Annotated in this window: 45 protein-coding genes (2 of these 45 only partly in view); 22 read left to right on the forward strand and 23 right to left on the reverse strand. The window is 36.2% G+C overall.

The window, feature by feature from the left end:
• The 6 genes from NBC122_RS11805 to NBC122_RS11830 form a co-directional block, all read left to right on the forward strand.
• A protein-coding gene (locus tag NBC122_RS11805) for a glycosyltransferase family 117 protein (protein ID WP_133440567.1) crosses the window boundary here: on the forward strand, positions 1 to 1,252 show its end. The gene continues 2,234 nt to the left of window position 1, outside the view; only the last 1,252 of its 3,486 coding nucleotides appear in the window; its start codon lies off the left edge, out of view; the stop codon is at positions 1,250 to 1,252.
• 30 nt (positions 1,253 to 1,282) lie between these two features.
• Positions 1,283 to 2,272: an adenosine deaminase gene (locus tag NBC122_RS11810; protein ID WP_133440568.1), complete on the forward strand. Its 990-nt coding sequence runs from the start codon at positions 1,283 to 1,285 to the stop codon at positions 2,270 to 2,272.
• A 10-nt stretch (positions 2,273 to 2,282) separates the two neighbouring features.
• Positions 2,283 to 2,816 (forward strand): DUF1697 domain-containing protein, encoded by a 534-nt coding sequence (locus tag NBC122_RS11815; protein ID WP_133440569.1) that lies wholly within the window; start codon positions 2,283 to 2,285, stop codon positions 2,814 to 2,816.
• A gap of 128 nt (positions 2,817 to 2,944) precedes the next feature.
• Positions 2,945 to 3,754 carry a 3-deoxy-8-phosphooctulonate synthase gene (gene kdsA / locus NBC122_RS11820; protein ID WP_133440570.1) on the forward strand — a complete coding sequence of 270 codons (810 nt, stop codon included), beginning with the start codon at positions 2,945 to 2,947 and terminating at the stop codon, positions 3,752 to 3,754.
• Positions 3,755 to 3,788: 34 nt separating this feature from the next.
• Positions 3,789 to 6,218 carry a TonB-dependent receptor plug domain-containing protein gene (locus NBC122_RS11825; RefSeq protein WP_246012357.1) on the forward strand — a complete coding sequence of 810 codons (2,430 nt, stop codon included), beginning with the start codon at positions 3,789 to 3,791 and terminating at the stop codon, positions 6,216 to 6,218.
• A gap of 295 nt (positions 6,219 to 6,513) precedes the next feature.
• On the forward strand, positions 6,514 to 9,240 hold the full coding sequence (locus tag NBC122_RS11830; protein WP_133440571.1) for a PD-(D/E)XK nuclease family protein: 2,727 nt from the start codon (positions 6,514 to 6,516) through the stop codon (positions 9,238 to 9,240).
• A gap of 41 nt (positions 9,241 to 9,281) precedes the next feature.
• On the opposite strand, the gene NBC122_RS11835 is transcribed toward NBC122_RS11830, so the two are convergent.
• The 5 genes from NBC122_RS11835 to era form a co-directional block, all read right to left on the reverse strand.
• Positions 9,282 to 10,463, reverse strand: coding sequence for an acyl-CoA dehydrogenase family protein (locus tag NBC122_RS11835; RefSeq protein ID WP_133440572.1), 1,182 nt, complete (start codon positions 10,461 to 10,463; stop codon positions 9,282 to 9,284).
• 225 nt (positions 10,464 to 10,688) lie between these two features.
• Positions 10,689 to 11,201 carry a hypothetical protein gene (locus NBC122_RS11845; RefSeq protein WP_133440573.1) on the reverse strand — a complete coding sequence of 171 codons (513 nt, stop codon included), beginning with the start codon at positions 11,199 to 11,201 and terminating at the stop codon, positions 10,689 to 10,691.
• An 800-nt stretch (positions 11,202 to 12,001) separates the two neighbouring features.
• A complete protein-coding gene (locus tag NBC122_RS11850; RefSeq protein ID WP_133440574.1) occupies positions 12,002 to 14,407 on the reverse strand; it encodes an alpha/beta hydrolase family protein in 2,406 nt (801 codons plus the stop codon).
• Positions 14,408 to 14,529: 122 nt separating this feature from the next.
• Positions 14,530 to 14,961, reverse strand: a complete 432-nt coding sequence (locus NBC122_RS11855) for a DoxX family protein (RefSeq protein WP_133440575.1) — start codon at positions 14,959 to 14,961, stop codon at positions 14,530 to 14,532.
• 63 nt (positions 14,962 to 15,024) lie between these two features.
• Positions 15,025 to 15,906, reverse strand: coding sequence for a GTPase Era (era, locus tag NBC122_RS11860; protein ID WP_133440576.1), 882 nt, complete (start codon positions 15,904 to 15,906; stop codon positions 15,025 to 15,027).
• 153 nt (positions 15,907 to 16,059) lie between these two features.
• Between era and ku the strand changes: the two genes are divergently transcribed.
• The 3 genes from ku to ligD all read left to right on the forward strand — a co-directional run bounded on the left by ku (position 16,060) and on the right by ligD (position 19,399).
• Positions 16,060 to 16,848, forward strand: a complete 789-nt coding sequence (gene ku / locus NBC122_RS11865; RefSeq protein WP_133440577.1) for a non-homologous end joining protein Ku — start codon at positions 16,060 to 16,062, stop codon at positions 16,846 to 16,848.
• A complete protein-coding gene (locus NBC122_RS11870) occupies positions 16,848 to 17,441 on the forward strand; it encodes a DNA polymerase ligase N-terminal domain-containing protein (protein WP_246012359.1) in 594 nt (197 codons plus the stop codon). Before ku ends, NBC122_RS11870 begins: the two co-directional genes overlap by 1 nt.
• Positions 17,442 to 17,506: 65 nt before the next feature.
• Complete coding sequence (ligD, locus tag NBC122_RS11875; RefSeq protein ID WP_246012362.1) at positions 17,507 to 19,399, forward strand: DNA ligase D; 1,893 nt, start codon at positions 17,507 to 17,509, stop codon at positions 19,397 to 19,399.
• Here the strand turns inward: ligD and NBC122_RS11880 are convergent.
• From NBC122_RS11880 to NBC122_RS11930, 11 genes are all read right to left on the reverse strand, one after another.
• Positions 19,396 to 20,169, reverse strand: coding sequence for an SGNH/GDSL hydrolase family protein (locus tag NBC122_RS11880; protein ID WP_133440578.1), 774 nt, complete (start codon positions 20,167 to 20,169; stop codon positions 19,396 to 19,398). The genes ligD and NBC122_RS11880 overlap by 4 nt on opposite strands.
• A gap of 16 nt (positions 20,170 to 20,185) precedes the next feature.
• Positions 20,186 to 20,953: a class I SAM-dependent methyltransferase gene (locus tag NBC122_RS11885; RefSeq protein WP_133440579.1), complete on the reverse strand. Its 768-nt coding sequence runs from the start codon at positions 20,951 to 20,953 to the stop codon at positions 20,186 to 20,188.
• The gene (gene map, locus NBC122_RS11890; RefSeq protein WP_133440580.1) at positions 20,953 to 21,762 is read right to left on the reverse strand and encodes a type I methionyl aminopeptidase; all 810 of its coding nucleotides are present in this window, start codon (positions 21,760 to 21,762) and stop codon (positions 20,953 to 20,955) included. Before map ends, NBC122_RS11885 begins: the two co-directional genes overlap by 1 nt.
• 55 nt (positions 21,763 to 21,817) lie before the next feature.
• Positions 21,818 to 22,249 (reverse strand): BT0820 family HAD-type phosphatase, encoded by a 432-nt coding sequence (locus NBC122_RS11895; RefSeq protein ID WP_133440581.1) that lies wholly within the window; start codon positions 22,247 to 22,249, stop codon positions 21,818 to 21,820.
• Between the two features lie 144 nt (positions 22,250 to 22,393).
• Positions 22,394 to 23,371, reverse strand: a complete 978-nt coding sequence (locus NBC122_RS11900) for an acyl-ACP desaturase (RefSeq protein WP_133440582.1) — start codon at positions 23,369 to 23,371, stop codon at positions 22,394 to 22,396.
• A 112-nt stretch (positions 23,372 to 23,483) separates the two neighbouring features.
• A complete protein-coding gene (gpmI, locus tag NBC122_RS11905; protein ID WP_133440583.1) occupies positions 23,484 to 25,013 on the reverse strand; it encodes a 2,3-bisphosphoglycerate-independent phosphoglycerate mutase in 1,530 nt (509 codons plus the stop codon).
• Positions 25,014 to 25,093: 80 nt separating this feature from the next.
• On the reverse strand, positions 25,094 to 25,624 hold the full coding sequence (locus NBC122_RS11910) for a GNAT family N-acetyltransferase (protein ID WP_133440584.1): 531 nt from the start codon (positions 25,622 to 25,624) through the stop codon (positions 25,094 to 25,096).
• Between the two features lie 381 nt (positions 25,625 to 26,005).
• Entirely contained in the window at positions 26,006 to 26,650 is a 645-nt protein-coding gene (locus NBC122_RS11915; RefSeq protein WP_133440585.1) for a response regulator transcription factor, read from the reverse strand.
• Positions 26,638 to 27,426 (reverse strand): sensor histidine kinase, encoded by a 789-nt coding sequence (locus NBC122_RS11920; RefSeq protein ID WP_133440586.1) that lies wholly within the window; start codon positions 27,424 to 27,426, stop codon positions 26,638 to 26,640. Before NBC122_RS11920 ends, NBC122_RS11915 begins: the two co-directional genes overlap by 13 nt.
• Positions 27,423 to 28,088: a hypothetical protein gene (locus NBC122_RS11925; protein WP_133440587.1), complete on the reverse strand. Its 666-nt coding sequence runs from the start codon at positions 28,086 to 28,088 to the stop codon at positions 27,423 to 27,425. The genes NBC122_RS11920 and NBC122_RS11925 overlap by 4 nt, the downstream gene beginning before the upstream one ends.
• 1 nt (position 28,089) lies before the next feature.
• On the reverse strand, positions 28,090 to 28,488 hold the full coding sequence (locus NBC122_RS11930; RefSeq protein ID WP_133440588.1) for a hypothetical protein: 399 nt from the start codon (positions 28,486 to 28,488) through the stop codon (positions 28,090 to 28,092).
• 187 nt (positions 28,489 to 28,675) lie between these two features.
• On the opposite strand from NBC122_RS11930, the gene NBC122_RS11935 reads away from it, so the two are divergent.
• From NBC122_RS11935 to NBC122_RS11955, 5 genes are all read left to right on the forward strand, one after another.
• Positions 28,676 to 29,344: a YggS family pyridoxal phosphate-dependent enzyme gene (locus NBC122_RS11935; RefSeq protein WP_133440589.1), complete on the forward strand. Its 669-nt coding sequence runs from the start codon at positions 28,676 to 28,678 to the stop codon at positions 29,342 to 29,344.
• A 79-nt stretch (positions 29,345 to 29,423) separates the two neighbouring features.
• Positions 29,424 to 30,608 (forward strand): sigma-54-dependent transcriptional regulator, encoded by a 1,185-nt coding sequence (locus tag NBC122_RS11940; protein WP_133440590.1) that lies wholly within the window; start codon positions 29,424 to 29,426, stop codon positions 30,606 to 30,608.
• 161 nt (positions 30,609 to 30,769) lie between these two features.
• Positions 30,770 to 31,369 carry a hypothetical protein gene (locus NBC122_RS11945; protein ID WP_133440591.1) on the forward strand — a complete coding sequence of 200 codons (600 nt, stop codon included), beginning with the start codon at positions 30,770 to 30,772 and terminating at the stop codon, positions 31,367 to 31,369.
• Positions 31,362 to 32,087, forward strand: a complete 726-nt coding sequence (locus tag NBC122_RS11950) for a DUF72 domain-containing protein (RefSeq protein ID WP_133440592.1) — start codon at positions 31,362 to 31,364, stop codon at positions 32,085 to 32,087. The genes NBC122_RS11945 and NBC122_RS11950 overlap by 8 nt, the downstream gene beginning before the upstream one ends.
• Positions 32,088 to 32,184: 97 nt before the next feature.
• Positions 32,185 to 33,549 (forward strand): MATE family efflux transporter, encoded by a 1,365-nt coding sequence (locus NBC122_RS11955; RefSeq protein WP_133440593.1) that lies wholly within the window; start codon positions 32,185 to 32,187, stop codon positions 33,547 to 33,549.
• Between the two features lie 439 nt (positions 33,550 to 33,988).
• On the opposite strand, the gene NBC122_RS11960 is transcribed toward NBC122_RS11955, so the two are convergent.
• The 4 genes from NBC122_RS11960 to NBC122_RS11975 are packed head-to-tail and all read right to left on the reverse strand — an operon-like array spanning position 33,989 to position 40,784.
• On the reverse strand, positions 33,989 to 37,537 hold the full coding sequence (locus tag NBC122_RS11960) for an efflux RND transporter permease subunit (protein ID WP_133440594.1): 3,549 nt from the start codon (positions 37,535 to 37,537) through the stop codon (positions 33,989 to 33,991).
• Positions 37,538 to 37,572: 35 nt separating this feature from the next.
• Positions 37,573 to 38,826, reverse strand: coding sequence for an efflux RND transporter periplasmic adaptor subunit (locus NBC122_RS11965; protein ID WP_133440595.1), 1,254 nt, complete (start codon positions 38,824 to 38,826; stop codon positions 37,573 to 37,575).
• Between the two features lie 28 nt (positions 38,827 to 38,854).
• Entirely contained in the window at positions 38,855 to 40,183 is a 1,329-nt protein-coding gene (locus NBC122_RS11970; protein WP_133440596.1) for a TolC family protein, read from the reverse strand.
• 1 nt (position 40,184) lies between these two features.
• Positions 40,185 to 40,784, reverse strand: a complete 600-nt coding sequence (locus NBC122_RS11975) for a TetR/AcrR family transcriptional regulator (protein WP_133440597.1) — start codon at positions 40,782 to 40,784, stop codon at positions 40,185 to 40,187.
• Positions 40,785 to 41,098: 314 nt separating this feature from the next.
• On the opposite strand from NBC122_RS11975, the gene NBC122_RS11980 reads away from it, so the two are divergent.
• From NBC122_RS11980 to NBC122_RS12005, 6 genes are all read left to right on the forward strand, one after another.
• Complete coding sequence (locus tag NBC122_RS11980) at positions 41,099 to 41,929, forward strand: curlin (protein WP_133440598.1); 831 nt, start codon at positions 41,099 to 41,101, stop codon at positions 41,927 to 41,929.
• Positions 41,930 to 42,010: 81 nt separating this feature from the next.
• Positions 42,011 to 42,412, forward strand: a complete 402-nt coding sequence (locus NBC122_RS11985; protein ID WP_133440599.1) for a hypothetical protein — start codon at positions 42,011 to 42,013, stop codon at positions 42,410 to 42,412.
• A 16-nt stretch (positions 42,413 to 42,428) separates the two neighbouring features.
• Positions 42,429 to 43,166 (forward strand): CsgE family curli-type amyloid fiber assembly protein, encoded by a 738-nt coding sequence (locus tag NBC122_RS11990; RefSeq protein ID WP_133440600.1) that lies wholly within the window; start codon positions 42,429 to 42,431, stop codon positions 43,164 to 43,166.
• Between the two features lie 17 nt (positions 43,167 to 43,183).
• Positions 43,184 to 43,579, forward strand: coding sequence for a curli production assembly/transport component CsgF (locus NBC122_RS11995; RefSeq protein ID WP_133440601.1), 396 nt, complete (start codon positions 43,184 to 43,186; stop codon positions 43,577 to 43,579).
• Positions 43,580 to 43,590: 11 nt separating this feature from the next.
• Positions 43,591 to 44,982 carry a CsgG/HfaB family protein gene (locus NBC122_RS12000; protein WP_133440602.1) on the forward strand — a complete coding sequence of 464 codons (1,392 nt, stop codon included), beginning with the start codon at positions 43,591 to 43,593 and terminating at the stop codon, positions 44,980 to 44,982.
• Positions 44,983 to 44,986: 4 nt separating this feature from the next.
• Positions 44,987 to 46,498 (forward strand): carboxypeptidase-like regulatory domain-containing protein, encoded by a 1,512-nt coding sequence (locus NBC122_RS12005; protein ID WP_133440603.1) that lies wholly within the window; start codon positions 44,987 to 44,989, stop codon positions 46,496 to 46,498.
• Between the two features lie 91 nt (positions 46,499 to 46,589).
• On the opposite strand, the gene NBC122_RS12010 is transcribed toward NBC122_RS12005, so the two are convergent.
• Positions 46,590 to 47,249, reverse strand: a complete 660-nt coding sequence (locus tag NBC122_RS12010) for a response regulator transcription factor (protein ID WP_133440604.1) — start codon at positions 47,247 to 47,249, stop codon at positions 46,590 to 46,592.
• A gap of 239 nt (positions 47,250 to 47,488) precedes the next feature.
• The gene (gene dnaE / locus NBC122_RS12015; RefSeq protein WP_133440605.1) at positions 47,489 to 52,141 is read right to left on the reverse strand and encodes a DNA polymerase III subunit alpha; all 4,653 of its coding nucleotides are present in this window, start codon (positions 52,139 to 52,141) and stop codon (positions 47,489 to 47,491) included.
• A 272-nt stretch (positions 52,142 to 52,413) separates the two neighbouring features.
• Between dnaE and NBC122_RS12020 the strand changes: the two genes are divergently transcribed.
• Positions 52,414 to 54,486: an alpha-ketoacid dehydrogenase subunit alpha/beta gene (locus NBC122_RS12020; RefSeq protein WP_133440606.1), complete on the forward strand. Its 2,073-nt coding sequence runs from the start codon at positions 52,414 to 52,416 to the stop codon at positions 54,484 to 54,486.
• A gap of 236 nt (positions 54,487 to 54,722) precedes the next feature.
• Here NBC122_RS12020 and cax read toward each other — a convergent pair whose 3' ends face one another.
• On the reverse strand, positions 54,723 to 55,781 hold the full coding sequence (cax, locus tag NBC122_RS12025) for a calcium/proton exchanger (RefSeq protein WP_221343577.1): 1,059 nt from the start codon (positions 55,779 to 55,781) through the stop codon (positions 54,723 to 54,725).
• Positions 55,782 to 56,094: 313 nt separating this feature from the next.
• Here cax and ligA point away from each other — a divergent pair, with 313 nt between their 5' ends.
• A protein-coding gene (ligA, locus tag NBC122_RS12030) for an NAD-dependent DNA ligase LigA (RefSeq protein ID WP_133440607.1) crosses the window boundary here: on the forward strand, positions 56,095 to 57,671 show its 5' portion. It continues 424 nt past the right edge of the window; 1,577 of the gene's 2,001 nt are visible here — the first part of the coding sequence; its start codon is at positions 56,095 to 56,097; its stop codon lies off the right edge, out of view.

The following is a 57,671-nucleotide window of genomic DNA, read 5'->3' on the forward strand; positions in this document are numbered from 1 at the left end:
AGATTACCGGGACGGCACGAATGATCAGATCTTTTTGATGAACAAAAAAGACTGGGAAAATATCTTTGCCAATATGAAAGAGCAAGGTGCACCGGATGACGTTTTCCCTGAGTTCAGAAAATATCTGACCCAAGATTCGATGTCTTTAAAAGAAGCCGTCAACTTTATTAAAATGAAATCTGACGATAAAGATCAAATTTTAAAAATGATTTTCGGTGAAGCTAAATTTGAGAAATTTAATTTCTTGCCGGTTTCAAAATTCATTTTACCCGTAAACAAAGCAAATGCTTTAAAAGCCGGAACGATAGAGCAGAAAGATTTAGGGCAAGCGGTTGATCAGATTACCATCGATTACAAGAAAACCAGCATGTTCAAAAACAATTTGCTGTTGATGGATATCTTAGCAAACTTCGACTGGAAACGTCCGATTAATTTCTCTTCAGGCGGAATTTACGATCCGGAAAATCTTTTCTTTTTAGGGGATTACTTACAGTACGACGGATTCAGTTACCGGTTGGTGCCAATTAAAACAATGGAACGGGAAGACGGCGAAATGGGCAGAGTAGATGCCAACTCTCTTTACAACATTGTTAAAAATTACAAATGGGGTAATTTCAAGAATTTGAAAGTTCATTTTGATGAAACCTGTACCCAGAATATTGTGAGTTATAGAAGTTCCGCCAGCCGTGCAGCAGAAGCGTTGGCACTTTCCGGACAAAAAGCAAAAGCAGTAGAGATATTGGATTTGGCGTCCAGAGAAATTCCGGTGGCGAAATACAATGATCCGCGTTCATTAAGTTCGATGGTTTACGGATATATCGTTGCCGGACAGGAACAAAAAGGATTGGCTTTAGCTGAAGAGCTGAAAAAAGGAATCTTTACAGAATATGATTATTACACCAATTTGTCAGATAAAGAACAGCGTTTTGTCAGCCGGCAGATGAGAACCAAGCCGATGGAATATTCCCTGGTCGTCGGAGCAGTTTCAGACGCTTATACTAAAATCGGTCAAAAAGAAAAAGGGTATGATTATTTGGTAAAATCAATTGAACCTATTGATAAAAAATTCAATAATTTTGTTAAAGATCTGCAGATTATGGGTAAAGAAAAAGCCTATAATGAATCGGAAAAAGTACAGAAAATCACTCCATTTTATACGTATTTGTTTGATCTGATGAAACCGTACGATTCCACTTATGCCAAAGAAAAAGAAGCGCAAATTACCGCTGCTGTTATGAAAGCGACCCAGTAAACGGAATCTCAACCCTAAATTATTGTCAAAATGAACGCATTAGAATATATCAAAAAAGTTCCGAAAGCAGAATTACATCTTCACATTGAAGGCAGTTTCGAACCGGAATTAATGTTTGAAATCGCGCAGAGAAATAAGATCGAAATTCCGTATTCAAGTATCGGAGAATTAAAGAAAGCTTACCAATTTGGGAACTTACAGGATTTCCTGGATATTTATTATGCCGGAGCAAATGTTCTCATCCACGAACAGGATTTTTATGATTTGACGATGGCTTATTTTAAACATTGCGCCGAAGAAAATATCGTGCATACCGAAATCATGTTCGATCCGCAAACCCATACCAAAAGAGGCGTGGCATTTTCCACCGTTATTAATGGAATCCAGCGCGCCAGAGAAGATGCAGAAAGACAATACGGGATTTCTTCTTTATTAATAATGAGTTATCTGCGCCATTTATCCGAAGAAGATGCCTTCGAAACACTTCAGCAATCGCTTCCGTTCAGACACCTCATAAAATCCGTCGGTCTGGATTCTTCAGAAAAAGGAAATCCACCTTCCAAATTCCGGAAAGTTTTTGAAGCTTCAGTGAAAGAAGGTTATATTCCTGTTGCGCATGCAGGTGAAGAAGGTCCGGCAGAATACATTTGCGAAGCATTGGATTTATTAAAAGTCGCCAGAATCGATCACGGAAACAATTGTCTGACAGACCCAAAATTGGTGGAAAGGCTCGTTGAAGAGAAAATGGCTTTAACGGTTTGTCCGCTGTCGAATACCGCACTTAGAAATGTAGATGACATCAAAAATCATCCGTTAAAAAAGATGTTGGATTTAGGTTTACAGGTAACCGTAAATTCTGACGATCCCGCATATTTCGGCGGATATCTTACGCAAAATTACATCAGCTGTATCGAGGCGCTCGATTTATCGTTGGAACAGGTGAAACAGTTGGTCCGCAATTCCTTTCAATATTCCTTTTTGCCGGAGGAAATGAAAGAAAAATTCCTCGCGCAACTTTAAAATTAATCAATTGAGATATTGCGCTTTTCTCCGAGGAGTGAATGTTAACGGAACTTCCATGAAAATGGCAGAAGTCTGCAAAATATTTTCTGAGGTCGGAATGAAAGAAGTATCTTCCGTTTTAGCCACGGGAAATATTTTGTTTTCATCCGCCATCAACCGGTCTGAATTAAAAATAATTTTAGAAAAAGCGCTGTCAGACTATTTCCATTATGAAGCTTTTCTTTTCCTTAAAACCGAAAATGAAGTCGCTGAAATTTTTGCTGAGAATCCATTTGCAAAATCAGATGATTCCCACATTTATATTTTTATCGGAATAGAAGGTATTGAAGATTTGCTTTTACAAGAGTTCAATGATTCTATAAAATCCGAGAACGAAAAAGGAGCAATTGTCGATCAAACTTTTTACTGGCAAATTTCGAAAGGATATACTTTAGATTCCAACTTCGGAAAAATTTTAGGCAAAAAATCCATGAAAGAAAAAATGACTTCCAGGAATTTGAATACGATTGAAAAAATAGTAAAGAAGTTCCAGTATAATTAAAATTTATTTTTTGCATCAGTGTCATTTGTGTTTAAAGTGTTTTAACTTTCCAAACATAAAAATCATTTGCTCAAAAAAATCCGTATTTTTGTTATCTTTAATTCAACTTTAATTTTAACCAGAAATCAATGATTCAATACTTAGATAACATCCATCACAAAAATTCTAAAAACTTTTTCCTGATTGCAGGTCCCTGCATTATTGAAGGTGAAGAAATGGCTTTGAATATCGCTGAGAAAATTGTGGAAATGACCAATAAATATGAGATTCCATATATTTTCAAAGGAAGTTTCAAAAAAGCAAACCGAAGCAGAGTAGATTCTTTCACCACAATCGGTGAAGAAAAATCTTTGGAAATCCTCAGAAAAGTAGGAGAGACTTTCAATATTCCAACCACGACCGATATTCATGAAAATGACCATGCAGCTTTGGCAGCCCAATATGTTGATGTTTTGCAAATCCCAGCCTTTTTAGTTCGTCAGACCGACTTATTAATCGCCGCCGCAAAAACAGGAAAATGTGTTAGTCTGAAAAAAGGACAGTTCCTTTCTCCAGAATCCATGCAGTTTGCGGTACAGAAAGTAAACGATTCGGGGAATCCAAAAACAGCAATTATTGAAAGAGGAAATTCTTTTGGCTATACCGATTTAGTCGTTGATTTCAGAGGAATTCCAACGATGAGAAATTACGCTCCCGTGATTTTAGATGTCACCCATTCATTACAACAACCGAATCAAAGTTCCGGCGTCACCGGCGGAAGACCCGAGTTAATTGAAACCATTGCAAAAGCAGGAATCGCAGTTGGCGCAGACGGACTTTTCATTGAAACACATCCCGATCCAAGTGTTGCACTTTCTGACGGCGCAAATATGCTACGTCTCGATAAACTCGAGGAATTACTACAGAAATTAACACGCGTCCGGGAAGCCATTCTGTAATTTTTTGTTATCTTTAAAATCTAAATGTTTTACCTTGAAAAAAATTCTATTCCTATTACTGGTAATGCCGGTTTGCGCTTATTCGCAAATAAACATTAAAGTTCTGGACGAAAATGGCAAACCAGTTTCTGAAGCCTATATTTCTTATAACAATCAGAATTTTACGACCGATAATAATGGTTTTGTAAAAATTCCCATTGCAGATTCTGAGCAGTCTTTATCCGTTCAAAAAGCAAGTTTCAGAGGTTTTAATAAAAATATTAAAATCAATCCGAAAGTTCAAAACGTCAATGTTTTGTTTGTAAAAACCGAGCGGGAAACCGAAATTCAGGAAGTGGTATTTCAGAAAAAAGGGAAACCAAAAATCACGGATTTAACTTCGATAGAAATTTCTTCAAAGGAAGCACAGCAAGTGGCTTCACTTTCCGGCGGTGTAGAAGGACTTTTGAAAACTTTACCTTCCGTAAATTCAAACACCGAACTTTCGTCACAATATATGGTAAGAGGTGGAAATTACGATGAAAACCTGATTTACATTAATGATATTGAAATTTACCGCCCGTTTTTAATCCGAAATTCTTTGCAGGAGGGACTCAGTATTATTAATCCGGATATGGTTCAGGCCATTAACTTTTCTGCCGGTGGATTCGAGGCAAAATACGGAGATAAAATGTCTTCTGCTTTAAATATTTATTACCGTCAACCCACGAAATTTGAACTTTCCGGTGAAGCGAGTTTAATTGGAGGAAGACTTACGACCGGTTTTGCATCAAAGGATAAAAAATTGTCTGCCATGATTTCAGGAAGGTATAGAAATACCAATTTGGTTTTGAATACTTTGAATGAAGACACCGATTTCAATCCACAGTACATGGATTTCCAGACGTATATCAATTATAAATTAAATGATAAATGGGGATTTTCCTTCATCGGTTACTGGAGTAAAAATGATTACGAAATGATTCCCAAAGTAAAGGAAGTTGATTTCGGAACTTTGCAGATGCCTTTGAAGCTGAGCGTTTTCTACAATGGTAAAGAAGACGATAAGTACAAGAACATGATGGGAACGGCTTCCATTAATTTTAAACCCAATAAAAAATGGGCTTTTACCTTAGATAATTTCGCCTACCAAAACCGGGAGAGAGAATATTATTCGATTGCTTCTGCTTATATGTTGCAGACTTTTGATCCTGTTTCTGGTGCGCCGGTTGCTTCTTACGATGTCGGTGGTCAAATCGATCATGCCCGAAATGATTTATTGGTGAAAACATACGGTGCGCAATTGAAAGCGAAATTTTCACCGGACGTTAATACTGATTTTGAAGTCGGTTTGAAATTCGAAAAAGAAAATTTAAGAGACTTTACCAATGAATGGCAGTTGGTTGATTCATTGGGTTACAGCACGCCAAGAAATTATGCAGATCCCGGAACTTTGGATCCGTCTCAACTTCGTTTGCGGTACAGCATTTCCGGTGCGAATCATATTGAACCAACGCGACTTTCCGGTTATGCGCAATATTCCAGAAAATTCTACTGGGGTGAAAACCGCATTTTCGTGAACGCCGGAATTCGTGCTTCTCACTGGGATTTTAATGATGAAACGATTATTTCTCCACGTGGACAAATTGCCATTAAACCAAACTGGGATATGGATATGCTGTTCACCGTTTCCGGAGGAGTTTATTACCAGGCGCCTTTCTATAAAGAGATTAAAGATGTTGATGGTAACTTTAATCCAAATATAAAGTCACAACGTTCGATGCAGGTGATTTTAAAAAACGATTACGAATTTAACATGTCTGAACGCCCGTTTAAATTAACGACCGAATTGTATTATAAGAAAATGGATCATCTGATTCCTTATTATTTAGACAATGTCAGAATCAGATATTCCGGCTTAAATAATTCAGAAGGTTATGCTTACGGTATTGATACCAGATTATTCGGTGAATTTGTTCCGGGTATTGATTCCTGGGTTTCTGCGAGTTATTCCAGAGTTTACGAAAATATTGATGGCAGAGGTTATATTCCAAGACCAACGGATCCCCGTTTCAGATTCTCGATGTTTTACCAGGATTATATGCCGAAGTTCCCGTCGATGAGAGTCAACTTAACTTTGGTTTACGCCAACGGACTTCCATCCGGAACACCTATTTCTCTGGATCAAAACGGAAAACCGGATTTCGAAGCACCTTACAAATACCAAAGAACTTTGCCTTCTTACAAAAGAGTGGATATTGGTTTATCTAAAGTTTTCATCGACCAAAAAGATAATAAAGTAAATGGCGGTTTCTGGGGCAATTTCAAAGAATTGACGTTGGGTGTTCAGATTTTCAATGCCTTCAACATCAGCAATACCGTTGCAAACCAATGGGTAAATGATGTGAACTCCGGTTACAATTATCCGGTTCCCGTACGTTTGACAGGAAGATTTTTTAATGTAAAGCTGGAGTTTAAACTTTAAAAATGTCAAACTAAAGCCACTTGTAATGAAGAAGTATTCGTATTGAACAAATTAATTTGCAACCACAACAACCCGTAAATTACGTTTTCAAATTTTGGAACCGTAAGAATGCCGCCGGAGAAAATATCTGGATTGAAAAAACCATTAAAGTTAAATAAATTCGGCTCATCGATTCTCGACCGTTTTAATAAAAAGCATTAAGAATTTAATTTCTTGATGCTTTTTTGTCGGATTTTCCTTATTTTTCATTTTCTTAACTCCAATTAGAGTAAAGATACCATTAAGAACACCATTCATGAAATTTTTAAATAAAATCATTACCGAACTTTTAACACAAAATGTTGATTTGTCGGCATTTAATATTATTCTTCCCGGTAAAAGACCTGTGGTTTTCATCAAAAAAATACTGAAAGAAAAACACTATTCGGGAATGTTGCCGAACTTTTTTACAATCGAAGATTTGATTAAAGAAATTGCAGACAAACAACCGGTTCAGGGAATCGCTTTGTGGCTTTTTTCTTTTGGAGTGTATCGGCAGGTTCAGCCGTCTGAAGATTTTGCGAATTTCTTGAAATGGTTTCCGACCATTGTAAAAGATTGGGATGATATTCTGAAATTTTCGGATTCCGACAAAGCGGTTTTAGAATATATGTTTGATGATGAACAGATAAAAAATTGGTCTGAAAATTTAGAAGTTCGCGAAGATGGATCTTTACGGAAGTTCCTTAATTTCTGGCAAAAAATGAATTTGTTTTTACCATTATTAAAGCAAAAGCTTAACGAAAAAAATTGGGCAACTTCAGGAATGATTCACGAAACGGCCAAAAATAAAATTAAAGAATATGCGCAAAAAACAGAAGGTAAATTTGTCTTTTGTGGCTTTAATGCATTTACACCGGTAGAAGAAAAATTAGTAAGAAACCTGATGCAGTGGGATAAAGCGCAATGTTTTTTTCAGGCAGATGAATATTATATCAATGATGAAAGACAGGAAGCCGGAAAGTTTTTAAGAATCATCAAAACCTGGAAGGAATTTAATGAAAGCAGAAATTTCAACTGGATTGAAAATGATTTTGCACAGCCGAAAAATATCAAAGTGTACGAAGTTTCGGGAAATATAACGCAGGCGAAAGTTTTGCCGGAAATTTTCGCGGAAATCAACGATGAAAATTCATCAAAAACCGCCGTTGTTTTATTGGATGAAAATCTGCTTTCAACTTGTTTAGATGCCATGAGCAGCGTACAACATCTGAATATTACGATGGGATTCCCGCTGAAAAATCTTGGTTTCAGCAATGCCATGAAACAGCTTTTTTACCTGCAAAAACAGCTGGAGAAAAAAGATTCTTCTTATTATTACAATGATGTTTTATCGGTTTTGGAAGAACTTCCGAATGAAGAAATTGATCAGCAGATCATTTTGGATTTTAAAGCAAAAATTGAAGAAAGAAATATCGTTTATATTTCCAAAAAGCAGTTTAAAGAATTTTTATCAGAACTTTCCTATTTTAATTTATTTGAAAAACCAAGTTCGGTCAATCAGTTCATCGATGAATTAATTGCGTATTGTTATCAATTCAAGTTCAGGGATTTAGATGATATTTTGTATGAAAATATTTCCCATTTCGAGAAAAGTTTTAAAATTATTAAAAATCAACTTTCGCCTTATTCATTTGAAATAAAAATGGAAACACTGGAAGTTTTAATTAATCAACTGGTGAGTTCGGAAACGATTGATTTTCAGGGAGAACCACTTCAAGGACTGCAGGTAATGGGACTTTTGGAAACCCGGTTATTGAATTTTGAAAATATTATTCTGCTTTCTACCAACGAAGGAAAACTCCCTCTTGGAAATTCTCAAAACACCTATCTCCCTTTCGATGTTCGCCAACATTTTCATATGCATACTTTTTTAGAAAATGACAGTATTTATGCGTATCATTTTTACCGGTTGTTACAGGATTCTCAGAATGTTCATCTGCTTTTTAATGCGTTAAGTTCCGGCGTAAATACGGGTGAAAAAAGCCGTTTTATTACCCAGATAGAAATTGAAGATCAACATCATCAAATTGAAAATATAATCATTGAAAATTCGTCTGAGCCGATTAACAAACAGTTGATTCAGATTGAAAAATCTTCTTCGGTCCTTCAAAAATTAGAGGAATGGAAAAAGAGAGTTTCACCGTCGCATCTTACCTCATTTATTTATAATCCAGTTGATTTTTATCTGACCAAAATTTTGGGAACCCGCGAAACCAGCGAAATGGAAGAAGAACTTTCCCAAAGAAGTTACGGTAATCTCGTGCATTATGCATTACAAATTATTTATGAGAGAAATTTAGGTAAAATTTTAGCTGCTAATGATTTAGAATTTTCAAATCAACAATTACTTGAAGTAATGAATCAGGCGATTATTAAATTAAATCATCAGACCGATTTCTATGAAAAAGGAATGAATTATATTCATAAATCAATTGCAGAAAGGGTAGTGCGGACGATTTTGGAGGTCGATAAAAAATTAATTGCAGACGGAAATACGTTAGAAATTTTAAGTGTCGAAGGAAATTTTGAAAATATCGATTATTATTTAAACGAAGAAAAAACGGATAAAGTTTCTTTTTACGGATTTATCGACCGAATCGACCGACTGAACGGAAAGTTAAGAATTATCGATTACAAAACCGCTAAAACCAAAAATCTTCTCATTAAGGAAGCCAAAAAAGAAGAGGAAGCCGAAAAACTCGAACAGTTGTTTTTTAGAGATGATTTCAAACAGGCGATGCAGTTATGCGTTTATGCTTATGCGGTTTTAAATGAGAAAAAATATCCCGATAATTTTGTAGAATGCGGAATCTGGAGTTTCGCAGAAGCGAATAAAGGCGTTCAGAATTTACAGATTTATGGAGAGGAAGAGATTTCGAATCAATCATTGGTAAGTCCTATGAATTGGATTAAAAACGTGATTGCAGAAATTCTGAATCCTGAAAATGATTTTGTAGAAGAAGTGAAAACCAGTTGGTAAAAAAAAACCTTCAAGTTTTAAAATCTTGAAGGTTTTTTATTTTATCCGAAAGCGTTAATTCCGGTAATATCCATGCCGGTGATCAGCAAATGAATATCGTGGGTTCCTTCGTAAGTGATGACGGATTCTAAATTCGCTGCATGACGCATCATCGGGAATTCTCCCATAATTCCCATTCCGCCAAGAATCTGTCGGGATTCTCTGGCAATGTCGATTGCCATTTTCACGTTGTTTCTTTTCGCCATTGAAATCTGTGCCGGCGTTGCTTTATGAGCATTTTTTAAATTTCCTAACTGAAGACAAAGCAATTGTGCTTTGGTAATTTCGGTTAAGAATTCGGCTAACTTTTTCTGTTGTAATTGAAATCCTGCAATTGGTTTTCCAAATTGTGTTCTTTCTTTTGAATACTGAACTGCCGTGCAGTAACAGTCGATGGCTGCGCCGATTACCCCCCAGGAAATTCCGTACCGTGCAGAATTTAAACAGGATAAAGGTCCTTTCAAACCAGTGACTTTCGGAAATATATTTTCTTTAGGAACCTTCACATTATCAAAAACCAGTTCTCCGGTTTTCGATGCCCGGAGCGACCATTTATTATGGGTTTCCGGAGTGGTAAATCCTTCAAAACCTCTTTCTACAATTAAACCCTGAACTTTTCCTTCTTCATTTTTTGCCCATACTACAGCGATATCACAGAGTGGCGCGTTGGTAATCCACATTTTTGCGCCGTTTAATAAATAATGATCACCTTTGTCTACGAAATAAGTTTCCATTGAACTGGGATCGGAACCGTGATTGGGTTCTGTTAGCCCGAAAGCGCCAATCATTTCCCCATTGGCCAATTGCGGAAGAAATTTCTTTTTTTGTTCCTCAGAACCATATTCATTAATTGGAAACATGACCAAAGAACTTTGAACAGAAGCGGCTGAACGAACCGCAGAATCTCCTCTTTCAAGCTCCTGCATTATGATTCCGTAGGAAATTTGATCTAAACCGGAACCGCCATATTCTTCCGGAATATAAGGACCGAGTGCTCCGATTTTCCCTAATTCTTTCATAAGGTTTGGAATATCGGTATGATTTTGTGCTGCCTCATCAATTTTGGGCATTACAAAACTCTCCACCCAATCGCGAACAGATTGGCGGATAAGTAAGTGTTCCTCAGTAAGTAAACTGTCAATTCCGTAATAATCTGGAATGGAATTCAGTGGATAGTATGACATATTATTTAAGTTTGTCCTAATTTAGGATATTTTAAAATTTTAAGGAAATATTTACCGAAAATTTATCGTTTTAACTGTATTATAAATTTATTCCCTTATTCTTTAGTCACGAAACGATATATGCAGGCTCTTTGTCACGAAGTGACCAAAGGTCTAAATCATGGTATTTCAGAAGGAGGACTTTTAAACTATTTTCAGGAAAACGAAAAATTACTCAGTCGAACGTTATTTCGTTTTAAATTTTTTATCAAAACCGGTGCAGTCTACGGGCTTCAAAATAGATCCTTCATATCTAAGTTTTGCAGGATTTACATAATTCGATTTGTTTCCGTCTGTTTTCTGCTCGCCGATTCCTTCGATGATATTTCCTTCTTTTTTAAGAAAATAGATTTCGCGGTCAGAAGTTTTTCCTTCCGCTTCAAAAGTGTAAACCAGTTTTAAAGTATCCCCATTTTGATTACCAACAATGTCACCGATGGAACTGTCCTTTTCGAAATTTTTATAGTGCATTTTTCCCGTAATAGTACCCAGATTATCTTCCAGAGAAACAAAGAGCGAATCCTTCCCAGTTGCCGTCATATAGCAGGTTTGTAGGGTAGAGGACTCGATAGGTTCATTGGTTTCGGGAATAACAGTCAAAGAATCTTGAGTTTCGTTAGTAGTTACGACATCAGCAGTTTTTTTTTCACAACTTAACATAGTGAACATCATAAGCGCAGAAAGAAATAGATTTTTCATAGGATATTTTTCTAATTAATTGTTAGGTATAAATTTAGTAATTTTAATTTAAAGTGAATATATTATGTTAAATTCAAGTTCAATCTGAACATAATAACAGATCATCAGGAAGAAGAAGTTTATAATTACTATTTATACCCATTATTTACTAATTTAACTGGATTTCTCTTTTATTCAGATGTCACCTTGGTCGTTCACCGGAATCGAGATGATTATACTAAATATTAATTTTACAATTAAAAGAAAAACCAACTTATCAAAATTTTAACTTTATTTTTCTAAATTTTTATTAACTATTTTTTTTTAATTTTATTAAAGTTGTAAAAATTTAAATATTCTCCGAAGTGTTTCGTTGTTAAAAATGAAAATTACTTCGAAATTCTCTAACCGCTGAGAATCGGCTGTATAATTTCATTTGGGATGAGCTCGGATTTATTAAAAATTCGAATTCTAAAAATATGTTGGAAAATCGCCTTAATGGCCGCACAAAAGATATTATGAAGATTTATAAAATATCCTATAATTTACATTATGTTAAATTGTATTTGTTTATTGAGCTAGATTATGATATCTCGGAATCTTTATTTAAATAACATTTGTAAAAATCAAACATGTAATAAAGTAAAAACACCGGAATCACTATTTTCCTTTATTTTAAGGAATTGATCAATCTCTAGTTCTAAGCTCAAAAAAAAAAAAATATTCTTATACAGAATGTTTTTAATCCCTACGAAACATTTCCGTAAATTTTCAAATAGAATAAAAAAAGAGCCTCCCAAATTGGAAGACTCTTTTCGATATTATTTGTTTTTCAAACATTTTTCTAAGAACTGATCCTGTTCCCACAACGTATGCAAAACATTTTCCTTGGCAGCGTATCCATGAGATTCTTTCGGTAAAAGAACCATTCTTACTGGCGCTCCTAAGTTTTTCAAAGCCTGGAAATATCTTTCCGTCTGCAAAGTAAATGTTCCCGGATTATTGTCGGCTTCACCATGAATAAGCAATAACGGCGTTTTCATCTTATCGGCTTGCATGAATGGCGACATGGTATTATAAATTTCGGGTACATCCCAGTAATTTCTCTGTTCGCTCTGGAAACCAAATGGTGTCAAAGTTCTGTTATAAGCGCCACTTCTTGCAATTCCACAAGCATAATCTTTGGAATGGGTCAAAAGATTGGCCGTCATAAACGCTCCGTAAGAATGCCCGCCAACAGCAACTTTCGTTCTGTCGATATATCCTAATTTGTCAACGGCATCAATCGCTGCTCTACCATCTGCAACCAGTTGCGTAATAAATGTATCGTTAGGTTCCGCTTTTCCTTCACCAATAATCGGGAAAGAAGCGTCATCTAAAACCGCATAACCTTTGGTCACCCAATAAATAAATGAGCCATAACTTGGGAATGTAAAATCATTTGGATTCTGGGTATTTTGTCCCGCAGTATCTTTGCTCACATATTCTCTGGGATAAGCCCAGATTAAAAGCGGCAATTTTTCCGTATGGTTTTTCCGGTCATAGTTTGCCGGTAAATAAAGCGTCCCGGTCAACTCTACTCCATCATTTCTTTTGTAGGTAATTACCTCTTTATATACATTTTTAATGCTTTCAAAAGGATTGGCAAAATGAGTAACGGCAGTTGCTTTACCGTTTTTAATGTTTCTTACAAAATAGTTTGGATATTGACTTGGCGACTGTTCTACCACTAATACCTGACCGTTTTTGGCATCTAAAATATCAACGATGCTTTCTTTCGACTTGGTTAATTTTGAAGTATAAACCCTCTTTTTAGACATCTTTCCCAGATCCAGTTCATCAATGAAAGGAAACTGACCAGCTTTGGTAAAACCTGATCCGATAAGATTGGCCTTATTATTTTTTACATCAATTACATTTCTGCCGAATTGATTTTTGGTTTCAGCGAAACTTCCGGGATCACTGTAAACATCCTGATAATTTCTGTCATCAATTATTTTAGATGAATTATCTTTTAGATTAATAAGATAAGTTTTAGAGTTTCGGGTATCATACCAGCTGTCAGAAACCACAGCGATATTACCATTTGACCAATCGATACCACTGAATCTCTGCTGGGTTTTGAAGAACGATTTTGGGGTGGTGTTAAATGGCGCTTCCCAAACAAAAAGCTCATCCCGGTAATCCACTTTTTTTGCCTGATCACCGCCGTCTAAAGCTTCTGCAAAAACCAATGTTGATGGTTGGTCAGCTCTCCAGCTGATATTTCTTTTACCAGTTCTTACCGATGAAAAACCTTTCGGCATAATTTCATTCAAAGGAGTTTCATTGACTACTTTTACTAAATTTCCGTTTTTGTCATAAACGGTAGAAGTCATTGGGAATCGGCTCAATGGAACAATATAGGAATACGGTTTTTGAATCGTTGTCAGCATTAAATAGTTCCCATCCGGTGAGAAATTAACAGAGGTGTAAATATCTGCATCTTTAAATTTCTGCTGATCTCCATTAACAGAAATCTTTACCAAATCAGATTTGGCCAGCGTTTCGAAGTTGGCTTCATCCTGTGGATTTTTTAATAAATCCTGGTAGGTTCTGTTTTGCGAAACTTTCCCGTCTGAATTAGAAACCGTAGGCCCGGTTGGCAGATTCTGTTTCTCATCGATTAATGCATTTCTATTGCTTGGAATTTGTTTAACCAAAAGGTTTTGTGAATCCGACATCCATACATAAGGATTTCCTAAGTTTGCATTGAGGGGTTGGTTTGAAATCTTTTTTGCGGTATTTGTCGCAAGATCTAAAATCCACAATTCAACCGCATTTTTTGTGGTATTGGTAAAAGCCAGTTTCTTCTCGTCTGGTGAAAAAGAAAGATATGCGATTCTTGCGTTCGCTGGCAAACCTTTTACCTGTGCTTCCGTTTTATCTTTTAGCTTACGTGTTTTCAGATTGTTCACATAAGTCATCGTACTCGAAATGTTGGTGATGGGATTCACTCTTAATCCTGCCAGTTTCATTTCATCCTGACTCAAATCGTCCAGGGATTTGTAAGTGTCCCGATAAGAGAAAATCATCTGTTCTCTTTTACTGTCCATAAAAACAGAAGGTGCACGCTCGAAATCTGCTAACTGCATAATTTCCGGAGAAGGTTTTTGATACGTAATGTTTTCCTGGGCACTCGCAAAAACTACAAAAAGTAAAGCAATTGCCGTAAGTCGTTTTTTCATAAATACTCTTTTTTTCAAAAGTATCGATTATTAATCTTTTAACCAAATATGCACTTAAATAAAACAAAAAAACCACCAAAACATAAATGTTAAATGGTGGTTTTGTGTTTTTTATTGACTATTTACCATCTCGATTCTCTCCGCTGAGAAATCATATTGTCGATCGAAAATTTCCGTGGTCCGAAAGTAAAAATGAGTGCAAAGATAGAAAGGAATAAAAGACTGCTTTCTTTTACCGTAAAAGGATCAGAAAAATGAACTCCGAAAGCTGCAATAGCCATCACCAACATCAGTAATAAACTTGCTGCGCGCGTGAAAAGCCCAATCATTATTAAAAAAGAACAAATCAGTTCCAGCAGGATGGCCAGAATTAATGTAGCACTTGATCCGATACCCAAAAAGTTATAAAACTGAATTTCACCCCCTGCCAGAAATTTTTCCAATTTGGGTAGTCCATGCAGAATAATCATGGCGATTGCTACAAATATCCTTACCAACAACATGATGATATTATTGATTGCTGGAATGTCTCTGGTCGAAGAAAAATAATTCATTTAATATAATTAGATAAGAAAATTAATAAAAACATCTAAAATACAAAATTTTAATCCAATTCGCTATCGGTAACCAAAATTTTTCAAATCTCTGTCATTTTTTCTCCAGTCTTTTTTTACTTTAACAAATAAAGTAAGGTGAATTTTTTTAGAAAAGAATTTCTCCAAATCGATTCTCGCTTCCGTTCCCACTTTTTTAATGGCGTCGCCTTTATGCCCGATGATGATTCCTTTCTGCGTGTCGCGTTCTACGTAAATCACTGAATCTATGAAGATCATTCCATCGGTCTCTTTGAACTGCTCGGTTACTACTTCTACGGAATAAGGAATTTCTTTTTCATAATTCAAAAGAATTTTTTCCCGAATGGCTTCGTTCACAAAGAACCTTTCCGGTTTATCGGTATATAGATCTTTGCCATAATACGGCGGATTTTCGGGAAGCATCGATTTTAATTTAGGCAAAATCACTTCAGTATTAAACCCAGTTAGAGCGGAAATCGGTAAAATCTCTGCTTTTGGAATCTGTTCGTGCCAAAATTCCATTATTTTTTCGAGATCGGTTTGATTGGAAGCATCGATTTTATTCACCAAGATCAAAACAGGAACCGGAATTTTATTCAGTTTTTCAACCAAAAATTCGCTGTGCTCTGTTTTATCAGTAATATCAATAATGAATAGAAAAACATCTGCATCCTGTAAGGAATCCTTTACAAAATCCATCATTTTTTCCTGAAGTCCGTATTTTGGATCCAAAACTCCGGGCGTATCAGAAAAAACAATCTGTAAATCCTCTTCATTATAAATTCCGAAAATACGGTGTCTTGTGGTTTGTGCTTTCTGTGTTACAATCGCCAACTTCTCTCCCATCAATTGATTAAGAAGTGTCGATTTTCCGGCGTTGGGTTTTCCTACGATATTTACGAATCCTGCTTTATGCGTGCTCAAAGTATAAAAATTTTAAAGTAAGGGCAAAGTTAATGAATTTTGGTGGGTGTTTATTTTATTCTTTGATTTAAAATCACGAGAATGACCAAACTATATTTTTCGTTTTTCAAAAGGCATAATTATTTCATTATCCAAAATCTTAAATTATTTATTATGAGATCAATCTGGAACGGAGCAATTGGATTTGGACTGGTAAATATTCCAGTGAAAATGTATTCTGCAGTAGAAGACAGCAATCTGGATTTGGATATGCTGGATAAAAGTGATTTCTCAAATATCAAGTTTAAACGCGTCAACGAGAAAACAGGTAAAGAAGTAAAATGGGAAAATATTGTCAAAGGATATCTGTTGGAAGACAAATACATTGTTCTGGATGCCGAGGATTATACAGCAGCAAGTCCCGAGAAAACAAGAGTATTCTCTATTGAACAGTTTGTAAAAGAAGCCGAAATTGATTCTGTTTTTTTCGAAGTTCCCTATTTTCTCGAACCGCAGAAAAATGCGGAGAATGCTTATAACCTTTTATTAAAAGCACTTCAAAAAACGAAAATGGCAGGAATCGGTACCTTTGTAATGCGGGACAAAGAAATTTTCGGAATGATTCGCCCTTATGACGACAAAGTTCTTATTATTAACAGATTGAGATTTGCCCAGGAAATTCGAGATTATAAAGATTTAAAAATTCCGGATCAGAAAAGCCCAAAAGAAGGAGAGTTAAAAATGGCAGTTTCACTGATCGAACAAAACTCTGAAAAGTTTGAACCCACTGCTTTTAAAGATACTTATGCTGAAGATTTAATGAAAATTATTAAACAAAAAGCAAAAGGCGGAAAAGTTAAGAAAATTGAGGAACAAGCTGAAGACAGCGGAAAAGTTGTCGATTTAATGGCGCAGTTAAAAGCCAGTTTAGAAAATTCAAAAAAGAATAAAAAAGTCTCCTGATGATGCCACTCGAAGAATACAATAAAAAACGGAAATTCAACGAAACTCCCGAACCGGAAGGAAAAGAAAAGAAATCAGACAACAAATTGATTTTCGTTATCCAACGGCATTCTGCGTCCAGATTGCATTATGATTTCCGTTTGGAAATGGACGGTGTTTTGAAAAGCTGGGCTGTTCCGAAAGGACCTTCGCTGAATCCTGAGGATAAAAGACTGGCGATGATGACGGAAGACCATCCTTTCTCTTACCACGATTTTGAAGGAACTATTCCCGAAGGAAATTATGGTGCAGGCGAAGTTGAAATATGGGATTCGGGCACTTACGAGCCTTTGGAAAAAGTAGAAGGAAAATCTGATGACTTGATCATGCGTCACGAACTGCATCAAAATTCCTTAAAATTTATTCTTCACGGTAAAAAATTAAAAGGAGAATTTGCTTTAGTAAAGATGAAAAATTCCAAAGATCCAAATGCCTGGCTGTTAATTAAACACAAAGATCAATTCGGATTGGAGGAATATGACGCTGAAGAGCACGTTCCTGAAAAATCAAAAGTTACGTTACGAGAAGAAAACCGTCCAGGAAAAAAAAAATAAAGATCCCAAATAAAGACCCGAAAACATTCAAAAATTATACGCCTTCACTGATTGGTGAAAAAAAATTGAAAGATTTTATTAAACCCATGTTGGCGCAAACGGGAGAAAAAGCCTTTGACAATAAAGATTGGGTTTTCGAAATTAAATGGGATGGTTATCGTGCTGTAGCTGATTTAAGGGAATCTGTAATTCAATTTTATTCCCGGAACGGACTCTCCTATTCTGATAAATTTTCGAAAATCGTTAACGCTTTAGATCATCAAAATCATCAGATGGTTTTAGACGGTGAAATCGTTGCTTTTAATAAAGAAGGAAAACCTGATTTTCAAATCTTACAAAAAATAGGAGAAAATCGGGATTTGGCGATGACATATCAGATTTTCGATTTGCTTTGGCTCAATGGGCATTCCACTGAAAATTTAACTTTAGTTCAACGTAAAGAATTGCTGAAAGATGCTTTAACAGAAAATGATGTGGTTAAATATTGTGAGCATATTCCCGAAAATGGAATTGATTTTTTTGAGCAAATCAAAAAGATGGAATTAGAAGGAATGATTGCAAAAAAAGCAGACAGTATTTATTCGGAAGGTGTTCGTTCGTCAGACTGGCTGAAAATAAAATTACAGAATACAGAAGATGTTCTAATTTGTGGATTTACAGAACCGAACGGTGCCCGGAAGAATTTCGGTGCGCTGATTCTGGGAACTTTTACCGATGGTCAATTAAAATATTGCGGTCATGCCGGGACAGGTTTTTCTGATAAAATTTTAGATTCTTTGCATGAATTGTTTAAACCGTTAATGATCGAAAACTGTCCGTTTGAAGAAGTTCCAAAAACCAACGCTCCAGCGACCTGGCTGAAACCGGAATTGGTTTGTGAAATAAAATATACCGAAAAAACACAAGATGAAATTTTCCGACATCCCGTTTATCTGGGACTTCGCAGTGATAAAGACAAGGAGGATTTAATGAATGAAAAAGAAGAAGAGATTGAGAATTCATCTTCATTAAAAATTGAAATTAATGAAAGCAAAGTTCAAAGAGATTCAACAAAAGTGAAAACGAAGATGACGAAAGCCGTTACTCTGACCAATCAAAACAAAATCTATTTCCCGGAAAGTGGCATTACGAAAGGAGAAGTTATTGCGTATTACCAATCTATAGCGAAATATATTTTACCCCATTTAAAAAACCGTCCGCAATCACTGAACCGTTTTCCGAACGGAATCGGCGGTTTAAGTTTTTATCACAAAGATGCCGGAAACGACGCCCCTGACTGGATTGAGAAAGTTTCAATCTTTTCGGAATCGAATGAAAAAAACATTGAATATTTAATCTGCAATACACCAGATGATTTGGCTTATTTAAATAATTTAGGCTGTATCGATTTGAATCCCTGGAATTCTACGGTAACAGATTTGGGTAAACCAACCTGGCTGGCTCTGGATTTGGATCCGTCAGAGAAAAACACTTTTGACCAGGTTATTGAAACTGCTTTGTGTGTAAAAGAGATTTTGGATTTAGCAAAAATTAAAGGCTTTTGCAAAACTTCCGGAAGTTCGGGAATTCATATTTTCATTCCCATGGCTGCGCAGTATGAGGTCGAACTGGTGAAAAATTTCGCCCATCTTTTAATGCAGAAAGTGCAGCAAAAACTACCCGATCTAACTACTTTAGAGAGGAATTTGAAAAAACGGGATAAGAATAAAATTTATCTGGATTATCTGCAAAACCGCACCGGTCAGACGTTAGCGAGTGTTTACAGCGTTCGTCCAAAACCTTTCGCACCGGTCTCAATGCCTTTACTTTGGGAAGAACTGAAGTCTTGTTTAAAACCCACCGATTTCAATATTCATAATGCTTTGGAGCGTATTAAAAAGAATGGCGATTTGTTTAAACCGGTTTTAGGAAAAGGAATTGATATGTTGAAAGCTTTGAAAATTCTCTCTGAAATTTAATGAAAATCTATTTTTGAATCTGATAAGAATTGCACACAGTCATTCGCCCATAATTCATAAGTCAGTTCAGACGGATGAATTCCGTCACTGAAAAAATCTGCAATCGTTTGATCTTCTTTCATTTTTCCCAACCATTCCTGCACGTTTATTTTCCTGGTCGGAAAATAAACGTTTTGGTTTTTTAAAACTTGCATATTAAGGTAATCCGCCAATAAATCTTTGTGATTTCCCAACACCGATTTCATTTGTTTTGTAAATGCGGGAAATGTTTCAATAGTTGGTAAATGCGGAAATAAAATCGGAGTTTCAGGAAATTTATTCTGTAAATTTTCGATGAGAAACTGAATGTTTTTAGTCCATTTTTTGGGTTGAGTCAATTCAAAAGTATCATTGCCGCCAATTCCGATAACGATTAAATCGCAAGTAATTTCCCTGATCTGCGGAACAATTTTTTGGTGAATTTTTTCTACGTTATAGCCAGTTTTAGCATACACTTTCCATTCTATATTACATTGAACTAAAGCACTGAATGCTCTGGAGAAATGCCCGGCAAAGCTGTTTTTGTGAAAATCTGATCCTACACCGGCAATCGAACTTTCACCAATAAATAAAATCTTTAAATTTTTGTCGGCGTTGATATTGACAAAACCTTCGGGATCTTTTGCTTCGGGGAGAAGCGGTATTTGCTTCCTTATTTTTTTTCCCTGAAAATAAATTACCGGTAACAGAGGAATCGACTTTAATAAATGGATTAAAAACTGTTTTCCCATTCCAATTACTTTTCAGTTATTTTTTAAAAACGACCGGCAAAATCTCATTTTCTGTCAAACCATATCTTCTGCGGTCTTCATTGGAAAATTTCTTTGAATAAAAGTTGATATCAACGTCAAAACCCGCTTTTTTCAGTCGGTCGAAATAATCCATTCCGTACCAGCGAACGTGGTCGTACTGGCCAAAATGTTTTTGTCTTTCTTTCGGATCTGTGATTGAAAAATCTTCGTACGTTTTTTCTAAAGAATTCTTCATCGGAACCTGAAAAATTCCCCAACCGCCTTTTTTCATGACCCGATATAATTCGCTCATTGCTTTTTGATCGTCCCCGATATGTTCTAAAACATGATTGCAAAAGACGATATCGTAACTTTCATCTTCAAAAGGTAAATCCAGAATATCTGCTTTTACATCGACGATCGGCGAATATAAGTCGGCAGAAGTATAATTCAGATTCTTCATTTTTTTGAATTTTCTCAGAAATTCCTGCTCCGGTGCAATGTGAAGAACTTTGTAATTTTCAGTAAAAAAATCGGTTTCATTTTGAAGATACAGCCACATTTGCCGGTGACGCTCCAAACTTAATGTTCCCGGTGACAAAGCATTTTCTCTTTGCTTACCGTAACCATACGGAAGGAATTTCCGGTACGATTTCCCGTCGATCGGATCGGTGAATTTTGTTCCTTTAAAAAATAAATAAATGACAGGCCGAAGAAAAATGCTTAAATTAATAAGCATTGGTCTTGGTATCTTATTTAAAAGAAATTTAGTGATTTTTTTCATTAAAAATCCATTGTAAATGGTTTTTCTTCATCACTTATAATTCCTAAAGCTTCATAAATATATTTGTAGGTCGACAATAAAACCGGTTTTCCGCCGATAATACAAACATCGTGTTCGAAATGAGCTGATGGCGACATATCGAGCGAAGTTACCGTCCAGCCGTCATCATGGAATTTTACTTTTTCAGTACCTAAATTAACCATAGGTTCGATGGCAAGAGCGATTCCGTCTTTTAAAACTTTACCGCTTCCTTTTTTACCATAATTGGGAACTTGCGGATCCTCGTGCATTTTACGGCCTAGACCGTGCCCGACTAATTCACGGACAACTCCGTAACCATGAGCTTCGCAATAGGTTTGAATTGCGTTGGAAATATCTCCTACTCTTTTTCCGCGAACGCATTGTTCAATCCCTTTGTAAAGGGATTCTTTGGTGATTTTGAGAAGTTGTTTAATTTCAGGTGCAACCTCTCCTACTTCAAATGAGTAAGCGTGATCACCATAAAAGCCGTTCATAAAAACGCCACAATCTACTGATAAAATATCTCCTTCAAGTAAAGGTTTTTCATTTGGTATCCCGTGTACTACTTCAGCATTTGGGGAAATACATAAATTTTTCGGGAAACCGTACATTCCTAAAAAAGCAGGCTCTCCGCCGTGATCGCGAATAAATTGGCCCCCTAAATTATCAAGATGCAAAGTAGTTACGCCTGGTTTAATTTCTTTAGCCAGCATGCCCAGAGTTTTGGAAACCAGTTGGGCACTTTCCCGCATTAAGCGAAGTTCTTCTATTGTTTTTAACTGTATCAATGTATTGTAATATCTTAAAAGTTAGAGAAAGAAAAATGTAAACTTTAATTATAATTTACCAGAACAATCCTTTCTTTTTATCTTTTTTTATTTTCGAATAAGCCAGGACTTCTTTGCCATCTACACGGAATTCGATTCTTTCGTTAATGATATTGTAGATTTCGCCCCAACCTGGGAATCCACCAAGGTTCCGGTCGTCGATGAAAAGGTCGGCATCAATTTTTCGGGACGCATTTTCATGATCGAAAATTTCGCCTTCAAAACTTGAATTAACCGCATAAAACTCAACGCCATTTTTTTTGCAAAACTCAACTGCTTCCTCCAAAGTTTTGCCATGCCGATAAGTCCAGAGAATCAGTCTGTAACCTTCCGACTGTAGTTTTTTTAGGGTTTCAAAAGCAAAAGTTTTTGTTTTTCCAATTCCGGGATATCCATCATCTACGATTGTACCGTCAAAATCGATAGCAAGTTTTTTACTGTTTTTCATTTTTTTCTAAATTTCAATGGTGCAAAGATAATAAATTTAGCACGTTGAAAAGATGTTCGCATCGATTAGTGGATTCTTTATAAAAATAAAAAAGCCAAAGAAGTGATTCACTTAATTGGCAATATAATTGACATGAATGAAAATCTACGATTTAATCCATTTGAATTGGTATTCCTGATCAGGCGTTGAAATTCTGTCGGTGATTCTTTGTAATCTTCCCGGCAGTTTCATTAAATATTCCTGTGCTTTTTCCGCAGATTCCGTCAATCCGGTAATATGTTCGATTTTCCAGTCTTCCAGAAGTTCTGATAAAATATTGATGTAATCCTGTCCTGTATAAACCATGGCGCGCTGTGCTGCATCTGAGAAATGTCCCCAAAGTTCGCCAGCTTTCTGACCGGATTCGCGCATTAAATGGGCAGGCATTACTATTTTTTTTCGCATCATATCTTCGAAAGCCAACATCATTTCTGAAGGATCGAGTTCGAGAATTTTGGTCACAAAATGTTTGTACGCTTTTGCATGTCGCGCTTCATCAGCAGCAATCACCCCACACATTCTGGAAAGTTTTGTGTTTCCGCTTTGTTTTGCCAAGGATCCTACTCTTCTGTGGGAAATATTAGTCGCCGTTTCTTGAAAACTGGTATAAACAAAATTGCGGTATGGATCCATCGTCGTTCCGATATCAAAACCGTCCTGAATCAAATATTGCGTCGTGATTTCAACTTCGCGCATATTTACACGGCCGCATAAGTATAAATATTTATTGAGCAGATCGCCGTGGCGGTTTTCTTCTGCGGTCCAGCTTCTTACCCATTGTGACCATCCGGTTCTTTCTTCCTGGTTTACGCCGTCAATCCCCATAATCCACGACTCATAACTAGGCAATGCCTCTTCGGTAATACAATCACCTATTAAAGTTACAAAAAGATCGTAACCCATTTCCTGTGCATAAGTTTGCAGTTCTTCAACATCATATTTAAAACTATCTGCAGACGGATCCGGCAAAAAATCAGTGGGTTGCCATATTTTTTCTACTGGAGTTAGATAGGAGTCAATAAACTCGTCGACATTTTTGCCTAAAGTTCTCATTACTTCTAATCTCATCATTTTATTATACATCTTCACTCTTTTATATATTAGGCAAATATAATTTAAAAATATTATCTACTGCATAATTAACAGAAAAAACAAATGAAATATCTGTCATTTCAATAGTCAATTTGAAGCTTTTTTAACTTACTAATACTTCTCCGGTCATTATAGGAGGAATTTCAATTCCCATCACTTTCAGAATTGATGGTGCGACATCACCTAATTTCCCGGGTTTTAACTTCCAGTTTCTGTCTTTATCCATAACGATTAAAGGGACTAAGTTTGTTGAATGCTGCGTATTAGGACTTCCATCAGCGTTCAGCATTACATCTGAATTCCCGTGGTCTGCGAGGATAAAAACGGCATAACCATGTTCATAAGCGGTAGTTGCAACTTTCGAAATGCACTCATCTACAACTTCCGCGGCTTTAACTGCGGCGGAAAAAATGCCGGTATGGCCAACCATATCGGTGTTGGCGAAATTTAAACAGATAAAATCTGCCGATTCCTGTTCAATTTTTGGAAGTATTTTTTCGGTAATATCGTACGCAGACATTTCCGGTTTAAAGTCATAAGTAGGAACATCTTTAGGGCTTGGACACAACAACCGGCTTTCTCCGACGAATTCTGCTTCTCTTCCACCGGAAAAGAAAAAGGTTACATGAGGATATTTTTCTGTTTCTGCAACACGGATTTGGGTTCTGCCGTTTTTTTCTAATACTTCACCCATCGTTTCGTGTAAAACTTCTTCGTCGAAAACTACATGAACATTATTATACTTTTTATCATAGTTAGTCATCGTGACATAATACAGATTCAACGGATGCATTCCATATTCAGGAAACTCCTTTTGTGAAAGAACTTCTGTAATTTCCCGACCACGGTCTGTTCTGAAATTAAAGCAAAATACGACATCATCATTTTCAATCTTGGCAACTGGTAAACTGTTGTCTTTCAGACAAATAATTGGTTTCAAAAACTCATCGGTAATCTCCTGGTTATAAGAGTTTTCGATCGCTTCCAGAACATCTCTGGTCGGTTCGCCTATTCCATTGACCATTGCGTCGTAAGCCAATTTTACACGTTCCCATCTTTTATCACGGTCCATGGCGTAATATCTTCCAACAACCGTTGCCAACTGTCCGGTGCTGGCTTTCATATGATCCAGGAGTTCCTGTATAAAACCTTTTCCTGAATGTGGGTCGCAATCCCGGCCATCAGTAAAGGCATGAACGTAAACGTTTTTGTCTAAACCAAATTCGTGAGCAGCGGTGAGCAAACCTTTCAAATGATTAATATGGGAATGTACCCCACCATCTGAAACTAAACCTATGAAATGAACATTTTTATTATTTTCTAAAGCATATTCAAACGCTCTGGTGATCGTATTTTCCTTTCCTAAAGTAGCATTTTCAACCGCCATATTGAGTTTTACCAAATTTTGGTAAACAACTCTTCCGGCTCCTAAGTTCATGTGCCCAACTTCAGAGTTTCCCATTTGTCCGAAAGGCAATCCTACAGCAATCCCACTCGCTTCCAGCGTAGTATGCGGGAATTTTTCATAACAGGAATCGATAAAGGGAGTATGGGCCTGAGCAATGGCAGAAACTTTGGGATCCAATCCTATTCCCCAACCGTCGAGTATCGCTAAAATGGCTTTTTTTGACATTTTTATTAAATTTATGATTGAATACAAATTTAGTGATTTAACACTTATTCGGCGACTGATTTTAAAGAATCTTAGATAATTTATGACTGCCAATCCAGCAATTTTTCAAATGCTTTTCTGGCAGCGTTCCGAAAATAAACTTCACCACAATATTGGTAACCCAGTTTCTCTAAAATTTTCAGCATCGGATAATTATCGAAGTTAGTATCTACTTTAATACTCAAAATATTTTGTGAAAGGGCAAATTTTTCAATTTCTTTAAAAATGTGGGTGGCAATTCCTTTTCCTGCAGATTCCCTGGAAACTGCGACACGGTGAACTACGATGTATTTTCCATCAGACAGCCATTTTCCTTCGATACTTTCGTAAGCAGGTTCGATGTCGGAAATCACTGCTACATATCCCAGAATGTCATGATCCGAGGTTAAGACAAATCCGTAATTCTTTTGAATATCATTTTCTATTGTTTCCGGATTAGGATAGCCGTCTTGCCATTGGGTGCTTCCGTCATTTTTCCGCCTTTCAATGGCTTGTTGCAGGATTTTCCAGATTGTTTCTTTATCATCTGAAACTGCTTTCCTAAAATGGAACTGTTCTTCTAATTTTGACATTGACTTTGATTTTTCTTTTACAAATTTAAAGAAGATTTTATTCTCATTAAAAATAGCAGCATTTTGCTGATTCATTATTTTAAAAATTAAAAAAATAAATCAAATCAAAAAAGAAATCAGCTGTGTTCAGGAAATTTGGATTTATCGGAAAGTAGTGTGTAAAATTTATTTCATTGAATGGTTAAAAAAACAGAAACCATAAATCATAATATAATATAGTATAATTCATTGGAAAACGATTTGAATGTTGAAGACTTCAATTCAAAACAACAAAAAACCGATTAAATAATAATCGGCTTAATGTTTTTTTTACCATTTGTGTTTTGGTCGTACAAAAGTAAACTTTAGTTATAGTAAATAAAAGGGTGAAATCACCCTATTTTAACACATATGATGTTTGATGGCAAAAAGCACAATTCCTACTCTGGTTTTTACGTTCAGTTTTGCGAAGATTGAGTCTCTGTATCCGTCTACAGTTCTTGGGCTCACACACATTTGCTCTGCAATTTCCTTATAGGTGAGTTCAGAGCAGGCCAATTTAATAAATTCTACCTCGCGGTCCTTTAACGAACTGTTTATTTCTTGATTTATCTTTTCTTCGGTTTTTATTTTCAGAAGACTTTGGGTTACGATATCGGTATAGAAAATTCCTTTTTCATGAACGATGTTTATAGCATCAAAAAGAATATCAGGCGACATATCTTTGAGCAAATACCCTTTTGCTCCTGCTTTCAACATGCTTATAATAGTGCTTTCATTATCTTCCATCGTTAAAGCAATCACCTTTAGGTCGGGATAATTTTTAGTAAGTTCGAGGGTTGTTTCGATACCGTTTTTCCGGGGCATATTGATGTCCATTAAGACTACTTCAGGAAGTGTTTTCCGGTGGTCGAGCTGTTTCAGAAAATCTTCGCCATTAAAGCAATTCATTACCACTTCAAATTTTGGATTAAATGAAATCATGTTTTCAATGGCCTTGGAAACTAATTTGTGGTCATCTACGATTGCTATTTTTATTCTTTCCATGGTGTGGGTTTCTTGTAGGTGATGGTAATTTCGGTTCCCAGATTTTCTGTAGAATTAATCTTAAAAGTGGCATCGATTAGTTTTGCACGATTCTTTATATTTTCTAATCCACTTCCATCATTTCTATGTTCTGCATTAAATCCTACCCCGTAATCATTAATATTAATTTCAGTGAAATTGGGATGATCGTCAACTTTTATCAAAACTTTATTTGACCGGGCATGCTTTATCACATTGTTGATCGACTCCTGTATAATTCGGAACAGAATTAAAGCATGATCAGAATTAATTTCCAATTCGTGATTATTGATCACGTACTCTACTTCCAGCAAATCCAGCCGTTCGATTCTGGAAATTTCTCTTTCTAATGATTCAACAAATCCAAAATGCCTTACTTGTTTACTGATAAATACTTTAGACAAGTTTCTGATGTCCTGAATACATTCGCCAATCAAAAGATTAATTTCATGAGCAATGTTTGTTTTTTCTTCTTCGTCGGCACGGGCGAGTTTGTTGGTCATCAGTCTTGCCACGGATAGCTTTTGTCCCAAATCATCATGAAGTTCCTGTCCTATATAATTTAAGGTTTGTTCTTTAATTTCTACCTGGGAAATTGCCAATTCCTGTTCAAAAAGAGCTTCTTTTCTTTGTTGAGATAAAAGAAGTTCAGATTTTTTTTTGATGAAAATCCCATACACTAAAACCATCATTAAAATTACAATTAAAATGATAAAAGTGGTAATAGTAAGCAGAAAATCAGTTTCTGTAAGATTCACTTTTTAATATTAATATTTTTTGCAAAAAAGATTCCCATTATCAAAATAGAATACCCGATAACATTCACAATGAATAAAATTATGAAAAAAATATTGATATTCATCAGTTGTATCGCAGTATTGCTTATTATTAGTAAAGGAGCTACTCCTAAGTAAATGGACATCAGGCCGATACAAGCCCAAAACGGGTAATAAGATTTGATATTAAGAATTTTATCTGAATTAAAGGTCTCACGCAAAACCAAAAAAATATTAACCGTCAGGAGAATGACTTCAATAAAATAAAATTTAAAAGGGAATTTATTAAAGAAGTTTTCAGAAAAAACTGCAAATGATATATAACTTGCGATAAAGATTATTATAATAATCAAGTTTATTTTTTTGGATTTTTCTAACTCTAAGATGCGGCGGAAATATAAAAAGAACAGTAAAAATACACCGAAATTAACTCCTACGGTATAAATAGGGATACTATTAAATTGGTTCGTAAAAATATGCATCGTAAAATTAAAAGTATCCAGGCATGCTACTATTCCACCGGCGATCATAAAATAAATAATGCCTTTACCAAGTTTATTTCTTTTCGTTAGTAACAGTATAAAAAAAATCACTACCAGTGAAATTTGGATTACACTTGCTACATCTCTGTTCCATTCAATCATTTTAATAAGGAGGATAGAGTTGTCCGAAATTTAAACCCGGTAAATCCTCCGGATTAGAAACTTTTTCCGAATTTTCTTTAGCGGCATCCATATCTTCTGCGGAAAAGAATATGGTTTGATAGCCTTTGTAAAGTGGATTTAACCGTGGGTCAAATTGATCTTCGGGATATTTTCCTAAAGTGATTCTGATTCCTTTGTTTTTAATGCCCCTTTTTTCCATGCCTTCGCGGATCATATTAATATACTCCTGTAAAATTTCTAAATCATAAGTATAATACTTAGAATCCGGTTTTTCAGGTGATCGTTTTGCATTAATGGCTGCATAATTGGTTTTGTCGTATTCTGTTGCCAACAGATCACTTTCTTCCTTTGGAATCAAATGTTTTTCTAATTCACTCATTGCTAAATATGTTTTAATAGTAACAAATTTAAAGTATATTAGTTGAAACTGGTGGGTGAAAACACCCAATCCGGTAGTTTTTTTAAATTATTTTTCCGAAACTTCCCCTCTTTTGTTAATAAAGGATAATTTCCTTAAATTTCGGAACTCATTTCTTTGAAGAATTGAACCTTAAATCAATAAACGAATGCAAAAATTTTCTCCCATTGCCGAGAGTTACCAAAAAATAAAAACCGGTTTACCGGATAACGTTCAGCTCGTCGCAGTGTCTAAGACTCATCCGAAAGAAATGATCCGGGAAGTTTACGATTTAGGACAAAGGGTTTTTGGCGAAAACAAAGTACAGGAACTGATCGAAAAACATCCGCAACTTCCGCAGGATATACAGTGGCATTTGATCGGCCATTTGCAAACCAATAAAGTCAAATATATTGCACCCTTTATCGATATGATTCAAAGTGTTGATTCTGAGAAACTTTTGGTGGAAATTGATAAACAGGCAGAAAAAAACCACCGGAAAATCAAAGTGCTCCTCCAGGTAAAAATTGCCGAGGAAGACACCAAATACGGTTTAGAAGTCCACGAAACCAAAGAATTGTATTTGGATTATCTCAATGGGAAATTTCCGAATATTATTATTTCCGGGTTAATGGGAATGGCGACATTTACAGAAAATAAAAACCAGGTCAGGAAAGAGTTTACCTTCTTAAAACATCTTTTCGACCAACTTTCGTCGCAGCAGAAACTCGATACGTTATCGATGGGAATGAGTGACGACTACCCTCTCGCTATTGAATGCGGTGCTAATTCTGTCCGTATTGGCTCCGCAATTTTCGGATCCAGAGAATATCTTTAAATTTCTCTTAGGTACGATTATTGCTAAGATAAAATCAAAATTCATATAATACTTTTTACTCAATCCATAAATTTTTATAATGCAAAAAATCTTAATTGTTGAAGATGAAAAATCCATTTCCGGCGTTCTACACAGCATTCTGTCAGATGAATTACCTGACTACGAATTCATTATCGCTGAAGATGGCTTAGAAGGCTTAAAACAAATAGAGAAGGAAGATTTCGCTTTGGTGGTTTCTGACATTAAAATGCCTAAAGTTTCAGGTACCGAACTTTTGAAACAGGCACTTCAAATAAAACCGGATACGACTTTCGTCATGATCTCAGGGCATGCCGATATCGATACTGCGGTAGATTGTCTTAAAGACGGTGCGTATGATTTTATTTCAAAACCTATCGATATCAACCGGCTGATTACAAGTGTTAGAAACGCTTTGGACAAAAGAATTCTGCAGAAAACAAATCAGCATTTAAAAATAGAAAATACAACTTTAAAGAAAAAAGTTAATAAAAAGTATCAGATGATTGGCGAATCTCCTGCGTTGAAGAAAATTCAGGATATGATTGAAAAAGTAGCGGCCTCAGATGCCAGAGTTTTAATTACAGGACCCAATGGCGCGGGAAAAGAATTGGTAGCTCACGCAATTCATGCACAAAGTGACCGAAGCAAAGGGCCGATGATTGAAGTAAACTGTGCGGCAATCCCATCAGAACTTATTGAGTCAGAGCTTTTTGGGCATGTTAAAGGCAGTTTTACCGGAGCAATAAAAGACAAACAGGGAAAATTTGAATTAGCCAATAATGGTACTATTTTTCTGGATGAGATTGGCGATATGTCACTCATTGCCCAGGCAAAAGTTCTTCGTGCCTTACAGGAAAGTAAGGTCTCACCTGTCGGCAGCGATAAAGAAATTAAAGTAGATGTAAGAGTTCTGGCGGCCACCAATAAAAATATGCAGGAGGAAATTAAAGCCGGAAAATTCCGGGAAGATCTTTATCACCGACTTTCAGTGATCGAAATTTATGTTCCCTCTCTGGATGAAAGAAAAGACGATATCAAACTTTTGGTGAAACATTTTGCCAAAATTATTTCTGATGAACATGGTACCGCTTTGAAAACCTTTGATGATAAAGCAATTAAAGCTTTGGAGAATTTCAGTTGGACAGGAAATATCCGGGAATTGAGAAATGTAGTTGAGCGTTTGATCATTTTAGGATCAAACCCGATTAATGCAGAAGATGTTGCTAGTTTTGTGAGAAAATAAAATCTGACTTTCTTATTATTAAAATAAGGATATTCTTAATAAAAAAACCAAAATACCGATTGTATTTTGGTTTTTTTATTTTTTTTAATAGTTTTTGGCACATTAGATGCTTTTTTTAGGATAAATAAAAAAGGAGTAAAAGCAATTCTGAATTTTCTGTCATGAAAAATAAAATCCCTGAACAAATTATCGGCGTAGAAAGTGAAGCAGTTTCAAAGATTAGTTTTGATAATAAGGAATTGGCCCGAATCCATTTTAAAAAAGTTAAAAAAAGATTTCTGGATATCAATTTCTGGGAACTTTTTGCAGGACAGGAAAAGGCAGAATTTTCTCTTCGTGACGAAAACGGTAATCTAATTTTAGGTCATCCCCAGGTCGGTAATTATATCAGCATCAAAGTTCCGCTGCTTCCCAACAGAAATGATGACGGACTCGACTGGGTGAAAATTGAAGTATATGAAGAGGAAGTTTTTGAGGATGATGAAGCTGTTTATCTGAGAGTTCGTCCCAGTTCAGACCCCACAAGCAGCAGCAATAAAATCACTCATTTTTTAGATTCATCGGCAACCTCCAATTTCATTATTAAAAGAAGCGGAAAAGAAATCTCGGCCGAAATCTATGCGAGAAATGAAGTTCCTAATTCAAAAGATAAGTCGATCTCAGAAAAGATCCGCAATAAAATAGTATCAGTTGGTGGAATGCTAATTGGCAGCAAAATTCAATGGGAAGCATTAACTAAAGGTTTAATTGAAAATGAATAATAAAGTATATATCGGGTGTTCAGGGTTTAGTGAAAGAATTTGGAAAGGATTTTTCTATCCGGAAGAATTACCTTCAAAAGAATATTTAAGTTTTTATTCAAAGCATTTGAATGCAGTCGAAATTAATTCTACTTTTTACAGAAAACCTACTTTGAAAACCTTGGAAAAATGGTTTGCTGAGACTGGAGGTGATTTTAAATTTTTCATCAAAATCCCAAGATTTATTTCGCATCTTAAAAAACTGACCGAAACGAAAACTGACACCCAAGAATTCTGCAATCATATTTCATCAGGTTTACAGGAGAAATTAGCGGGTTTTCTTTTTCAGCTGCCACCGTCTTTTAAATACAGCAAAGAGCATCTGGAAAAGGTAATCGATACGGTTGATAAAAAGTACCTGAATGTTGTAGAATTCCGACACGCATCCTGGTGGAATACCGAAGTTTTTGAAACTTTAAATAAAAATAAAATCGTTTTTTCCGGCGTTTCTATCCCCAAAGATATTCCGGATGATTTTATGATTAATAATGACGATTTTGCGTATTACCGTCTTCACGGGATTCCTGAAATGTTTAAATCTGAATATTCAGAATCAGAACTGAGTACTTTGGCGGCGGAGGTTCGAAAATTTAATGGAACTTCATTTATCTTTTTTAATAATACTTACGGAACCGCCGGAATAAAAAATGCGGTTTATTTGAATAAAATTTTTGTCTGATCCAGTTTAACTCTCATTCATATTACAAACAAAATCCTTTAAATAAAAATATATCTAGAAAGTTTGCAGTAAATTTGCCGCAGATTTTTTTTATATTATGCAAATTTTAAATCCCGTACACACCAAAAGATTATTTCAGTTAGCACTTCCCGTAATGATTACGCAAGTAGGACAGGTTTCTGTGCAACTTTTTGATAATATAATGGTTGGAAAACTTCTTGGTGCAGATGCTCTGGCTTCAGTATCGCTGGCCAATGGTGTGTTTTTCTCGGTTTTTGTATTAGCATTAGGTTTTTCACTGGCCATTCCGCCATTGGTTGCAGAAGCGCAGTCTCAAAATAATCACCACATGATCAACCGTATTTTTCGTCATGGTTTTGTGGTGAATATGTTTATAGGGTTGGTTTTAGTTATTCTGATGCTCTTTGCTTTGCCTTTGTTATACCATCTTGATCAGCCTGCGAATATCATTCCGGATACGGAAAGTTATTTACGGATAACCATTATCAGTATTCTGCCGTTTATGGCCTTTCAAACGATGCGTGAAGTTTCCGAAGGGTTGAGTTTTACCATAGGCGTTACCAAAGCAACCATTATTGCTAATGTCATCAACATTGTTCTGAATTACATTTTTATTAAAGGAGTCGGTATGGATTCTCTGGGGGTAGATGGTTCTGCATACGCCTCTTTTATCGCCAGAGTTTTCATGGTGGTTTTCCTGTTTTTCGTAATGAAAAAGAATCCTATGACCAAAAGGTATATGGAGGATTTCACCTTAAAAACAAAACTTTTTCAAAAGAAAATGTTCCGCAAGTTAGTCAAACTGGGATTGCCAACTGCCTTACAGATGTTCTTTGAAGTGACTGCATTTGCAGCAGCAGCTTTTATTTGTGGACTGATTTCTGCAAAAGATATTGCAGCGCATCAGATCGCCTTATCGATGGCTTCATTTACTTTTAATCTTTGCATCGGTTTCAGTATTGCGACGACCATTATGGCGGGAAATAGATTTGGAGAAAGGAATTATAAAGAATTAAGAAATGTCGGGATAAATAATCTGAAAATAGTGTTCATTTTCATGGTATTGTGTGGAATTATATTCATTGCGGGAAGAAATATTTTACCTACCTTTTTTACCAAAAAAGAAGATGTTGATGTCATTGTACTGGCCTCAAAATTATTAATAATAGCAGCACTTTTTCAGCTTTCAGATGGTTTACAGATTCTGTCTCTGGGAGTTTTACGCGGCATGCAGGACGTGAAAATCCCGAGTATCCTTACATTTGTTGCCTATTGGATCATCACACTCCCATTAGGATATTACCTTTGTGTAACCAGAGAAATGGGCGCCTATGGAATGTGGGTTGCTTTGGGTGTTGGATTGACGATTTCTGCATTTTTATTAATAAGAAGATTTTTGACGCTGTCACAGAGGAAAATTGATGCTGCGGCGGCTCAGTAAAAAAAGCCGGTATTGCGTCAAAAACGGTGGATCTGCAAATTTGTATTTCTCAGTTTGTCGCAAAGTGAAAAAAATTGATCTGTACGATAAATCTTTATTTTAAAGTGAAACCGAGAGCACTCGAAAAGTACTATTTCGTCTCTTCAACTCATCATTGTTGACTTAATTAATTTAAAGGATAGTTGTCAATCTTTGTGTTTTATCAAAACAGAAATGGACTGATTTTTTCACCAACAACACGACATTCCGTGAAACCATTTTTTTTAAGCATGAATCAACGAAACAGAAATTGCGTCTTAAAGCGGAATGAGAAAAGAAATTTGCCTTTGTTTTAAACAAAAATAGATTAAACTCGAAACTTTATTTTCACACCAATGATGAAAAGCAAAAAAAATCCCTGAACAAAATAATCTTCAGGGATTTATATTTAAACCGGTATTTATTCTGGATTTAAATTTTGCAGATGACTGTCTTCTGGATAAAGTTTTCTTAATCTTTCGATTTCTGCTGCTTCATCTTCTGCATCATGCTCGTGCTTTTTCAAATACTTTCTTCTGTTATTGATTTTTCGTTTTGAGATAATGTAGAACATTACCGGAACAATAATCAGGGTTAAGAAGGTCGCAAATGAAAGTCCGAAAATAATTGTCCACGCTAGTGGTCCCCAGAAAGAGACGTTATCTCCACCTAAAGAGAAATGCGGATTCAAGGTTGTTAAGAACGAAGCTACGTCAAAGTTTAATCCGATTGCCAAAGGAATCAATCCTAAAATCGCCGTGGTAGCCGTTAATAATACCGGGCGTAAACGTTCTTTTCCAGATTGTACGATGATTTCTTTTACCTCTTCCAGTTCCAGATCATCATGGGTTTCTACTCCTTTTTCCACTACTTTTTCATCGAGCTTGAGCACGAAGAAGTCCATTAAAACAATTCCGTTTTTCACTACAACTCCTGCGAGTGAAATAATTCCCATCATGGTCATTAAGATCACGAAGTCCATTCCAAAGATTGCTAAACCTAAGAATACTCCAGAGAAACTCAGTAAAATAGTCGTCATAATGATCAGCGTTTTCGATAGTGAGTTAAACTGGAAAACGATAATTGAAGTTACCAGTGACATTGCCAGGAAAAGAGCAAACAAAAGGAAATTCATGTTTTTGCCCTGTTCTTCCTGCTCACCACCAAAAGTATAGGTGACACCATCTGGTGTTTTATAGTTCTTTAATGACATCCGGATTTTCTGCACGATTTCATTCGAGTTAGCTCCTTTCAATACTCCGGAATAAACCATGATCGTACGGCTGTTGTCTTTTCTTTTAATTTTATTAAAGGTGTTATCCTCTTTCATTGTAGCAAAAGTGGACATCGGAACTTGAATCGTTCCGTTTGGACCTTGCAATGTAATTGGCTGGTTGAATAAGATGCTCGTATTTCTACGTTGATCCTGTTTCAGTCTTACTGCAATATCATAATCATGTTTCACATCTTTATACGTAGAGATATCTTGTCCAAACAAAGCTCTACGCAAAGTAATCCCAGTGTATGCGGTTGTTACTCCCAGATTACCTGCAGTTTCCCGGTTAATATCGATGATTAATTCCGGACTGTCTTTGTTGATATCAGACTGAAGTTTCTCAATTCCTGAAATGTTTTGTCCATTGATAAACGTAATCATTTTATTGGCTTCATTAAGTAACTGGTCGTAGTCATCACCTTTCAACTCAATTGAAATAGGATAACCAACTGGCGGGCCGTTCGCATCTTTTTCCACCGTGTACGCAAATCCCGGAATATCCGGAATCGCTTTCCGAATTTCCTCCATGACGTCGGCCGTATTGATTCCTTTTCTTTTTGCAAACTCTACATAGGTTACCGTAATTTTTGATTTAAACGGAGTATCAGCTTGTGAACCGGCATCAACCTGTGGATTGGTTGCGCCTTTCCCAACGGAAGTTACCATTGATTCTACCAGAAAATTTGAACCGTCCGGATTTTTATATTTTTGAAGAACCTGTAGAATTTTCCCTTCGACCTGTTTGGTTGCGATGTTGGTTTTGCCAATATCTGTTCCTTGCGGATATTCCATATAAACAATGGTTTGCTTAGGAATGTTTTCTGGGAAGAACAATACTTTTGAACGACCGATTCCCATCATCGCTCCGTAAAGGATAAATGAGAAAATCAAAATTCCAATCACTCCTAAAAAGGCATTTCTTGGTTTTTTACCATTTAATAAATTGCTGATAAAATCCTGATATTTCTCTGCCAAACTTGGGAAAAATGTATGCTGGAAATGTTCAATTCTGTCATGGAAGAACCCTTTGTAAAGCCAGATTGCAATAATTGCCAATGCCGAGAAAGTTACCACTCCGAAGAAATAAGTAACCCCGGTCACTAATCGTAAAATTCCAAAAACAACCATCAGAGTTCCAAAAATAAGGGTGTATTTTTTTGCCTGATTTTTTGAAATATTTTTATTTTCTAAAGTCATTGCACCACCCGTCATCGAAGCATTAATGATCAATGCCACAAAAAGCGAAGCCATCAAAGTAACCGAAATCGTAATTGGGAAATACTTCATAAATTCACCCATGATTCCCGGCCAAAGCAACATTGGAAGGAAAGCGAAAACAGTAGTTAAAGTTGAAGTAATTACCGGGAAGGCAATTTCGCCAATACCATATTTAGAAGCCAGTCTCCTTGGTAAGCCCTTTTCCATATTGGCGTAAACATTGTCTACGACCACAATCCCGTCATCTACCAACATCCCCAGACCCATTACCATTGCAAAAAGAACCATTGTGTTCAATGTAATTCCTGCCATTTGAAGAACCGCAAAAGCGATCAACATTGATAATGGAATTGCGGTTCCTACAAACAGTGCATTTTTCATTCCCATAGAGAAACTTAAAACGGCCATTACTAAAAGGATTCCTATTAAGATATGGTTTGCCAGTTCGTTCACCTGGTGTTCTACGGCCGAAGACTGGTCAGAAGTTAAAGTTACCTCCAAATCTTTTGGCAAATAGCTATTCCTGGCTGCTTCGATTTTCTCTTTAGCCTGATCGATCGCGGAAATCATATTGGTTCCTGCTCTTTTTTTCAAGTTAATCATGACCACATCTCTTCCCGATTCTCTCGCGAAAGTGGTTTTTTCTTTTTCCTGAAAATTTACGCTACCGATATCCTGGATCTTTATTCCTGGTTTTACCACGAAGTTCTTTAGATCTGATGGCGAAGAAATCTGTCCTTTAATACGGACGTTTTCCCGATTACCGTCTGTAACTAAATTACCTCCGGATATTGTTATGTTTTCATTTTTAACGGCACTGATTACCTGGTCGAAACTTACGCCCGCTGCATTCATTTTAAATAAATCCAGAGCAACCTCCACTTCATTATCATCAACTCCTAAGATCACGGCTTCTTTCACTTCCGAAATATCTTCTAAGTCATCTTTTAAATCTTCTGCATATTGTTTTAAAGTGAATTTCGGATAATTCCCTTTCAAGTTGATATTAAGAATTGGAAGTTCTTCCGAAATATTGAGATCGAAAACGCTGGGCTCTACTTTCGAACCGGAATCTAAACTTGGCCAATCCTGGCCTCCTTTTGCTTCATCTACTTTATCTTTAATGCGCTGCTTCGCTTCTGCGACTTTTACTTTCGCATCAAACTCAACTACGATCAAACCATAATCCTGAAAAGAGTTGGATGTTACTTTACTCACTCCGGAAATATTCTTGAATTTATCTTCAAGTTCCTTTGTAATTAATTTTTCGACATCCTCGGCAGAGTTTCCGGGATACACAGAGGAAATGTAAATATTGTTTTGAACCACCTCCGGGAAACTTTCCCTGGGCATCGAAAAGAATGAATAAATCCCCAGAAGTACAATGATGAAAGTCAGTACATAAACCGTCGTTCTATTATCAACTGCCCAACTCGAGAAGAAAGATTCTTTTTGGTGGTGTTTATTTTCGTTCATATTTTTTAATTAAAATCGAATTAATCTGAAATTTTTTATTGAGCCAACTTCACTTTCTGCCCGTCGCTTAGGTTTTTAGAACCATCGGTAATAATGATATCTCCCGCTTTTAGTCCTGTTGTAATTTCTACGGAATTCTCAGATTTTTCGCCAGGGTTTACAAATACTTTTTTAGCAACAGCATCTTTTCCTTTAATATTAGATGCGACAAAAACATAAGATCTTTTCGAGGCATCTTCGTAAATATACTGTTGTCCCACCTGAATGGCATTAGGATTTACATAATCCTCAATCTTCACCTGAGCTAATAAATTTGGTTTAATAACACCACCATTATTAGAAATCGGGATTTCAATTTTAAAGGTTCTGTTTGTTGGATTGATGTAGTTCCCAACCAATCTTACCGAAGAACTGATGGTTTGGTTTAAAGTTGGCAAGAATATTTTCGCAGAAGTTCCCTGTCGTACTTTCGCTAAATATGATTCCGGAACATCTGCTTCCACACGCATCGTTCCCAATGAGATTAATTTTACGATATCTGTTCCCGGAGAAACAATTTGTCCATTTTGGGTAATCACCTCATCGATAACACCACTGAAAGGTGCGACAATTGCGGTTTTTGCTAAATTTGCTTTTACAGCATCCGCAGCTCTTTCTAATCCGGCAGCTTGACTGTTAAGTGCGGAAACGGATTTTTGTGCAGCTTCATAATTTGCTTTTGCCTGAAGGAACTGAAACTCTGAACCAATTTTCTGTTTCCAAAGTGCGGCCTGTTTTTCATAAGCAATTTTCGATAAATTGGTATTGGATTGTGCAGCAGCAATTTGCGCTTTCATTGCAGTTACTCCATTTTGTGCCTGTAGATATTGATCGCGTAAACCACCATCTGCCACTCTGCCGATCACCTGTCCACTTTTTACATTCTGCCCTTTTTTAACAAATAAAGACAATGTTCCTGAGAACTGAGGTTGAACTTTTACATCCTGGTCAGTGGTTACATTTCCCTGGATTTCCACATTGTGCACGAAATTCGAAATTTCTAATTTCTGGGTAGAAACTACTCCGCTGGCATCCGGAACAACTCCCATAGAAACTAAGTTCTCATCGATGTTCAGCATGACCTGATTAAGACTGTCGATTTTGAATTTCTGACGCTCTTTATAAGCTTCAATTCCTTTGATGTCTTTATTCTTGATTAGAATTTCAAGTTTTTCGTCTTTTGCGTTATTCTCTTTCTTGCAGGAAGAAAGTCCGGTTAAAATAACAATTGGTATTAATATCTTTTTCATTGAATTATTTTAGAGTATTAGTTTTTGATTAAAGGGTTCCTAAAGCTTCGTCGAGTTTTGTTTTCGCTTGAATCAGCTCGATGGCCGCCTGATAATATTTTGCCTGTGAATCGTACAACTGTGTTTCACTTTGTTGAAGGTCGAAACTTGTTCCTAAACCTTCATTGAATTTGATTCTTTCTTTATTGTAAATGCTGGATGAAAGTGTGATTAATTCTTCAGAATTTTTGTAAGAATTGTAAGCGTTATTGTAATCAATCGTAGCAGCAAATGCTTTGTTACTCAGATCCCGTTTGATATCTTCTACATCCAGTTTGGCTTTTTCTAAATTTAATTTAGCCTGCTGGGTTCTCCAATGTCTTTGAAAACCACTAAAAATTGGAATATCTAACTGAACAGCCACAACCGATGTATTAAACCATTGTTGCGAAGATTTCAAAAAATTAAACTGATCACTGTAACCATTATAATTAGAAGCGACAGCAGCTGAAAGGGTCGGCAAAGATTTCGATTTTTCCAGTTTAAATTCCAGCTCTGAAAGGGTAAGGGCATTTTCTTTCAATCGAATGTCGATATGATTTTCATTATTAATGAAATTAGTCATATCCACTAACGTTTCATTTTTTTTAATGAGTTGGTCTAATGTTGAAGTCAATGTCAATTTATCTTCCAACGGATATCCCATTAAATATTTAAGTGCCATCAGTACTTTTTCACGACTTCTGTTCAGATTCTGCTGATTAGCTAACAAGCTTTTATAACTGTATTCCAGCTGTTCTACATTCTGGTATTCAATTAAGCCCACTTTGTAGGTTTCTTTAGTGTCGTAAAGAGATTTCTCAACTACCTTGCGGTTTTCTTCTAAAGTTTTGATGTTTTCATCAGTGACCAAAACGGCAGCGTATGCCATCATAATTCCTTCCTTCACAGAAATTTCTGTTTTCTCTTCTGCCAAAGCAGCTGTTTCTTTATACGCTTTGGAAGCTTGTAATCCTACAATATAAGACCCACTGAATAAAAGCTGGCTCAGTGTTAAGCCGCCGGTCATACTTTGTTTCTGACCAAATTTCACCGGAATATAAGTTCCGGGGTCGCCACCGGCAAGTTCTGCAGGAAGTAACTGCACTGGAACATTAAGAAAATAATTATATTTTGCCTGACCGTCCAGTTGTGGCAAACCAATCCCGATTGTTTCTTTCACTTTCTGTCCTGCAATGGTCTTGTCTATTTTTGCTTTCTTTACATTTACATTATGATCAATTGCGTATTGCCAAGACTCATCAAGTGAGAAACTTTGTTGCGCAAAAGCCATCGATGAAAATGTTGTGATAGCGAAGAACTGAAGTATTTTCTTCATATTAATAATTTAAATTTTTTAAGATCTGTTTTCCTTTTTCGTTGGTAATGGCGTTCATGTACATACTCATAATCTCATGTTTATAATAAACTTTATTGATTGTACTTGGATCTACATAAAGAGGGTTTTCCATAGACATGATCAATTGAAAAAATAATTTAGAGTACACTTCAGCATCAAAATTAGTTCGGTATAATCCCTGTTCTCTTCCTTTTTCGATATTGTGAACCAGAACTTCGGCGAATTTATCTGAAAATTCAATCATGTGTTTATTGAAGATTGCTGGGTAGTATTTAATCAGTTGTTTAATAAGGATCGTATTGTTGGAATCGGCAACATTATCCATTTCCTCATCCCTGCAAAACATCCTTTCAATTGCATTTTGAATTGTTTGATCCAGATATTTTAACCGGGCAATAATTTCTTCAAGTTTAAAATGAAGCACCTCTTCAATTAGTTCTTCCTTGTTTTTATATTTAACATATAAAGTCTTTTTGGAGATTCCGAAAGCTTTCGCAATATCATCCATTGTCAAAGTTTTTGCACCGTTTTCTATGAACAGCTGCGAAACTTTTGTTAAAAAAATTGTATTCTCTTCCATAATAAGTTTGCAAATATAAGAAAGAAAACTAGAAAACAAAATTAGTTTCCTGGTTTTTAATTTGCTACGCCCTCATTATTTAATCTTGAATGTGACGCTGGCAAGTCATCTGCAATCCTATTTAAGAAATTTTAACTTTTTTCATTTCCGGGCTTTATAAAACCGATTTGCGTAAATACCCCATTTTTTTATAGGTGTATTAACTGTGTTCCTCATACTTTTCATTCAATTAGGAAATTTCAGTCTTATCTGTGGTTTTTTCGCTTCAGAATCGATATACATTTGTATCACAAACTAACCAAAAATTTTTAATCATGAAAAAATTACTAGCAAGTGCTTTCGCACTTATGGCAGTGGCATTTATGAATGCACAACAAAACACCGATGTAACAACGCAATGGGGAGACTTCAATACCGCAAACGTTGGTCAACATGGATACAAAAACGCTAATGGAATCCTTCAGTGGGGAGATAAAAATGATGCTAAAGTTACCCAGTACGGTAAAGAGAACAAAAATGCAACATCCAGTATTGGTGACAAAAATCACGAAACCGTTTACCAAAGTGGCAATTACAACAGCAATATAGCTTCACAATTAGGTGATAGTAATGAGGCAACTACAAAACAGTATGGTGAATTTAACAAAGTGAATCAAAACCAAAAAGGTGATGATAACTCTGCTTATGCAATGCAAGTTGGTAAACGTAACGAGGCGACTCAAACCCAAACAGGAGATGATAACGATGCAAATTCCAACCAGGAAGGTAATGATAACAAAGTTACTCAAACACAAAAAGGGAATAAAAATGATGCTGATGCATCGCAAAGAGGGGCTAACAATAATATTTCCCAAAACCAAAATGGATATGATAATGACGCTTATGCAACGCAGCTAGGTTATGATAATAAAATTACCCAAAGTCAAACCGGTAATTACAACAAAGCAATTGCTTCCCAGATTGGTGATAGAAATACCATCAGCCAAACTCAAATAGGAAACAGCCACTATTCACTTGATTCTCAAATAGGATGCGACAACAAGATTACTGTTTTACAAGATAGTAATCCTGGCGGAGGTGTAGTATTAAATCCACATATGCCACCAGTAAAATGCCCAACAAACTCAGGAGGTCATGGTTGTTAATAACTCTTAACCATCTGATATTAATTCATCCTGTGGGAGAAACTATTGAATAGTTTCTCCCTTTTATCCAAAAATAATATCATGAAAAATATATTCTTAATCATTGCGATTCTTTTCTGTTTTTTAATTAATGCACAAAAAATCGATTTTAGTGAAATCAACAGTTTAAATGCATTAAGTATAATTAGTGCACCGGCAAAGGATATTTCCCTCATTTCAAGAAGTTCAGTGACTCAATTAGGAAATAATAACACCGCAATGGTTTATGACAAAAGTAAAAGAAGCGACTTAATGATTCGGCAAACTGGTGACTTTAACACCACACTAATGACGAATACGAATCCTAATTTAGATAATAAACAGAAAGTAAATGTAGAAGGCAACAATAATTATATTGATGTCACCGGTAACAATAGTAATTCAAAGGAAATGCAGATTAATCTAAAAACGAACGATAAAATGATTTTTGTGCGACACTATTAATTTTAAAAATAAAAGGATGAAAAATATTTGTAAAAGCATCAGTCTTATGTTCCTCATTTTTTGTGGAATTAAATCTCATGCGCAGGATCTCAATAAAGTAATTGCAAAAATTGAAACTCACGACGTTGAAGGTGCATTCAATTTAAAAGCAGTGGTTCAAAATCAAAGTGAAGTTTTCCGCTCACTGAATTATATCTTTCTTGCAGTTAAAAAAGACAAAGGAAAAAACATGTCTTCTTCAAAACAAGAAAATAAATTTACCCTTCTTCCGAAAGAAACAAAAGTTCTTTCGGAAATTTCTATTAATGCTAATAAAGATGACGCACTGAAAGTTTATCTTTTTATTAAAGATGAAAAAACTGCAAAAGTTATTGCGAAAGACAGTTTGGAAATGAATTCGAAAAATTTCAAAAATGCAGTCTCTTATGAGAAAACAACAAACGAAGAAAATATGATGATGACCAGTTTGGTTATTAATGATTCTAAAACCAGAATTGGTGATGAGTTTTACCGAAAGCTATTTTCTGTATTAATGTTGAATGATATCAAATTTGGATTCAGAGTACGTATTGCAGAACTTCCTTCAACAGGAACAAATATGATGCTTCAGATTTTCGCAAATGATGAAAACATTCTCTCCTTTATGGCCCGGCCAGAAGATGATTATTTAGATGATGCCGTACAACAGACTGTTGCAGGTCTGATAGCATATGATCACGACCGTCAGGTAAATGATAAAGGTTTTATTTATTAACATAAAAAATATTTCCTATGAAAACACTTATTTTATATTTACTCCTGGGAACAGGTTTAGTAAGTGCACAGCAGTTTGTGTACAAGCCAGTAAATCCAGCTTTTGGTGGTGATACTTTTAATTACCAATGGCTTTTAAGTTCAGCTGCTTCCCAAAATCAATTCAAAGGTAACACTTCAGCTTTTAATTCACTGAGCTCGCTGGATAGTTTCACTGAAAGTCTCAATCGGCAGTTATTGAGTCAACTGTCTCAAAAACTCTTCGGAAATCAATTCGGAGATGGAAATTTAAAACCGGGAAATTACACTTTCGGTTCAATGTACGTACAAGTTACACAGTCTGACAAAGGATTAATAGTAAGAATTTTAAATACATCAACAGGTGAGCAGTCAGAGATCATAATCCCGAACTAAGAATTAATATCATGAAAACTTTATTAACAATCAAAATTTTACTCCTGCTCTTCTTGCTAGGGGTAATGAACAGCTGTGGTACAATGATGAATCTGCCCGCCGAGGGAGATAAATCTACATTGGGAGAAATGACTCCCTATACCAAACAGCTCAAAGAATTACCTGCACCGGAAGAAAAAATTGTCATTGGAGTCTATAAATTCAAAGACCAAACCGGTCAGTACAAAATGGCAGAAAATGGCAGCAATTGGAGCACTGCTATCCCACAAGGAACCACCTCTATTTTACTGAAAGCTTTAGAGGATTCTAAATGGTTCCGTCCCATTGAAAGAGAAAATATTGGAAATCTTTTAAATGAACGACAAATTATCAGATCTACCAGAAAAGAATATGAAGTTGCAACCGACGGAAAAACGATTATCAGCGACCAGCTTCCACCTCTACTCTACGCCGGAATCCTTTTAGAAGGAGGAATAGTTTCCTATGATTCCAATGTAATGACGGGCGGAATAGGTGCGCGTTATTTTGGAGTCGGTGGCGGAACTCAGTACCGGCAAGATCGCGTGACAGTTTATCTGCGCGTGGTCTCGAGCATGACGGGCGAAATACTTAAGACCATTTATACTTCCAAAAACATTCTCTCAACTACCGTCAACGGAAGCTTTTTCCGGTATATCGACACGGATAGGATTCTCGAGGCTGAAATGGGCTTCACGCAAAACGAGCCTGTAAGTTTAGCTGTTACGCAGGCGATAGAAAAAGCCGTCTATACATTAATTTTAGAAAGTGTTGAAGATGGAACGTTTCGAATAGAAAAAGTTCATGAAAAAGAATTAAAAGATCTTCTTCAAAAATATCATGCAGAAAAAGAACAAAATACCAATCAGTTGGTGGGAAATAAGTTTTCTGATAAAGAACGGACTCGGGCATCTATATTGGTAATGGCTAACGGGGATTATATCAAAGGTGATTATACCGATGCTAAAATGAATATCGGCGGAAAAGCAGGATTCAAATATTTTTTTAACGATCATGTGAACGCTGAAGTGAGTGTCGGTTATGAAAAATTAGAAAATACAGGAATCGTTAAACATAACTTTATGTACACCGATCTCAATCTCGAATATCTTTTGCTGCCAAAGTTTAGCTTTTCTCCTTACGCTTACGCCGGTCTTGGATCGATGTATCATGGTAAAAATTTCTTTAAATATCAATTTGGGGGCGGCCTGGAGTACTTGCTGGGAAACAATCTCGCTTTTAGACTCAATGCTCAGTATGATATGGGATTTGATGATACCTGGGATGATTTTGTCAATGGCAAACGAAAAGATCAAGCCTTTCATATTGGTATTGGAATTAACTATTATTTTGACCAGGCCAAAAAACTCAATAAAAAAAAATAAAACCATGAAAACGCTATTATATTCTTTATTAGGATCTTTACTGTTTCTTTTCTGCATTTCGTGTAGAGAAGAATTGGTAGGGAAAGTAACAACAGGCACGATTACGGGAAAAGTCGTTAAAAAAGGAAACAATGCTCCGCTGTCTAATGTGAAAATATATACGTCTCCGACTACTCAAACTGTTTTTACTAAAACAGACGGCACATTTATATTAGACAATGTCCCGCTAGGAGATTATTCTTTAAAAGCAGAACTCACCGGTTATTTATCTACATTTCAAGGAGTGAATGTGAAAACACAAGATGGGATAAGTGTTGTTTTTGAAATGTCAGATGATAATTCTTTAAACTCACCCCCTTCAGTCCCAATTTTATTAACTCCAGTGGATCAGTCAGTGGATCAACCTACTTCGGTAAACCTTACCTGGAGCAGCACTGATCCTGATGCTGGAGATTCCTTAAAATTAAAATTTAAAATTATCGTAAAAAACAGTTTAAACAATATTGTCTTCGAGAAAGATAATATTAAAACTAAAAATTATGTTCTAGATAATTTAATTTTTGGAGTCACTTATTTCTGGCAAGTCGTAGCGGATGATACAGTGAATACTCCTGTTTATAGTGCAATTCAGCAATTTAAAGTTTCAGATACTCCTAACAACAGATTTCATTACGTCAAAAAAGCAGGTTCTAATTATTATATAGTTTCCAGCAATGAAGCTGGTCAGAATTTTCAGTTTACGCCAAATTCTGTGAACAGCTGGAGGCCTAAGTTGAATAATGATGCTGGCTTAGTTGCATTCCTGCGAACTGTTGCAGGAACCACTCAAATTTTTACCGCCAAAAAAGATGGTTCTAATTTGAAACAGGTAACTACCACTCAACCGGTATTAGGATATAATTACGAAGATTTAGATTTCAGTTGGAGTACGAATGGAAGCGAACTGTTGTACCCTAGTTTTAATAAACTGTATAAAATAAATAAAGACGGAAGTGGATTAACTTTAGTTTACACCACAACTGACGGAAATTTTATTACCGAATGCGACTGGAGCAATGACGGATCAAAAATAGCTTTAAAGACAAATGATGTTAATGGCTACAATGCCAAAATTTTCATTATCGATTCTTTGGGAAATATTCTGCAGACCATTCTAACCGGACAGACAGGTGCTGCTGGGGGATTAAATTTTTCTATTGCCGGTGATAAAATTATTTTTACAAGAGATATCTCTGGATACGAAAATCTAAATCACAGACAATTGGATTCACATATTTTCCTTTATAATCTAACCACAAATGTTTCTACGGACCTTTCTCTTTTAAGTGAAAAACCTCTTGGCTCAAATGATTTAGATCCTAGATTTTCACCTAATGATGCTGAAATTATTTTTATGAACACTTCCAATGATGGGATTTCTGAGAAAAGCATCTACAAAATACCACTCAATACACTGAATAATACATCGTCCCGAACATTATTATTCAGCGCTGCAGAAATGCCTGATTGGGAATAAGATTTTAAAAGGAATTCATGTACTCATCCTTAATTTTTTAAAGTAAAAAGCAGATCAATATGATCTGCTTTTTCTATTCTAATATTTGAAGTTAAAAGACAACCAATTTATTTTCTAAGGCAAATTTCATTAATTTAGAAGAACTGTTGAGGTTGAACTTGAGCATCATATTTCTTCGGTGGGACTCTACGGTATGGGCGCTGATGAATAGTTTTTCTGCAATTTCTTTAGAGCGCAGCCCTTCACAGATTAAGATCAGAACATCTTTTTCTCTGGCAGTAAGTTCTTCGGCTAAGTTGTGTTTTTTTTCGTCTTCTTCATCAATATTGCAGATAAAATTTAAGAGCGCGCTTTTTGCATCATCACTCACGAAAATTTTTCCGTCAATCACCTGAGTGATTCCTTCCAGAAATTCGGTACTGCTTGTGTCGCGACCAAAATAACATTTTATCCCTTTGTCAAAAAACTTTTTAATAGATCGAACTTCGGCACTGGCAGAATGAATTATTATTTTAAGCGATGGATTTAAATGAAGAAAGTTCTCGATACTTTCATTAACATCTGTAAGGCTTAATCCTAAAGTATTGATAATTAAAATGCTGTCTTTTTCAAGGATTTGATCCTCGAGATGATCGAAATCCATTACTCCTTCAAAATTATATTTTTTTGTGATACCGTATTCGTCTAGAAAACAACGGGTACGTTCTAAATACAATCTTTGCAGATCGTATACAATTATTTTATTTTTCATGATATTTGTGTTTACACGAAATTAACACTAATTTTAATTAAAACCAAATAATTGCAGCATAATAGATTGTTATCAATAATCTAATACTGTTATGATTTGAAAAAAAACATACAAAAGCCTAATATGCCATCAAATATTAATTTTCAATTATCGTGAAAAACAGGATCATTATAACAGAGCTTCTGTTTCTTCTTCATTTTAGTTAATAATATTCTTCAGTTAAATAGGTGAAAATATATCTAATTGAGAAAAATCTGATATTTCTGAGTTTCATTAAATACTTCGAGTAATTCTCCATTAACCTGAATCATGGTTTGCATACTCATAAGTTCAATTTGACTTTCGTCCTCCGGATTTTTAATAAAAAAATTAAGTTTTTGCTCACCTTTATGTTCATCAAACTGATTTCTGAAAAATTCGATATCTTCTTTCCGTAAATCATTGATATCAACTACAACGGTCATTTTCTTTGCAAACTTTTCAAATGCTTCTTTAAGGTCAATAACCTCTGAGACATTCACGAAAACCCGCCCGTCATTGGCTTGTGAAAATTTAATTTTAAAAATAATAAACCTCTGGACATCGATTTTGTCTCTGAATTTCATGTAATCCCTGTCTCCTAAACGGAAAGAATAACTTCCGCTGTAATCTTCCAGCAAAAGAAAAGCAACTTTTTCACCACTATTTCTCCCATCCCGAATACTGTATTCGGTTATCAAACCGGCAACCATATACTCGGGTGTATTGTTTTTCAGGGCTTGTTTTTCCTTCCAGTTTAATTTATCATTATTAAATAAATCCGGCTGATTGGCAAAAACGGTGTTCTTAAAATTTTCAATTTCATCTAAATTTAAAAAATTAAAATTCCCCCGCGGCTCTACTATTTTGGTAGGTTCTTCAATTAAGGCGTCCTCTTCACCATCTAATATTTCAGCAGAAAGATCTACCAAATCGTCGTCTGAATCGTCAATCTCCGAAACTTCAACCGGTAAGATTACTTTTTCGAGTTCCAACGTTTCATCTTTTTTACCTTCTAAAATTTCTTTCTTACTCAAAGCTCCCTGCAAAAATTGAAACTGATATTTGTATTCATCCAGAGGATGCGCAGAAAGATAGAATCCGATAATTTCTTTTTCTTTGTTAAGTTTATGCATATTTTGCCATTCCGGTGCAGGGTTTATTTTGGGCTGCTCGATTTTTACTTCGTCGGCAAAGTCGGCAAAGAGGGAATTCTCGATCTCATTTTTACTGTCCTGAAAACTGTAACCATACCGTAATAACCTTTCTATATTGGTTTTCCCAGAAGTATCGATGTCGAAATACTGTGCACGGTGATAGCGGTCGACTTCATCAAAAGCACCGGCAATTACCAAACTTTCCGCGACTCTTTTATTCATTTGTGAAGAAGGGATTTTTTCAAAGAAATCATAGATATTCTTATACCGTTCCTCTTTTCTCGCTGCAACAATTGCTTCACTCGGGCCTTCGCCAATTCCCTTAATAGCTCCCAGTCCAAACCGGATCTGGCCTTTTTCATTCACCGCAAAAGCGTATTGAGATTCATTTACATCAGGACCCAAAACATCAACACCAATACTTTTACAATCCTCCATAAATAAAGTAATTTGTTTGGTATTATTAATATTATTCGACATCACACTTGCCATGTATTCTGCCGGATAATTGGCTTTCAAATAAGCGGTTTGGTAAGCAATTAAAGCATAACAGGTAGAGTGGGATTTGTTGAACGCATATTCTGCAAAGGCTTCCCAGTCTTTCCAGATTTTATTGAGTTTGGTTTCATCAAGGTTATTGACTTTTCCACCTTCCAGAAATTTCGGGTACATTTTATCCAGAACATCTCTTTGTTTTTTACCCATCGCTTTACGCAAAGTATCGGCTTCACCTTTGGTAAAATTGGCCAGTTTCTGAGAAAGCAACATTACCTGTTCCTGATAAACCGTAATTCCGTAGGTTTCTTCCAGATATTCTTTGGTTTCTTCTAAATCGTAAACGGTTTCTTCTACGCCATTTTTCCTATTAATAAATGTTGGGATATATTTAATTGGACCTGGCCGATACAAAGCATTCATGGCAATTAAATCCGCAAATTCCGTCGGTTTCAGTTCCCGCATATATTTTTGCATTCCCGGACTTTCATACTGGAAAATCCCAACCGTTCTTCCCTCTTTAAATAACTGATACGTTTTCGCATCGTCCAAAGGAATGGCATCCGGATCAATATCAATCCCGTGTTTTTCTTTAATGAGTTTAATGGCGTGTTTAATGATAGTTAAAGTCCGCAGACCCAAAAAGTCCATTTTCAGCAAACCGGCACTTTCCGCCACCGAGTTATCGAACTGCGAAACCAAAATATCTGCATCTTTTGCCGCAATCGTAATCGGCACCAAATTCGTAATATCTTCCGGCGTAATAATCACTCCACAGGCATGGATTCCGGTATTTCGAATACAGCCTTCCATTTTCTGAGCGGCAGAAAGAACTTCATAGCGTTCATCTTTTGGATTGGCCAAAATATCTTTCATTTCCTGCGCCAAAACTTTATCTTCAGGAGCGAGTTTTTCAAATTTGGCAAATGCCTTTGCAATATTCATTCCCGGTGATGGCGGGATTAATTTCGCAATATTATTGGTCTCGAAAATCGGAAGATCTAAAACCCTCCCCGCATCTTTTATCGCAGATTTCCCACCCAAAACCGAATAAGTGATAATTTGTGCAACATTACTTTTACCATATTTATCAACCACCCATTTGATGATTTTATCACGTCCTTCATCATCAAAATCAATATCGATATCGGGCATCGAAACCCTTTCAGGATTAAGAAAACGCTCAAATAGCAAATCATATTTTATAGGATCAACATTGGTGATTCCGGTACAATATGCAACCGCAGAACCTGCCGCAGAACCACGACCAGGCCCCACCCAAACGCCCATTTTCCGGGCTTCATTACAGAAATCCTGCACAATCAAAAAATATCCCGGATAACCGGTTTTCGCAATAACTTCTAATTCAAAATCCAGCCTTTCTCTTATTTCATCGGTGATTTCGTCATATCTTTTCTCGGCACCTTCGTAGGTTAAATGTCTTAAATAGGCATTTTCTCCTCTTTTGCCGCCGTCAACCTTATCTTCGTCACTTAGAAATATTTCAGGAATATCAAATTCCGGTAGCAATACATCTCGCTTTAGAGTATAAGGTTCAAATTTGCTCACCAACTCGTCATAAGCTTCGAAAGCATCTGGGAATTCACGGAAACTCTGTTTGATTTCCTCGGTGTTTTTAATGTAATATTCGTGTGAAGGCAAACCTCTTCTCTTACCAAAACCCTTTCCGACCGGTGAAGACAATTTCTCGCCATCTTTAATACAGTATAAAATATCCTGAATATGTGCCTCTGATTTTTCGGTGTAAAAGGTTTCGTTTTGAGCTAAAATTTTGACTTCATATTTCTCCGCGAAGCTCAGTAACACATCATTTAAATAATGTTCTTCTTCAATTTCATGGTTTTGAAGCTGTACATAAAAATCATCCCCAAAGGTATTTTTCCACCATTGAAAAATCTCCTCTCCTTTCTGTTCTCCAAATTCTAAAACTGCATTGGGAATATCTCCCATCGTTCCTGCGGTTACGGCAATTAAATCTTCTTTCAGTTCCGCAATCATCTTTTTAGAAATCCTCGGAACACCAAAATAAAAACCGTTGATATATCCTAAACTCGATAGTTTTGCCAGATTTTTATAGCCATTGAAATTTTTCGCCAAAAGCACAATATTCGTTCTGCGGTCGGGATCATCTTTGGTAAACTGCTTTTGATCCGGACGGTCAGACAGGTAAAACTCACAACCGATAATAGGGATTAAAGGTTCTTTCCGGGGTTCAGCATCTGTAAATGCAACGCCATCTTCTTCTGCTTTTTGTTTTTTATCTAAATATTCTTGATATATTTTTTTAATGTTACCGTTGGCTTTTTCAACTTCAGAAATAAATTTAAACGCGCCCATCATATTCCCTAAATCAACGATACCTACAGCGGGAAAATTATTATCCAGCGCTCTTTTTATCAATTCATGAATATGCGATGACGCCTGAAGGGAAGAATAAATACTGTGATTGTGGAAATTAAAATAACTTCCGATTTCAATCTCATCCGTATTGTTAAAGGAGGTTTTTTTCTTTTTCTTAGAATCAGCAACCTGTCTTCTGATAACAATCGGAAATGGCCGGATGGCAACCGGATGACTGTTGATATAATGCTGAAGTTCTGAACTTTCCAGTTTCAAAGCTTCTGCCGGAATGATCCCAATCCGCATCATCTCGAAAAAGACTTGCGCGGTTGAGTTTACGTCTGCCGCGGCATTATGCGCTTCATCAAATTTCTCGTCGTATAACTTTTCGTAAAGTTCAGTTAGTTTCGGAGATTTGTATCTTCCGCTTTTTCCACCTCCAAGTTGACAAAAATCAGTTCCCAATTTCATGGTATCAGCGGACGGAATTTCCTGCAAATTATTGTCAACTTCTTTCCTGAAAAACTCAGCACCTACAATATTATAATCGAAAATGATATTGTGCCCGACAACAACTTGTGCTTTCTTTAAAGCTTCTTTAAATTCCAGTAAAACTTCATTCAGATCACGGCCTTCTTCAGTGGCCATTTTAGTGGAAATTCCATGGATTCTCTGAGAAGAAAACGGAATATCGTACCCTTCAGGTTTAATGATATAATCTTGATTTTCAATCAAATTACCTTCCTTGTCGTGAAGTTGCCACGCAATCTGCACCATTCTCGGCCAGTTGTCGGAATCGGTAATCGGAGCGTTGAAATTTTTAGGTAAACCGGTCGTTTCAGTATCGAAGATTAAAAACATGTAGAAGAAGAATTTTGGTAAAATTAGGCTAAAATTTCTTTAAAAAAAAGTTGCAATTTTCGAAAATAGAAGTTATTTCTTTATTTTTAACTTAGACATTTATAGAATAAAAACCGATCATTTATAATAAGTGTAAAATCTGATAGTAACAGTTGAAATAAACTTCTCATTTTACATTATTTTTAATTTAAATGAAAATAAATCTGGCATAAAGTGATGCTTTAAAATTTAATATTTTTCACCTTCCATTAAAATTTTTATCTTTGTTAACTATGGAAATTGATACAAAACAAAAAGTTTCTCAAGAGATTTTACTGAAAGCATTCAGGCACATGATGATTGCCAAAGCAACTGCAGATGTTTACGAAGAAAACAGGAATATTTGCAAATATGTACACTCTACTTCCCGCGGTCACGAGGCCATTCAGCTTGCTACTGCTTATCAACTCACCAAAGAAGACTGGGTTTCGCCCTATTATCGCGACGAAAGTTTGCTTTTAGGAATAGGTTTTGAACCTTATCAATTGATGTTGCAGTTATTGGCAAAATCCGACGATCCATTTTCTGGCGGACGCTCTTATTATTCGCATCCATCGAGTCGGGAAGAAAACCTTCCGAAAATCATTCATCAAAGTTCCGCAACAGGAATGCAGGCAATTCCTACCACAGGAGTTGCGCAGGGAATCAAATATATTCAGGAATTCAATTTAAAAACATACGAACAAAACCCTGTTGTGGTTTGCAGTTTTGGTGACAACTCAATCACAGAAGGCGAAGTTTCAGAAGCTTTTCAGTTTGCCGCGCTTCATCAATTGCCGATTATTTTCCTGGTTCAGGATAATGAATGGGGAATTTCGGTAACCAAAGAAGAAGCCCGAACTTCCGATGCGTATGATTTCGCAGCAGGATTTGTAGGTTTAAATAGAATGAAAGTCGACGGAACCGATTTCGAAGCAAGTTTCGAAGCCATGAAAAAAGCCGTCGATTTTGTGAGAACAGAAAGAAAACCGATGTTGGTTTGTGCCAGTACGGTTCTCATCGGTCATCACACTTCCGGCGTTCGCAGGGAATTTTACCGTGACGAAAAAGATTTAGAAAAACACCGCGCAAAAGATCCGGGAAGCCTTTTGAGAAAACGTTTATTGGAAGAAGGAAGCGATGAAGATCTTTTAAAACAGATAGAAAAGAAAGCCAGATTAGAAGTCGAGCAGGCTTTTCAAAAAGCAGTCGAAGCGGAAGATCCAAAACCTGAAACCGTAGAAAACCACGTCTTCGCTCCTACTTCAGTTACCGAAGAAGTGGGCGAAAGAGAACCACAAGGTCAGGAAAAAATTGTAATGGTCGATGCAGCCATTCACGCCATTCAGGAAATCATGTGGAAACATCCCGAGGCTTTATTATATGGACAGGATGTTGGTGAAAGAATTGGCGGCGTATTCCGCGAAACAGTGACTTTAGGTAAAAAATTCGGAAACAAAAGAGTGTTTAATACGCCAATTCAGGAAGCTTATATTATAGGTTCTACGGTCGGAATGAGCGCGGTTGGTTTGAAACCGATTGTGGAAGTTCAGTTCGCTGATTATATTTATCCAGGAATCAATCAGTTGATTACCGAAGTTTCGAAATCGTGTTATTTAAGCAACGGGAAATTCCCCGTGAGCAATATCATTCGCGTTCCGATCGGTGCTTACGGTGGTGGCGGACCTTATCATAGCGGAAGCGTCGAAAGTATTTTATGCAATATTAAGGGAATTAAAGTGGCTTATCCGAGCAACGCAGCCGATTTCAAAGGATTGTTAAAAGCGGCGTTCTATGATCCAAATCCTGTCCTAATGCTGGAACACAAAGGGTTGTACTGGAGTAAAGTTCCCGGAACCGAAGAGGCGAAAACAATCGAGCCTGCGGAAGATTATATTTTACCTCTCGGAAAAGGAAATGTTATTTTAGAAGCTGATAAAAATGAAACTGAAAAAGGAAGAACCATGCTCATCGTCACCTACGGAATGGGCGTTTATTGGGCAAAAGAAGCCGCAAAGACTTTTGCAGGAAAAGTCGAAATTATCGACTTACGAACTTTAATTCCTTTGGATGAAAAACTGGTTTTTGAACGCACAAAACTGCACGGAAAATGTCTGGTTTTAACGGAAGAACAACTCAATAATTCTTTTGCAGAAGCATTTGCACACCGAATTTCAAAGGAATGTTTCCGATATTTAGATGCTCCGGTTGAAGCGATGGGGTCTTTGAATTTACCGGCTGTTCCTATTAATTTGGTTTTGGAAAAAGAAATGCTTCCAAATGCGGAGAAACTGGCTAACAAAATTGGAGAAATGCTGAATTATTAAAATAAATTTTAGTTTTTGCTCTTTCAGATTTCATTTTAAAACCAAAAACTTAATGCTGATATTTTCACCATTAAGTTTTTGGTTTTAAGGACTTAATATTTTTTTACTAAAATAACGGTAAACCTTTTAGGTTTAAAAGTCTTAAAAAAAAGCACTTTTTTTAACATTAAGTTATTCAGGAAAATTAAGATTTGAAGGTCAGAAAAGTAACTTTGTGACAACTGTTTTTATAGAAATTATCCCCACCAGAAAGCCGCTGCAATAATAATATAAAGGCCAATTAAGGCAACGCCTTCCAGCCAAATACTTTCACCATCAAATACGATGAACGCACTTACCAAAACGGAAAGCGCCAAAGCAGCCAACAAAAGCGGGCTCAGGACGAACGACAAAATTGCGCCTCCCAAAAAGAAAGAAATTAAAATCAGCAGCGGATAAACAACCAGCGCAATTTGAAGCGAAGAATTCATAATCACACTCACCGCGTAATCTGCTTTATTTTTTAAAGCCAATTGAATTCCCACCAAATTTTCAATGGCATTTCCGGCGATGGCAACCACGATTAAACCAGCAAAAACATCATTGATTCCTAAAGAATCCATCGCTGGTTTCAGCGCCTCCACAAACCAATCCGATACAAATGCAGCACCAATTCCGGCAGCAGCCAAAACAATTAAAGTAACGGGCATCGACCAGTTTGCTTCGTGCTTTTCCGTGTCATCATTGGGAATTACAGATGTGTCACCTTTTATAGAAAAACTCAAAAAAGCCCCAAAAACAATCAGCAAAACTACCGAGACAATGATATCCAGCATGTTGATATGACTTTCGGCCGGCGTATGAAAATAAAAAGTTAATGTAGGAACCGCCATCGCAGCAAACGCCAAAATCATGAGAATAGCATTCATTTTTGGAGGTTCTGAATGAAAATATTGCCGCCCATTTTTCAAACCTCCAAACAAAATCGCCAGTCCGAATACCAATACCGAATTTCCCAGAATTGAGCCGATTAATGCTGCTTTCACAACCGTAACCAATCCTGCGCGTAAAGCAAAAATACACACAAAAAGTTCTGGTAAATTTCCTAAAGCAGATTGCAAAACTCCCGTCGAAGCAGGTCCCATTCGGCTTCCAAGCTGTTCCGTAGCTTTTCCAACAATCATCGCTACCAGAACCAACGATACTGCTGACAATACAAATAACAGCACAGCATTAAATCCCACGTGAGTCCCAAAACCCGTCGCAGCAGCAACCAAAAAAGCACCACTCATTAATAAAATATCTTTTTTCTGCATCGTTAAATATTAGATAAATAAAATTAAGGAAAATATCGATGCAATTTCTTTATTTTTTTGCTGCATATTTCCCTTCATCGGATCTCTGGTTTTTCGGCTATTCATTTCAATCTTTTTCCATTTTTTTCATTTCCAAAAAATAAAATTTTCATTTTTGTCTGATGTATAATTAGTTATGGTAAAGAAGATATTTTTAATATCAAGAAATTGAGTGTAAATTATTTCAACTGATTTGGGAGATGATTATGAAATTATAAATATTCAATTAGAAGTTTTAAAGGTTTTAGTATTTTTGTACAAACCCTTTGAAAAGATGCCCGAAAACATTCAGCAAAAAATAGAAGAACTGCGTGCGGAACTTCATCAGCATAATTATAATTACTACATTTTAGATGAAGCTACCATTTCAGATTTCGAATTTGATTTGAAGCTGAAAGAACTTCAGGAGTTGGAAAAAGCACATCCAGAATTTTACGATCCCAACTCTCCTACCTTGCGTGTTGGTGGTGAAATCACTAAAAATTTTCCAACGATTCAACATCAATTCAGAATGTATTCTTTGGATAATTCTTATGATTTCGATGATTTGGAAGACTGGGAAAAACGCATCATCAAAACCATTGATGAACCCGTAGAATTTGTAGCTGAACTGAAATATGACGGCGCTTCAATTTCTATTTTATACGAAAATGGAAAACTGAAACAGGCGGTCACCCGTGGCGATGGTTTTCAGGGCGACGAAATCACAGCAAATGTGAAAACGATTTCAGATATTCCTTTAACACTGAAAGGCGACTTTCCCCGTCAGTTTTTTATGCGTGGTGAAATTTATCTGACCCGAAAAAACTTTGATAAAATAAATCTCCGCCGCGAAGAAGAAGGTTTGGACTTATTTATGAATCCAAGAAATACGGCGTCAGGCAGTTTGAAAATGCAGGATTCGGCAGAAGTGAGCAAGCGTAAACTTTCAGCCGTTCTTTATCAGTTTATCTCTTCTGAAATTCCGGCAGCAACACATTGGGAACTCTTGCAAAATGCTAGAAAATGGGGTTTCAACGTTTCTGAGCAGGCAAGATTATGTAAGAATTTAGATGAAATCAAAGACTTCATTAATTATTGGGATCAGCACCGGCATGAACTTCCTTTTGAAATTGATGGAATTGTTTTAAAAGTAAATTCAATTCAGCAGCAGTCAAAATTGGGTTTCACCGCCAAATCGCCGCGTTGGGCTATGGCTTACAAATTCAAAGCTGAAAAGGTGGAAACCGAATTACAATCCGTGACTTATCAGGTTGGAAGAACCGGTGCTATCACGCCTGTTGCGAATCTGAAACCTGTGTTATTGGCTGGAACCATCGTCAAAAGAGCCAGTTTACACAATGAAGATATTATAAAAAAACTCGGTTTGCATGAACATGATTTTGTTTATGTTGAAAAAGGCGGTGAAATTATTCCAAAAATTGTAGGAATTAATTTAGAAAAAAGAAATCCCGAAAACAAAGAAATCCAATACATCACGCACTGTCCCGAATGCGGAACGGAATTGGTGAGAATTGAAGATCAGGCGATTCATTTCTGTCCGAATGATTTGCACTGTCCGCCACAGGTTATCGGGAGAATGATTCATTACGTTTCCCGAAAAGCTTTAAATATTGATAATTTAGGAGCAGAAACCATCGAACAGCTGTACCGCGCAAAACTCGTTGAAAATCCCGCAGACTTCTATGTTTTAACAAAAGAACAAATTCTTCCGTTGGAAAGAATGGCCGAAAAATCAGCGCAGAATATTATTGACGGAATTGAAAAATCAAAAGAAATTCCATTTGAAAAAGTACTGTTCGGAATCGGAATTAAACATGTCGGAGAAACAGTTGCCAAGAAACTGGCAAA

It is taken from the genome of Chryseobacterium salivictor (genome assembly GCF_004359195.1).
In the GTDB taxonomy this organism is placed as follows: Bacteria; Bacteroidota; Bacteroidia; order Flavobacteriales; family Weeksellaceae; genus Kaistella; species Kaistella salivictor.

Bases quoted from the DNA above. Each gene is read 5' to 3' on its own strand.
- NBC122_RS11895 (WP_133440581.1), bottom strand. From the start codon at position 22,249: ATGAAAAACAGTAAAAAACTTGCTATCGATTTTGACGGTACAATCGTA.
- NBC122_RS11915 (WP_133440585.1), bottom strand. From the start codon at position 26,650: ATGGAAAGAATAAAAATAGCAATCGTAGATGACCACAAATTAGTTTCC.
- gpmI (WP_133440583.1), bottom strand. From the start codon at position 25,013: ATGTCAAAAAAAGCCATTTTAGCGATACTCGACGGTTGGGGAATAGGA.
- NBC122_RS11950 (WP_133440592.1), top strand. From the start codon at position 31,362: ATGAATAATAAAGTATATATCGGGTGTTCAGGGTTTAGTGAAAGAATT.
- NBC122_RS11975 (WP_133440597.1), bottom strand. From the start codon at position 40,784: ATGGAAGAGAATACAATTTTTTTAACAAAAGTTTCGCAGCTGTTCATA.
- NBC122_RS11990 (WP_133440600.1), top strand. From the start codon at position 42,429: ATGAAAAATATTTGTAAAAGCATCAGTCTTATGTTCCTCATTTTTTGT.
- NBC122_RS11830 (WP_133440571.1), top strand. From the start codon at position 6,514: ATGAAATTTTTAAATAAAATCATTACCGAACTTTTAACACAAAATGTT.
- NBC122_RS11885 (WP_133440579.1), bottom strand. From the start codon at position 20,953: ATGAAAAAAATCACTAAATTTCTTTTAAATAAGATACCAAGACCAATG.
- kdsA (WP_133440570.1), top strand. From the start codon at position 2,945: ATGATTCAATACTTAGATAACATCCATCACAAAAATTCTAAAAACTTT.
- NBC122_RS11850 (WP_133440574.1), bottom strand. From the start codon at position 14,407: ATGAAAAAACGACTTACGGCAATTGCTTTACTTTTTGTAGTTTTTGCG.
- dnaE (WP_133440605.1), bottom strand. From the start codon at position 52,141: ATGTTTTTAATCTTCGATACTGAAACGACCGGTTTACCTAAAAATTTC.
- NBC122_RS11925 (WP_133440587.1), bottom strand. From the start codon at position 28,088: ATGATTGAATGGAACAGAGATGTAGCAAGTGTAATCCAAATTTCACTG.
- NBC122_RS12000 (WP_133440602.1), top strand. From the start codon at position 43,591: ATGAAAACTTTATTAACAATCAAAATTTTACTCCTGCTCTTCTTGCTA.
- NBC122_RS11955 (WP_133440593.1), top strand. From the start codon at position 32,185: ATGCAAATTTTAAATCCCGTACACACCAAAAGATTATTTCAGTTAGCA.
- NBC122_RS11960 (WP_133440594.1), bottom strand. From the start codon at position 37,537: ATGAACGAAAATAAACACCACCAAAAAGAATCTTTCTTCTCGAGTTGG.
- NBC122_RS11980 (WP_133440598.1), top strand. From the start codon at position 41,099: ATGAAAAAATTACTAGCAAGTGCTTTCGCACTTATGGCAGTGGCATTT.
- NBC122_RS12010 (WP_133440604.1), bottom strand. From the start codon at position 47,249: ATGAAAAATAAAATAATTGTATACGATCTGCAAAGATTGTATTTAGAA.
- NBC122_RS11870 (WP_246012359.1), top strand. From the start codon at position 16,848: ATGATGCCACTCGAAGAATACAATAAAAAACGGAAATTCAACGAAACT.
- NBC122_RS11995 (WP_133440601.1), top strand. From the start codon at position 43,184: ATGAAAACACTTATTTTATATTTACTCCTGGGAACAGGTTTAGTAAGT.
- NBC122_RS11855 (WP_133440575.1), bottom strand. From the start codon at position 14,961: ATGAATTATTTTTCTTCGACCAGAGACATTCCAGCAATCAATAATATC.
- NBC122_RS12005 (WP_133440603.1), top strand. From the start codon at position 44,987: ATGAAAACGCTATTATATTCTTTATTAGGATCTTTACTGTTTCTTTTC.
- NBC122_RS11940 (WP_133440590.1), top strand. From the start codon at position 29,424: ATGCAAAAAATCTTAATTGTTGAAGATGAAAAATCCATTTCCGGCGTT.
- NBC122_RS11810 (WP_133440568.1), top strand. From the start codon at position 1,283: ATGAACGCATTAGAATATATCAAAAAAGTTCCGAAAGCAGAATTACAT.
- NBC122_RS11845 (WP_133440573.1), bottom strand. From the start codon at position 11,201: ATGAAAAATCTATTTCTTTCTGCGCTTATGATGTTCACTATGTTAAGT.
- NBC122_RS11945 (WP_133440591.1), top strand. From the start codon at position 30,770: ATGAAAAATAAAATCCCTGAACAAATTATCGGCGTAGAAAGTGAAGCA.
- NBC122_RS11935 (WP_133440589.1), top strand. From the start codon at position 28,676: ATGCAAAAATTTTCTCCCATTGCCGAGAGTTACCAAAAAATAAAAACC.
- NBC122_RS11900 (WP_133440582.1), bottom strand. From the start codon at position 23,371: ATGTATAATAAAATGATGAGATTAGAAGTAATGAGAACTTTAGGCAAA.
- NBC122_RS11835 (WP_133440572.1), bottom strand. From the start codon at position 10,463: ATGTCATACTATCCACTGAATTCCATTCCAGATTATTACGGAATTGAC.
- NBC122_RS12020 (WP_133440606.1), top strand. From the start codon at position 52,414: ATGGAAATTGATACAAAACAAAAAGTTTCTCAAGAGATTTTACTGAAA.
- NBC122_RS11880 (WP_133440578.1), bottom strand. From the start codon at position 20,169: ATGGGAAAACAGTTTTTAATCCATTTATTAAAGTCGATTCCTCTGTTA.
- NBC122_RS11965 (WP_133440595.1), bottom strand. From the start codon at position 38,826: ATGAAAAAGATATTAATACCAATTGTTATTTTAACCGGACTTTCTTCC.
- NBC122_RS11930 (WP_133440588.1), bottom strand. From the start codon at position 28,488: ATGAGTGAATTAGAAAAACATTTGATTCCAAAGGAAGAAAGTGATCTG.
- NBC122_RS11970 (WP_133440596.1), bottom strand. From the start codon at position 40,183: ATGAAGAAAATACTTCAGTTCTTCGCTATCACAACATTTTCATCGATG.
- NBC122_RS11985 (WP_133440599.1), top strand. From the start codon at position 42,011: ATGAAAAATATATTCTTAATCATTGCGATTCTTTTCTGTTTTTTAATT.
- NBC122_RS11910 (WP_133440584.1), bottom strand. From the start codon at position 25,624: ATGTCAAAATTAGAAGAACAGTTCCATTTTAGGAAAGCAGTTTCAGAT.
- ku (WP_133440577.1), top strand. From the start codon at position 16,060: ATGAGATCAATCTGGAACGGAGCAATTGGATTTGGACTGGTAAATATT.
- cax (WP_221343577.1), bottom strand. From the start codon at position 55,781: ATGCAGAAAAAAGATATTTTATTAATGAGTGGTGCTTTTTTGGTTGCT.